This is a genomic window from Thermanaerosceptrum fracticalcis (genome assembly GCF_000746025.2).
GTDB lineage: Bacteria > Bacillota > Peptococcia > DRI-13 > DRI-13 > Thermanaerosceptrum > Thermanaerosceptrum fracticalcis.
The window spans coordinates 1,229,988-1,287,658 of sequence record NZ_CP045798.1 but is presented as its reverse complement, the minus strand read 5'-3'; the positions used below and the strand labels follow the sequence as shown (position 1 = coordinate 1,287,658).

Genomic DNA, 57,671 nt, shown 5'->3' with positions numbered 1-57,671 from the left:
ATCAAAAGGTTTTAGCGGAGGCACCCCTCATCGTAGTAGTCTGTGCAGATACTTCTATAGCCCGGTCACGCTACGGAGAGCGGGGAGAGAAGTTATACTGCCTGCAGGATACTGCCGCGGCTGTCCAGAATATGCTCCTGGCAGCCACTGCTTTTGGTGTGGGGAGTCTCTGGATCGGTGCTTTTCAGGAAGAAGTGGTGAAAAAAATACTGGAGATACAGGGAGAGCTGCGGCCAGTAGCGATTATTGCTTTGGGTTATGGCGAAATGGAACCAAATCAACCCTCCAGGCGCTCTTTGGCAGAGACAGTATATGTTGTAGAATAGCAGCAGGTTAAGACCGGCTGCTTTTTAATTAATACTCTGAGTATCCGGTATAGGAAGATGCGGTTGATTGCGCCTTGTTGGCTAATTGTGTTAATATAATATAGTAAATAAATTATAATAAGGAATATTTATGGAGTGGACAATGTATTTTTGGACAACATTAGTTTTAACACTAGTCATCGATAGGTTTACCAAGTATCTGGTGACCACGCAAATGCTGCTGGGACAAACCATCCCGCTAATTCCTAACTTTCTCCACATCACTTATGTAAAAAACCCCGGGGCAGCTTTTGGTATATTGGCTGAGAAAACCTGGTTTTTTATTGTTATTACCATTCTTATTTTAGCGGCCCTTTTCTACCTGGCTTATACAGAAGGAAAAAAAAGCCTCTTTTTAGCTCTTACCCTGGGTCTGGTAGCGGGAGGAGCAATCGGTAACCTTATCGATCGTATGCAAACGGGGCTGGTTGTTGATTTCATTGACTTTCGCGGAATCTGGCCTTTCGTATTTAATATGGCGGATTCGGCCATTGTTGTGGGTATGATACTGTTGGCTTACCATGTGCTGAAATCTGATAAAATTTAGGAGAGGTTATGCAGGAATTTAAGTTTACCGTTAACCCCGAGCAGCAGGGAACACGCCTGGATGTATTTTTAACGGAAAAAATTCCGGAAATCAGTCGTTCCCAGGTACAAAAGTTAATTGAAGAAGGAAATATCACCGTTAATGATATCCGTCAAAAAAGTAATTATAAATTGAGAATCGGGAACCTTATCAGGGCCCTGCTCCCCGCTCCCGAGCCTTTAAAGGTAGAGGCGGAACCTATTCCCCTGGATGTTGTCTATGAAGACCAGGATGTCATCATAATTAATAAACCACAGGGTATGGTAGTGCATCCCGCTAATGGCAATTACCGGGGAACACTGGTAAATGCCCTTCTTTTTCATTGCCGGGACCTCTCCGGGATTAACGGGGTCTTGCGGCCGGGGATAGTTCATAGAATAGACAAGGATACCTCAGGTCTTTTGGTAGTGGCCAAAAACGATAAGGCTCATATCAGTCTCGCCAAACAAATAAAAGAACATACAGTAAAAAGAGAATATATCGCTTTGGTTCACGGGGTTATCTCTGAACCCGGCGGTATTGTTGATGCTCCTATTGGCCGGGACCCCAAAGACCGGCAGAAGATGGCTGTGGTACTAAAGAATAGTAAAGAAGCCATCACCAAATACCTTGTCCTGGAACGTTTCAGGGCATATACGCTGGTGGAATGTCAGTTGAAAACGGGGAGGACTCATCAGATAAGAGTTCACATGGCTTACCTGGGTCATCCTGTAGTGGGGGATCCAAAATATGGGCCGCGGAAAGCCCATTTAGGATTTAAGGGACAGGCTCTCCACGCCAAAACCTTGGGATTTCATCATCCCCGCAGTGGTAAATGGCTGGAGTTTTCTGTTGATGTTCCCAAGGAGTTTGCAGATATTCTACAGGAATTACGCAGTAGTATTGAAACTACCTGAAAGGAGGAGTACCTATGGCCATGATAGAAAAGGCTAAAATCCTGGATGCCAACGGTATGCGACGTTCTTTAACCCGGATTGCCCATGAAATACTGGAAAAAAATAAGGGAGTAGAGGACCTGATCCTGGTAGGTATACGTCGCCGCGGGGTTCCCTTAGCTGAGCGTTTAGCTCAGTTAATACAAGATATTGAAGGAACAAAGGTGCGGGTAGGCAAACTGGATATCACCTTGTACCGCGATGATCTTACCGCTTTAGGTGATCAACCCGTGGTACACGGAACAGAAATACCCTGGGATATTGTTGGAAAAAGACTAGTTTTAGTAGACGATGTCTTATATACGGGACGTACTGTGCGAGCAGCCATGGATGCTATTGTCGATTTGGGCCGGCCTCAATATATCCAGTTAGCAGTCCTGATCGACAGGGGGCATCGTGAACTTCCTATTCGGGCCGATTTTGTTGGAAAGAATGTACCGACGTCCCGCCGGGAACTTATCCATGTCAAACTGACGGAGATCGATGGAGAAGATGAGGTCGTCATTATGGAAAATCCCGAATAGGTAGATGAAGGGGAGTGTTGGTGTAAAATGCTTGATAATGGCATTAAAGTATTTTTAACTGTGGTGGAAAAAAAGAGCTTTTCCAAGGCAGCCAAAGCACTTTTTTTAACCCAGCCTGCTGTCAGTTTTCAAATCCAGATGCTGGAGGAATACTATGGGACCAGGCTTTTTGACAGGGTGAACCGGACTATCAACCTGACGGCTGCTGGTGAACTTTTGTTAAAGTACGCTAATGAAATGAGTATTCTTCAGGCCCAGTTGGAGAGAGAAATGCAGGAGCTTACAGGAAAGATCCGGGGCAAACTCATCATTGGTGCCAGCACCACCATAGGCGAATGGGTACTTCCAATTATTGTTGGTTCCTTTAAGAAAAAACATTCTGATGTAGAATTAAGTTTAGAAATTCACAACACAGAAGATATAGAACATAGACTTTTAGAGGGAGAATTAGATATAGGTTTTGTAGAAGGACCTGTACATGGCAAGGAAATTGTTAAGGAAAAATTTATTGATGATGAATTAGTTTTAGTAATTCCTCCGGGACATCCTCTATCAAAAAAAGAAGAGGTTTCTGTATCGGACTTTGTTAATTATCCCTTTATTCTTAGAGAAAAAGGTTCAGGGACCCGGGTAGTTATGGAGAAGGCTTTAGATTTGGCAGGATATCCACATGAAAAATTGGATGTCATTATGGAAATAGGCAGTACATCAGCAATTTTAGAAGCAGTTCAGAAAGGATTAGGTATCTCGCTGGTCTCAAAATTTGCCGGAAAAGCTAGAAAGAAAGCCGGGTTTATTGATACTGTTAATATTAAAGATCTAAAGTTTCATCGGGAATTTACCTTGATTTATCATCGGAAAAAGTTTCGTACCCAGGCCGTAGAGGAGTTTTTAAAATACTTACGTTCAGAAGAGGTTCGCCAATTATTAGCCGAATAAGGTGGTGGGGGCGGTGGATAATCCCGAAAGTATCTATACCTATTTAGGTGCGGAATTAAGACAGCTTCGTGAGGCTAAAGGTTTAACGTTGATGGAATTAGGTAACCTGTCAGGGGTTTCTTACACCCATATCAGTGAAATAGAGCGCGGCAAAACTTGCGCATCTTTAAAAACCCTTGAAAAATTGGCAAAGGTTCTGGAGGTGCCAATTAGTCACTTTGTGGTTTCTGAGGAAGTCCTTAATTTAGGAGAGAGGATTAGACGGCTCAGAGAAAGCCATGGCTTGACCCAGGCTCAATTGGGGGATGCTGTGGGAGTGTCTTTGAGCCTGATAACCCAGATTGAAACAGGGCGTGTTAAACCTTCTCTGCTTACATTACAGAAAATAGCCCGCAGGCTGGGAATCAGTACTTCTTACTTTCTCCTTAACGAGGGGATTGGCGGCATGGCTATCCAGCAGTCAGAAGATGAGATTGCCATGTTGCATGCTATCAGGGAGAACCTCTTAGGTTTTACTGTCAGAGAATTAGAAATTATTAACAGAATAATAGTCCTCTTACGTTCTCTGGTAAAAGATTCGGATATATGCGGGTTCAATCGTGACATCAACCGCTTCTTTCAGGGGTTAGCCCCTTCTGCACGGCAACAGATCTTACAAAAAGTGGCTGAACTTACTGCTGAAAACAATAATGGTAAATAAAACAGGAAGTGCTGGACAGAACGTAGTATTATACTACTATTTGTGTTAATATTAATAGTAGTAATAAATCGCTACATGGGAGGATGTAATGTACAGGCATCTTCGCTGGCTGACAATTGTAGTTCCCGTGGTAGGAGCAGCAATTTTCGAAATATTAAGGTTTACAGTAGTCCCTGTGTTGTTTCCCGGCTTATCCTCAGACGGATGGGGAGGGAGTGCGATCTTGCTTTTATTTGTACTGGCCGGAGGGGCCATTTTCTCCCAGGGTGTTTTTAAAATCATAGATAACCAGCACCATGAAATTATAAGGGAGAGGCAAAAGCTCCAAAGTGCCTTTACTTATACCTCAGATGGCATTATTATGATCGACAGGAATTTAAAAATTCTCTCCATAAACCCTGCAGCGGAAAAAATTACCGGTTGGAAAGCCGATGAGACCATTGGCAAACTAACTTGTTCAGTAATAAACAAGTGTAAATTTGAAACAGAGGCCACAAAAAAGTATTGTTCCGAAGCATGCCTCAATCCCGAGTGCGGGCACAGCCAGTGTTGGGGAAGACTGGTCTTTGAAAAACAGTGTTCCATACCCTATGTGGAAATGTGTATTAGTGACCGGGAAGGTTGCAGTAAACCTGTGGCCGTAAGTTATTCCTATATTCCTGGTGACGGATATAATGAACCCCAGGTAGAAATAATTTTGCGTGACATCACTGAACGTAAGAAGCTAGAGAAAGCCATGCATGATATGGCCGTTCTGGAGGAACGCTACCGTTTAGCCCGGGAAATGCATGATGGCCTGGCCCAAACCTTATGTTTTCTTAATTTGAAGTGTAAAACCATTGAAAATAAGCTTTCCAAGACTGGGGAATTGCTCAGTGAAATTTCTGAGGTGAAATCTGTTATCCAGGAAGCTCTGGAAGAAGTTCGTTTTAACATTTTTGATCTAAAAGCAAACCCCCAGTTGCAGCAGTCCTTTAGTCTATGGCTTAAGGACTATGGATGTAAATTTGCCGATAACTTCCGTATCCCGGTGGAAGTAATTATCAACGTAAAAGACGAATGGGAACTGCCCACAGCAGTGAAAATTCATGTTACACGGATTGTACAGGAAGCCTTGACCAATGTACGCAAACATGCCCAGGCAACAAAAGTAAGGATTGAGCTTACTGAAAAATCCGGCGAAATGGTGCTTGTCATTTCGGATAACGGCATTGGCTTTGTTAAGGAAAAAGTTGAGAAAATTGGCAAGAAACATTTTGGCCTTTCTATTATGGAAGAAAGAGCAGGTCTCATTGGAGGAAGTTTAACCATATTGCCTAATGAACCTGCCGGTACAACCATTTGTTTAACGATTCCCCGGACGGGAAAAAGAACAGAAAATGTCTCGTAAAGGGAGGCAACAAATGAAACAAATTAGAATTTTATTGGTAGATGACCACCTGCTTTTCCGTAAAGGGATAGCCAGCTTCCTGGAAGGCCAGCCTGACATTAAGGTGGTAGCCGAAGCTGCTAATGGGATGGAAGCCATCAATAAAATACAGGAATGTAATCCTGATCTGGTATTAATGGATGTACACATGCCTGTGATGTCGGGTATTGAAGCGGTCCGCATTATTAAGAAAGAATATCCCAAATGCATGGTTGTTATGTTCAGTATTTCCGAAGATGATGATGACCTTTTCCAGGCCATTAAGAATGGGGCCCAAGGCTATCTTTTAAAAAACATGGAACCTGATGAACTGCTAAAACAAATAAGGGGCTTGCGTAAAGGTGAAGCTGCTTTATCACCTCTTATGGCTACCAAAATTTTAAAAGAATTTGCCGAATTATCCCATAGGCCGGTAAAGCAATCCCCTACTACGGAGAATCTGACTAGCAGGGAGAAAGAAGTTCTCTCCCTGGTGGCCCAGGGGATTACCAACCGGGAGATAGCGAGCCGTTTGTCCATTACAGAAAATACAGTAAAAAACCACCTATGTAATATTATGGAAAAGCTCCATTTGGAAAACAGAGTCCAGCTGGCCACCTATGCCATGCGTGAAGGATTGGTAGAAGATGAGACCGTCTAGTTCATGAACTGGGCGGTTTTTTCCACCGCAAAGAACGTTTTATGTACTCTATAAATAATCGTTATAAAGATTAGATGGTGTTTTTGGACAAGTAAGTGCAAAAAGGCGAGAACAGAAATAGTAAATTAATACTATAACAAGTTGTCGCATGACAAACACAAAACCTTGTAGATTGCCGAAAACCTCACCATCAAAGGGTTATGTCAAGCTTATAAAATATACTTATGGCCAAAAAGCACTAGATTTGAGTGTGCCTGATTTCACAAAATGGCCTATCTGGGGGGTGTTGGGAAAGAGAAACAATAGCATATAATCAAGATAAAGCCATAGGTGATTAAAGGTTGATTTCGGGAACTTAGTACTATTTGGAACTAACCATTTAACTTCCTGTGCTTTTATTTTTATATACTCAGAAAAGGAGGAGTATAAAATGTATTTAGTAACCATTGACCAAGACAAATGTGACGGCTGCAGTGCCTGTGCCAATGCATGTCCCGCGCAAATCATTGAATTAGTAGGTGACAAAGCCGACCTTCCCAATGGCTCCGATGAATGCCTGGGCTGCGAAAGCTGTGTTGCTATGTGCCCTAACGGTGCTGTGGAAATTCGTGAACTATAAACTGAGGAAAGATAAACTTTCCTGTACAAAATAGTAAAAATATCATTACTATTTAAAATAAAGTTATCAAGGAAAGGTGGGTTTAATTTGTCTGAAAAGAAAAGGCCTCTTTTAGAGGAGCTGAAAAAAGGTCCCTGGCCTAGTTTCGTCAAAGAGATGGAGAAATCAGCCCATAACTCCAAGACGGCGGAACTCCTGGATCTCCTGGAACGCTCCTACGAAGACAAAACCGGTCACTGGAAACATGGTGGTATCGTAGGGGTAACTGGTTATGGTGGAGGTGTAATCGGCAGATATACCGATTTACCCGAAGAATTTCCTGAAGTAAGGGAATTCCACACCATGCGAGTGAACCAGCCCAGTGGTTGGTATTACACCAGTGACGCGTTAAGAACTCTTTGTGATATCTGGGAAAAGCATGGCAGTGGTTTAACGAATATGCACGGTGCTACCGGGGATGCAATCTTACTCGGTACTACCACCGAACATCTCCAACCCTGCTTCAATGATCTCTCTGAGGCTGGTTTTGACTTGGGCGGTTCCGGTTCTAATATGAGAACTCCCAGCTGCTGCGCAGGTCCTGCCCGCTGCCAGAATGCCTGTATCGATACTTTAGACCTTTGCCACAATTTAACCAACACCTTCCAGGATTATTTACACAGACCAAGTTTTCCCTATAAATTTAAAATTAAGATTTCGGGCTGTGCCAACGACTGTGTAGCCTCCATTGCCCGGGCAGACCTTTCTATCATCGGTACCTGGCGGGATGCCATTCGTATTGATCAAGAAGCTGTTAAGGAATATGCTGCTCAGGGTTATGATATCCAAGGTCTGGTTGTAGACAAGTGCCCCAGCCAGGCTTGCACTTACAACGCTGAAACTCAAGAGTTCACTGTAGACAATCCCAACTGTGTAAGATGTATGCACTGTATCAACAAGATGCCCAAAGCTTTACGCATCGGCAAGGAAACAGGCGCTACTATCTTGATCGGTGGTAAAGCTACGATTGTCCAGTCTGCTTTCTTATCCTGGGTTATTGTTCCCTTCATGAAACTGGAAAAAGAAGATGACTATGCGGAACTGAAAGATCTCATCGAGCGCATCTGGGAATGGTGGGATGAAAACGGCAAGGTCCGTGAAAGAGTGGGCGAGTTGATTTACAGAAAGGGTATGAGGGAATTCCTCAAAGCCGTGGGCTTACCGCCCGTACCTCAGATGGTCAAACACCCCAGAGCCAACCCCTATTTCTTCTGGTGGCCTGATGAAATTATATCCAGTGCCAGCGGCGATGCTGAGGCAGAAGCTGCTGCCGGAGCGGAGGTGGAGAAATAATGTGTAGCGTACCTGTAAAAAAGCCTAAAACAGACATTGGACCTCCTTATTACTATGATATGCTTCCCGAAATCATCAAAGAAAATTATGGCAAGTGGAAGTATCATGAAAAGATCAAACCCGGCGTATTGAAGCATGTATCCGAGAACGGGGCTGAGTTATACACCGTAAGAGCCGGTTCACCCCGCCTTTTGAGTATTGTTACCATCAGAGAGTATGCAGACCTGGCAGACAAATACAGCGGAGGGCATCTGCGCTTCACCAGCCGTCATAATGTGGAGTTTTTACTCTCTGACCCTGCTAATATCGAACCACTGATTGCTGAGTTGGAGGCCAAAGGCTATCCTGTCGGCGGTACCGGCGACTGTCTCAACAATATTATCCATACCCAGGGCTGGATTCACTGCCACAGTGCGGCTACCGATGCTTCCGGCCCCGTGAAAGCAGTAATGGATGATCTCTTTGAGTATTTCAAAAAAGACGATCTTCCTGCTAAACTAAAAATTTCCATGGCCTGCTGCTTGAACATGTGCGGTGCTGTTCACTGCTCCGACATTGCTTTTGTAGGAATTCATAGAACCGTTCCCACCATTGATGATGCCGGTGTCGCTAAGGGCTGTGAAATACCTAACGTTATTGCCAGCTGTCCTACTGGAGCTATCCGTCCCAATCCCAAAGCCAAGAGCGTTATGGTAAACGAAGAGAAATGTATGTACTGCGGTAACTGCTATACAGTATGTCCTTCCATGAAAATTATGGACCCTGTCAACGATGGTGTGGCCATCTTTGTGGGTGGTAAAGTATCGAACGCCAGAAGTGGTCCTGCTTTCTCCAGGCTGGCTATTCCCTGGGTACCCAATACTCCGCCCAGATGGGATGAATTAGTAGTTGCTATTCGTAACCTGGTGGAGATTTGGGTCAAGGATGCCCGTAAGGGTGAGCGTTACGGCGAGTGGATCGAGAGAATTGGCTGGGAAAAATTCTTTGAAATGGCCAATCTGCCTTTCACCGACAAGCATATCGATGACTTTATTTTCTCCGTGCCCACCTTCAGAACAACCACTAACTTTAAGTACTAAAAAATAGGTGGTGTAAAAAATGGCTGAACTAACAAATGAGGAATTGCGGGCCAAAATCCTTGAATATCTCAACAAGGTTGACAAAGCCAAAAATAAAGACGTAGCCACTGCCATTGGAGCTTTAAAGCGTGATGTAGACAAGGTAATCAATGAATTGGCCAAAGAAGATATTCTGGAATTCCTCTATCTGGGCACATCATACGTCAGAATCAAGGGTAAAGAATAATATTTACACGGGCCGCTGCTTTTCAAGCGGCGGCCTGGTACTTTAACACCCAAGAGGTAATACCGGTGTTATGGGTATTATTCCCCGCGGGTGGTGGTAACCTAAGCTAAAAAACTTGGGGAGAAAACCGCTATGACTTTAGAAGAAGCCCTGAAAGATTTTTTGGCTATGTATAAACCTATTCTCAATGAGATGAGGGCTTACAAGTCCAATGAATACAAAAAAGGCATGGCCGAGGGACTGGCCATGGCCATAGAAGCTATAGAGGTCATACTCGAAGAGTATAGCAAGTAAGAATTGCCCAGGGTGAGTAATACCCCCGGAGGTGAAATATGGAATTTTTTATTGGACGAATTCTTCCTTATCTGGCTGTAACCTGCTTTGCGGTAGGTTTGATTTATCGTATAGGGAGATGGAACAGTGCTCCCATACCCCATGAACAGGTTTTGTATCCTGCCCCGGAAACTACGAAAGACGTGGTCATGGAGATTGCCACGGAAACCATCTTCTTTAAAAAGATTTTTAACACTGATAAGGCCCTCTGGTTCGGCTCCTGGTTTTTCCACATCGGCTTGTTCCTGGCCCTTGGAGGACACCTGGTAGGTATTCCCTTTGAAGGAAAACAATTCGTTTATCTGGGAACCTCAGTAGAAGTGTCTAAAGAGCTGTCCCATATCCTTGGTTCAGTTGCCGGAATCTTCATGTTTGTCGGACTCATTTACCTTTTAATCCGACGTTTAACCATTTTAGAAGTGAAGAAAATTTCTGACCCCAGTGATTATTTTGATGCAATTCTTTTAATTGCTATTGCACTAACTGGGAATTATATGCGTTTTTTAGCACCAATCGAATATGTTGAAGCCAAGAACTTTGTTATAGGGATATTAACTTTTACACCTGTGGCTCTACCCACAAATGGCTGGTTTGTCCTGCATTTTACTCTGGTAATGATCCTTCTGATTTATTTCCCCTTCAGTAAACTTTTCCACTTTATTGGTACCTTTTATACCCAGGCTATCTCTACGAAAATAGCACCCCCCAAACCTGCCTCGCTTAAAGTAGAAAAGAGAACCTCTGCCAAGGTGGTTACAACTCAAAAAGGGGGTGTCAGCTATTAAAACCATCATTCATTTGGAAACTGACTTGCATCCCATTCCCGTTACCACAACAGAACCCGAGAAAAGGGTGGAAAGAACCAAACAGCTCTTTGAAAAAATGAGAAACCAGTGCCGGTCTGTAGTGATGGCCATGGAAAACTGCACAAAGTGCGGGCGTTGTGCCAAAGAGTGCCACGTTTACCTGGGTACAGGCGATCCTGATAATATACCTACAGCCAGAGCTGATTTAATGAGGGCTGTTTATAAAAAGTATTTTACAGCCGGCGGAAAGCTCCTGGGGAGTTTCGTCGGCGCCAGGGAACTCGATGATGAACTCCTGGAAAAATGGGTAAACTATTTCTACCAGTGCAATGAATGCCGGCGCTGTGCAGTTTTCTGCCCCCTTGGTATAGATACGGCAGAAGTTACCATCATGGCGCGGCAAATCCTGGTGTATCTTGGTTTGATACCAAAATTCCATATGAGTATCGCCAAGCAGGTAGATAAGACAGGGAATAATATGGGGATTCCCAAGGGAGCCTGTATTGACAGCTGTGAATTTATTGAAGACGAGATCAGAGAGGAAACAGGTGTTGATGTCAAAATACCTGTGGACCAGAAGGCTGAAATTCTGTATGTTCCCTCTTCTGCCGACTTTTTTACCAATTTTGATACCATGGTGGGAGCAGCAAAATTCTTCCATGCTATCGGGGCCAACTGGACTATCTCTTCCGAGATTCTGGAAGCGGGTAATTTTGGGCTTTTCTTTGACCATGACTTTACCATGAAGTCCCATAACAACCGTCTGGTTAGGGTTGCCAAGAAACTGGGGGTTAAAAAAGTTGTACAGGGAGAGTGTGGCCACGGCTGGCGGGCTGCCAGAATGTACACACCCAGTTTAAGCGGGCCTGTACCCTTTGAAATCACCCATATCATCGAAGAAGCTGCAGCAGCCATCCAGCGGGGTCAGCTCAAGCTTGATCCTTCCAAAAACGATGACAAAATTGTTACTTTACACGATCCCTGCAATGCGGTGCGTTCCAGTAATCTCATGGAGGAACCCCGTATTGTACTAAGAGCCTGTGTCAATAATTTCGTGGAGATGTATCCTAACCGGGAGAAGAATTTCTGCTGTGGCTCCGGTGGGGGCATCCTCATGGAAGAAATGATTGAGTGGCGAAAAAAGGTCACTCAAGTTAAACGGGACCAGGTGAGAGCTACAGGAGCCAATTATCTCTGTGCACCCTGTTCAATCTGTAAAGCCCAGTTCCCTGTAGCCTTCGAAGGTTATGAAAAAGAAGTTCCCGGCTTTAAGATTGGCGGGCTCATGGATTTGGTTGGTTATGCCTTAGTTTTAGAATAATAAAAAAAAACAGTGAGGTGTTGTCTTATGGCAAGTATTGAAGTAAATGGTGTTGTGATAGAACTTGATGAGGATGGTTTCATGGTAAACCCTGATCTTTGGAACGAAGCTGTAGCTAAAGCTTTAGCTCCTACAGAAGAGGTCACCGGTGAATTAACTGAAGACCACTGGAAAGTCATCAATTATCTCCGCAACTACTATCTCCAGTTTGGTATTGCACCTATGATTAGAAAACTCACTAAGGAAACAGGTTTCAGCTTAAAGGAAATTTATGACCTGTTCCCCACTGGCCCCGCCAAAGGTGCATGTAAACTGGCTGGTTTACCCAAACCCACAGGTTGCGTTTAATTCAAAACAAAAGAACAGCCAGTACGGTTAGTACTGGCTGTTCTTTTCTCTGTGGCCGGTGACCGGAGTCCAGGAGAAGTGAACATAAATTAGACTATTAATTACTGGTCACTGAAGGCAAGATTATATTGTGCATGGGGACTTTACAAGCTATGATGTAAATGTGATACAAGTTAAACAGAAATAGGTGATATATACATGAACCTTAAAGTACCCCGTTTGCTTTTATCGGCTTCCCATGGCCGCTCCGGAAAGACTACGGTAGTTTTTGGCCTGGTGGCAGCCCTAAGCCTGGAAGGCTTAAAGGTGCAGCCTTTCAAAAAAGGGCCTGACTATATTGATCCCGGTTGGTTAACGGTGGCTGCAGGGACACCCTGCCGCAACCTGGACCCTTATTTAATGAAGTCCGAAGTTATTTTAGATTCCCTGGTCAGGCAGGGTTCCCTGGCCGATATTGCTGTGATTGAAGGCGCTATGGGGTTATATGATGGCTTGGGGGACCGGGGAGAAGGGTCTACGGCAGAATTAGCTAAAATAACGAAAAGCCCTGTCATTTTGGTTGTCAGTACAGAACGCATGACGCGCAGTGTGGCCGCTCTGGTGAACGGCTTTGTGCATTTCGACCCGGAATTAAACGTGGTGGGGGTTATCCTAAATAAAGTGGCCAATCCCCGCCATGAAAGTAAATTACGGAAAGCTATCGCTGATTATTGTCCTGTGCCGGTGCTGGGAGCAGTACCGAAAGAAAAATGGCTGGAATTGCCCGAAAGGCATCTGGGTTTGGTGCCAACCCAGGAAAATTCAACTGCCCAGGATTTGAGAATAAGGGCAGCCAATTTAATTAAGGAAAATGTAGACATACCCAAACTCCTGGAGATTGCCCGGCAGCAGGAAGACTTACCCCTGTCCGTGTCTGCAGTGACAAAGATCCCGGCAGATAAAGTAAGGATTGGGGTCTTGAAGGATGCAGCCTTTTCTTTCTACTATCCGGAGAATTTAGAAGCCCTGGAAAAGTCCGGAGCTGAACTGGTTTTTGTAGACAGCTTTAGTCAGCCGGAATTGCCGGAAGTCCATGGTTTATACATCGGTGGGGGTTTCCCCGAAATGTTTGCCCGAGAACTGGAAGCTAATCAGTCTTTAAGAAAGAATATTAAAGATTTAATTGAAAAGGGCCTGCCCGTTTATGCCGAATGCGGGGGACTTATGTATTTGACCCGCTCCATCCAGATACATGGCGAGACGTATGCCATGGTGGGGGCTTTGGCGTGTGATACGGTCTTTGGTGATAAGCCGCAAGCCCACGGGTATGTGGCCATGCGGGTGGGAGAGAAATCTTCTTTTTATCCCCAGGGCTGCCTGGTGGTGGGACACAAGTTCCATCATTCTAAGGTCATCAACCTGGATGAACAAATGACAAGCCTCTCCTGCAGCCTGGAACGGGGGAACGGTATTACCGGAAAGTTGGAGGGCTTAACCTATAAGAATACCTTTGCCACCTATACCCATATCCATGCCTTGAGCACGCCGGAATGGGCACCGGCCCTGGTGGAAAAGGCCAGGCAGTATAAGTTGTCAGTTGGTAGCTCCGTTCCGTGACCGGTGACCTGTTACCAGTGACAAGTAAATTAACCGGACACCGGACACTGGGCTCTGGTCACCGATAAATTGGATGTCGGAAGTCGGAAAGCGGAAGTCGTAGAAGAGAGAGGAGGAAATAAAGTGGAGAAAAAACGGCTGATCGTGATTGGGGGAGTGGCAGCCGGGACCAAGGCGGCCAGCAAAGCTAAAAGAGAAAACCCCAGTCTGGAAGTTTTCATCTTTACCCGGGAAGGCGACGTTTCTTATGCCGGTTGCGGGTTGCCATATTACATCGGGGGTATGATGAAAGAGCGCCGGGAGCTGGTAGTGCGGGCCCCTCATGAGTTCAAACTGGAACAGGGGATCCAGATTTTCGTCAATCATGAAGTGACCCAAATCCTTCCCGCCGAGAAAAAGGTTCTTGTTACGGATTCAAAGAAAAATCAGGGGAAAGAGTATGCTTATGATTACCTGGTCCTGGCCACAGGTGCTTCGCCCATTGTACCGCCCATACCGGGAGTAGATTTGGATAATATCTTTACTTTACGCACCGTTTTGGATGCGGAGAATATTCGTAAGCTGGTAGAGGGCGGTACTGTAAAAGAGGCCCTGGTAGTAGGGGGAGGATTCATCGGCCTGGAAACGGCGGAAAACCTGGTACGGCAGGGTGTTAAAACCACCCTGGTGGAAATGGCTCCCACCATTATGCCGGGGTTTGATCAGGAAATGGCTCTTTTCGTCACACGCAACATTGCCCAGTGCGGCCTGAAAATAAAAACAGGTACGAAAGTTGTGGGCTTTGCCGGCAATGAGGAAGGTAAAGTACAGTCGGTCAGCCTGCCCGATGAAGAAATACCTGCTCAACTGGTGGTTCTTGCTACCGGCATTAAACCAAACGTGGAGCTGGCCCGGGAGGCAGGTATAAAGATTGGGCCTACCGGCGCTATTGCCGTGGACCCCTTCCAGGAAACGAGTATCCCGGGAATTTTTGCCGTGGGGGATTGCGCCGAGAATTATCACCTGCTTACCGGCAAACCTGTCTGGTATCCCATGGGTTCTACAGCCAATAAAACAGGTCGTATAGCCGGCATCAACATTGCCCTTGACAAAAAAGTCGAAAAGTTTCCGGGTGTCCTGGGTACAGCTATTGTCAAAGTTTTTCACATGAATGGGGCCAGGACAGGACTCACTGTAGAAGAGGCCAAAAAGGCCGGTTTTGAACCGGAAATGGTTTGGGTGCCAACCCATGACAAGTCCCATTTCTACGAGGATTGCGCTGATATTATTACGAAACTGGTGGTAGACAAAAAGACCCGTAAAATCTTGGGAGCTCAAATTGTCGGGGACGGCGTAGTAGATAAACCCATTGATATCTACGTTACAGCCATCTCTTTAGGGGCCACTGTTGACGATTTAAGCAATCTGGATTTGGCTTATGCTCCTCCCTTTTCTATGGCTATGGCCAATACCCTGGTGGCTTCCCATGTCATGGCCAACAAGCTGGCGGGGAAGTTTTCCGGGCTCACTTACCAGGAGTTGGCCGACAAGCTCAAAGAAAACCCGGATACTTACCTCTTAGATGTGCGTATTGAAGATGAATTTAAGACTGTTCACCTGCCCGGTTCCGATAATATTCCTTTGAGTTATGTCCGCATGGAGGCGGAAGAGATGGATCCCGACCAGGAGATAGTTGTCGTATGCAAACTGGGGAAACGTGCCTACCTGACCTACAAGATTCTCCAGGAACTAGGATTCAATAATGTAAAAATCCTGGAAGGTGGTTTGGAAGTTTATCCCTACGAGAAAGAAACGGGGGAAAAGGAGTCGTAACATTTTTTATACTAAAACAATTAAAGTGTTTACCGTTTACGGTTTACGGTTAACCGTTAACGAAACTACGTACGGACTTTAGGTATGGATTCTTCCTCCTTGGGGAACTCTTTTTTTAGAAGGAGGAGGCGTTTTGTTAATGGATAGCAATAAAACTTATGATCTTATTATTGTGGGCTGCGGACCTGCTGGTCTTTCGGCGGCGGTAAACGCGAGGATCCGGGAAAAGGATTTTCTCCTCTTAGGCGGAGAATTCTGTTCTCCCAAACTCCACAAGGCTCCCTGGATCGATAATTATTTGGGCATCTACCATATCACAGGTGAAGAATTGCGACAGAATTATCTTAAACACCTGAAAGCCTTGGACATAAAGATTCACCACCGCAGAGTCGATACCATCTATCCTGCCGGGGAAACTTTTCAGGTATTAAGCAAAACAGATGTTTTTACCGCTCGGACTGTCATTTTGGCTACGGGCCTCTCCAGCCCTAAATATTTGCCGGGAGAACAGGAACTCCTGGGTAAAGGGGTAGGCTATTGTGCTACCTGTGACGGGCCTTTATATAAGGGGAAAAAAGTCATCATGATCGGTGAAGTGGAGGAGGCTGAAGAGGAGGCTAATTTTCTGGCCGATATTTGTGAAGAGGTTCTCTATATACCCCGTTATGGTGAACCCAAACATCTCAAAGACAAAGTGAAGGTCCAGGAGGGAAACCCCAGAGCTATTCACGGTGAAGGACATTTTACAGCCTTGGAAACCGACAGGGGGAAATACGAAGCTGATGGGCTTTTTATCATTCGTCAAGTCACACCTGTTCAGGAAATCTTGCCGGGTTTGGAATTCGAGGGCAATGTCATTAAGGTAGACCGGGCCATGGCCACCAACATCCCGGGGATCTATGCTGCCGGCGACTGCACAGGGGCCCCCTACCAGTTGGCGAAAGCGGTGGGGGAAGGCCTGGTAGCCGCCCTCAGTGCCGTCAAGTATATTGATACGGGGAAAAAGTAGTTTGGGTAACACTTAAGATTAAACATCTTTATACATGTCAATATATGTTTCTATTTCTATATTAATTAATCATAAGGGCAAAATATTTGATTCGAATGGGAGTTTCTCCTAATTGAGGTTTTTTGATATACCGATTTTCGTGATTTTTTGGGCTCTGGCGCTACAAAATAAGAAAGGAGTGAGGTAAATTCTGCCTCACTCCTTTCTTCGTAAAAGAAATAATAATATCCCCTATTTTCCTGTGTTGTCTACAGATGCAAGAGAACCAGCAAAACAAGGGGGAGGTTATGGAGCTCCCAGTGGTGTTTAAGCGGGCCTGTGACTATTGAAGGTACACCCACTACCAGCACTGCCACATACACTTATGACACGACAAACGTGTAACTAATGGTAGACGGGGAAGGACGTTGTGTTAACTATAGCTACAACGCCAATGGAAATATCACGCAAATAGCTTGAAATCCTCTTGACTCGGTTAATAAATCTGTTTACTACTCTCTCCTACGACAATAGCAACAACCTAACAGAAATAAATGATGCTAATAATAACAATCAACAGACATCAATAAGTTTTACAAAAAAAGTTTTACAAAAAAATTTTTTTTGTAAAACTTATTGTAATAAAACTCAAATCTTGCTATTATTTTAATTGTAGAAAATAAAATTAGTTTAAATATAAAATGTGGCTCTCGGAACAAATGACAACAAATTAAAGACCCCTTTTTTCTGCAGTTGCAAATCAATTTTCCGTAAGATAACAAAAATGGCCAAGGTATAATGCCTTGAACCATGACACTCTCGATTATCCGAGAGACTAAATAAAAATATTCATATGGGGGTAAATATGAAAAAAATAAGGGAAGAAATGGATTTACTAAAATCTATAATTAAAGGGATTGCTGAACAGTTTGGTGAGCGTTGTGAAGTTGTATTACACGATTATGACAATCCGTATGATAAAACAATTGTTGCGATAGAGAATGGTCATGTTACTGGACGTAAAGTTGGCGATTGTGGCACGAACCTTGGCCTAGAAGTACTTAGAGGTACAGTTAAAAACGGGGATAGATATAATTACTTAACCCAAACTAAAAGTGGAAAGCTACTTCGCTCCTCATCTATTTATATAAAAAATGACGAAGGTAAACCGATCGGTGCAATTTGTATAAATTATGATATTACGGATTTTGTTATGGCAGAAAAGACACTAAAATCAATTACCATCAGTAACCAAAAAGACGAAACTAATGAAGTAATAACAAACGATATAAATGAACTTCTCGATTATTTAATTCAAAAGTCATTACAACATGTAGGTATACCAGTTGCCTTGATGAATAAAGAGGATAAAATAAAGGGATTAAAATTTCTCGACGATAAAGGAGCATTTTTAATAAAGAAATCAGCCGACAGAATATCAAAATATTACGATATTTCTAAGTTCACCCTTTATAATTATTTAGAAGAGGCGAGAAATGGTATAGGCCAGAACATAAAGGAGGAGTTATGAATACCAAAGGAAAAGTTGCGATAGTACATAAGGGAGTAAATAGTACCTATGAAACCATTAAAAAAGCTGTTGATCTACTCGGTGGTATTGGAAGATTTGTTAAACCTGGCCAAAAAGTTATGTTAAAACCTAATTATACTGGTAATCTACTCCCTGAAACAGGCTCTGTTACTTCATTAGCAGTTTTAGAAGGTATAATAGTTATGCTCCAGGAAGTGGGAATTGAAAATATTATTATAGGTGAAGGTTGCGGTACTGTTCACGTTGGTACGTCCAGAATCTTTGAAAATGTCGGTGTGTCCAAGCTTGCCGAACGTTACAATGTAATGCTCAGAGATTTAAATTTAGACAAAATGATAACCGTTAAGGATAAGCGATTTAAAGAATTAAAAGAAGTAAAAGTTGCAGAGACAGTATATAACGTTGATTTAATCATAAACATCCCTATGTTAAAGACACACCCGTTAACGGACGTCACTTTATCATTAAAAAATATGAAAGGTGTAATTGCGCCCAGTGAAAAGAGAAGATTTCATAACATAAATTTACATCAGGCAGTAGCTGATCTACATTTAGTACTTCCTAAGTATTTGACTATCGCCGATGGCTTAATTGCCCAGGAGGGGTTAGGGCCGGCAGAGGGTACACCTGTACCTTTGGGATTAATAATTGCAGGTGATAATCCTGTCGCAGTAGATTCAGTCTGTTCCCGTATCATGGGTTTTAATCCGGCAGATATAAGGCATATACGCTACAGTGCAGAGATAGGAATAGGTAGTTATTCCCTCAATGATATAGAAATAGTCGGTGCGACCATTGAAAGCGTAGCAAGAAAATTTGAACCGGCAGTTACAGCTCTTAAAGAATATCCCGGGGTTGAAATCTATTCATCCAATCCATGTAGTGGTTGTATTGCAGCATTGGTTATTGCATTGGATAGAATGCTAAAAATGGGCGATCTCGTTAAATTCGAAGGACTTCAGATATGTCTCGGTTCTGCAACACAAAACATTAAAAATATAAAAAGGTTATTCTACTTAGGTAATTGTACTAAACAAAATTACGAAAAAAGTAAGTGTAATCCAAACGTTCACTACATAGAAGGTTGTGCACCACCAGGATTGGAAGTCGAAGAAAGAATAAGAGAAGTTTATGGGATACCAAGGAGCAACCCTCTTTTAACATCGTCAAACAATTCTGTCAATTAACTGATTAGTACATTATATAATAAGAGGAGGACTTACAATGAGTAAAATACAAGATAGGTTGGAACAGTTGGGGATATTACTTGATGAGCCCCCTTCACCAGTTGCTGCATATGTACCCGCAGTTACTTTTTTAGACAAACTGGTGTATGTTTCAGGTCAGGACTGTAGAAAAAACGGAAAACTAATTTACGAGGGCCTACTTGGAAGGGATTTGACTGTTCAACAAGGCTATGAGTGTGCCAGGCAGTCTGCAATTAATTGTTTGGCTGTACTAAAACAACATATAGGTGATTTAGAAAAAGTAAAACGTGTTGTAAAAGTTCTTGGTTTCGTAGCAAGTGCACCTGGTTTTGAGGAACAGCCATATGTAATTAACGGAGGGTCAGAACTCTTTGAGACAGTATTCGGAGAGAATGGTAAGCATGCCCGTTCAGCAATAGGAACGAATCAGTTACCCTTTGGTACACCTGTTGAGATTGAAGTAATTTTTGAACTAAAATGATATGTTACTAGAAATCTGTATTACTTAAATAATTGCATTTAAGTGTGAAAACAGAAATAATGGCGCCTTATTTCTGTTTTGAATAGATAGAATAGTTTAAACAAACTGTATTACTATTATATTAATAACAAAAAAACATTGTCCTTTAAAAATGTTAAGTGTTATTTTATTAATAAAAAGAGGAGGAAAAAAATGAAAAAGTTAATTTCAATTTTATTAATCTTCTGTATGGCTACTCTTTTATTTACAGGTTGCTCTGGACAAAAACCTGCCGATTCCAAACCCCCCGAGGAAAAAACAAATGAGGTTAAGCCAATAGTACTTCGTTTTGCTGATACGGAAGTTCCAGGTATGCCCGAATATGAAGGTAACTTATACTTCATAAAACTAGTAGAAGAGCGCACCAAAGGAAAAGTAAAAATTGAGTATTACCATAGTAACCAGATGGGTAATGACAAGCAGATTACTGCTGCTGCTATGGCAGGGACCCTTGATATAGTAAAGTGCGCGGCTGGTAACTTTAGTGAGTTTTCTAAAGCACTAAGTTTTACTGACCTTCCCGGGCTCTTTAAGAATGCAGAGCATATGAGAAAAGTTTGGAAGAGCGATATTAGAGAACAGGTTACATCTCAGATAAAAAAGGATACTGGTTTAACACCTGTTATGTTTGATATTGATGGTGGAGCGGCAAGAGCTTTATTTTATAACAAAAAACCAATCACAGTTCCGGCAGACATAAAGGGAATGAAGTTTAGAACTACGGGTTCGCCAATTGAGGTTTCTCTATTTAAGGAGTGGGGTGTTGCTGCTACACCGATGAACTTTAACGAACTCTATACATCATTACAGCAAGGTGTTGTTGACGGAATGTACGGGCATCCTATAGGAACTTATTATAATAAGCTGTGTGAGGTAACAAAATATTGTACCATAGTTGACATATCTTACATAACTACATTAAAGCTTCTTAGTAAATCCGCTGTAGAAAAACTGGGTGGTGAAAACTCCGAGCTCTATAATATTGTGATTCAAGCTGGTAAAGAGGCGGAACTAGAAAAAGATAAATTAATTAGTAACAAAAATAAAGAAATTGAGGATCTAATAACTAAGGCTGGCGTAAAGATTATAAAACCAAACAGTGACCAGATTAAACTTTGGAGAGAGGCTGCCCAGAAAGTATGGTCTGAATACGTTGGTTCAGGTAAGTTGATATCTGAGGAACTTGTTAAAAAGGTCCAAGAGTTAGAGAAACAGTAATTAGTAAGTTATAGTAGGGAGAGTAAAGGGATTACCCCAATACTCTCCCTTAATCAAAAAATAGATACTTTTTCAGAAATATTGTGTATATAATATGTGTTTTTCCGTATTAAGGAGGCTGATAGTGATTGGCAAAAAAACTTATTTATAAACTACATTCCACAGTAGGTGTTATAAGTGATAAGTTAAACAGTATTGCTGAAATTATTTCAATTATAATAGGCATCGTCTTACTGGGTTCTCTGTCAATGGGGGTATTTTCCAGATATGTTATTAAAAATCCTTACATTTGGACTGAGGAAATAGCCAGGTTTTGTATGATCTGGTTAACTTTCATTGGTGGAAGTGTAGCCATGAAACAAAGGGAACTTGTTAATTTCTCAGTTTTAATCGATTCAATTCCAGCTAAATTTTCTAAATTTTTAAGGCTAGTTAACACATTATTAATAATACTATTCATTGCAATATTTCTAAGATATGGCATTGATGCTTTAAAATTATTCATGCGAATGAAAGCATCTGCTACCGGATTGTCATTATTCTGGCCTTCAGTTGGCTTGTATTTAGGAGCGATCTTTATGTTAGTTCACTCAATACACATGCTTCTTGAACAGGCTATTTCTATGAGAAAAAATTGATAAGAAAGGGAGAAACAGATAATGGCGATTTGGTTGTTTACTTTTATTGTTTTGTTTTTAGTAATAGGTATGCCAATTGCATTTGGTCTTGGACTTGCGGTTGCTATGACAATTTTAATCAATGGGAAAATACCTATGACCATGGTTTTTCAACAGTTCTATCAAGGGGTAGATAGCTTTACTCTTATTGCGTTGCCCCTGTTTATACTGGCAGGTAACCTAATAGCCCAGGCTAAGATTATAGATGATATTCTTGTTTTGTGTAATGTTTTAGTAGGCAAAATTCGTGGTGGACTGGCAAATGCAAATATAGTTGGAAGTATGTTTTTTGCTGGAATATCAGGTTCGGCTGTTGCAGAGACCGCAGCAATAGGAGGAGCTCTTATACCGGCAATGGTTAAGAATGGTTATGACCCGGATTTCTCTGTCGCTGTAACCGCTTCAGCTTCAGTAATTGGACCTATCATTCCTCCCAGTATTGGTATGGTACTTTATGGATCTATAATGCCTGTGTCAGTTGCGGCGCTTTTTGCAGGCGGTTTGGTACCGGGAATAATGCTGGGTATTGGTTTGATGATGGTAGCAACCTTCATTAGTTATAAGCGCAAGTATCCGGTTATTACGGAAAAATATGGTGTTAAAGGCACAATTAAGGCTCTAGTTAAAACATTCCCGGCACTCCTAATGCCCATTATCATTTTGGGTGGTATATTGGGCGGTGTCTTTACTCCAACTGAGGCTGCAGCGGTTGCAAATATCTATGCATTGTTAATAGGTTTTTTCTATTACAGGTCGTTGGACTTAAAAGGGGTTATAAGTTGTATCAAATCCAGTATGGTTCTAGCAGGTGCTGTCTTAACCATAGTCGCGATTACCTATCCTTTAGGTTGGCTTGTGGCGATGGGGCAGGTCCCTCAGCATCTGGTAGAAATAATTACATCAATTACATCGAATAAATACCTGGTTTTATTCTTTATAAATATCTTTCTACTATTTCTCGGGTGTATTATGGATGCCAATGCGAACCTTCTCATTTTTGCTCCTATTTTGGCACCTCTTGCCCTCCAACTTGGTATTGATCCGGTGCATTTTGGAGTAATTTTTGTTCTTAATATTATAATAGGTTTGGCAACACCGCCTTTTGGAGTATGTTTATTTGTTGCCTCTGGAATTGGTAAAATCCCCATTGAGAGAGCCATGAAGGCAATAATACCATTTGTTCTAGTTGAAATTTGCGTATTGTTCTTGGTGACATATTTCCCAGCTTTAATTTTGACTTTTCCAAAATTAATGGGGTTAATTAAATAAGTGCAATTATCCGAGGTTCCTGAATTAGTTATATGAAAAAGAATTTTCTACTGGAGTGGTTATAATGTTTCTTCGAATTCATGATGGCTTATTTATGGTTGGTAATGGTGCTATTGGTTTATCGAATGGGAAGGACTGTGCAGTCTATCTAGTAATAGATAAGGATGATGCTATATTAATTGATACTGGATCAGGACTTGAGAGTGAATTGATACTAAATAACATAATTGAAACAGGGTGCCCATTAAGCAATATAAAATATATTTTTATTACTCATGCTCATGGTGATCATGCCGGAGGTACCTATTACCTAAAACAGAAGCTTATAAACAGTAAAACTGTTGCCTCTGAGCCAGAAAAATATTTAATTGAAAATGGTACCGAATATGAGCTTGGTTTAACTTTTGCAAAGTATAAGGGGAGTTATCCACAGGATTATGTTTATAAACATACTGCCATTGATATAACGGCGAATAATGAAGAAGTATTTAAGGTAGGGAATTTAACTGTTACGGCAATCATTACACCAGGGCACAGTGAAGGCTCAACTTGTTATCTTATAGAAAAAAGTGGAATGAAATGGTTGTTCAGTGGAGACGAAGTATTTATGAATGGATATTTGAGTCTTCTTAACTGTCCTGGATCAACTATGGAAGGATATAGAATAGGATTGCCACGCCTTGCTGGGCTTAATATTGATGGATTGTTTCCAGCCCATCATATGTTCACATTAAAAGATGGACAGAGCCATATCGACATTGCATTGGAACGTTTAAAAGGATCCTCTCTACCGCCTATGGTATAAATTTAAAGGGGGCTCAAACAGTGAAGGTTATTCTAGCCAAGAAAATGATTGACGGATATAGTAAAGAATTAAAAACTGATATAGGTGTAGTAATAGAAAAGGAAAATATTGTTATTGTTGAGCAGCGAGATAAGTTACAGCCCTTGCTATCGGAACCAGGCATAGAAATTATTGATGCAGGGGATTGTACTGTAATGCCAGGCCTAATTGATACTCATGTCCATTTGTCATTCAGTGCAAGTACTAATCCATTAAACGAAATACTTGCAGAAGAAGAAAACGAAGTTTTATTGAGAATGGCGGGAAACGCACAAAAAGCCTTATCAGCTGGAATAACAACTCTGAGAGATTGTGGTGCAAAAGGTTATTCCATAATAAAACTGAGGGAAGCTATAAATAAAAATATCATTATTGGGCCGCGAATCGTATGCAGTGGCATGCCTCTTACCATTACCGGAGGCCACTGCCATTTTTTCAATTTAGAAGTAGATAGTAAGGATGAGGTAATCAAAGCACTCCGTAAACTTGTTAAGAACGGTGTTGATTTTATAAAGATTATGATATCCGGTGGAAATATGACCCCGGGTAGTAGTTCAAAAATAAATCAGTATTCAAAAAATATAGTAGAGACAGTTACCGAGCAGGCCCATATGTTTGGCAAGAAAGTTAGTGCCCATGTACATAGTACAGTTAGTATTAATGATGCAGTTAGTTCCGGCGTAGATGTATTGGATCACTGTAGCTGGATGAAGGACGATAATGTAGATTATGACCAAAAAACTGTAGAGGAAATTGTGGCAAAAGGGATTTATGTTTGTCCAGCAATGGGTAAGTCATATATACTTCCTCCTAAAGAGGCAGCACCACTTCCAGAAAAGATACAACTCTGGGAAACATTTCAGGAGAATAGATTTTACACCACCAAAAAGATGTATAATTCTGGAGTAAAAATAATTGCCGGGACGGACGCAGGTTGTAAACTGACTGAATTCGATGAGCTTTGGAAGACACTTCTATTGATGCATGAAAAGTTAGATATGCCAAAGGAAGAAGTGGTTAAATCGGCAACTAGTTTAGCAGCTGAAGCCATAGGAGTTGGAAATGTGGTAGGTACAATTGAAAAGGGCAAGAAAGCGGATATCATTTTCGTTGATGGATGCCCCTATGATGATCTAAGTAGTCTAAAACGTGTAGTCAAAGTATTTAAAAATGGTATGAATGTACCTATCAATAGAGGTGACCGTGATGGAATCAAATAACTTTATTAAATATAGAGAGCAGTTACCAGCCCTTAAAAAGAGTATATATCTAAATACAGGTGGCTCCGGACCGCTACCTATACCGATTCTCGAAGAAATAAAGAGCACATACGAATATCTAGCAACTGAAGGTCAAATTCTTATACCTGTTGTAAACAACATGAAAGCAAAAGCTGAAAAAGTAAGAAACACCATAGCAAGTTTTTTAGGAGCCTCACCTGAAGAAATCAGCTTTACAAGATGTATTACAGAAGGAATAAATACTATCGCTTACGCTATGGACTTGCAACGCGGCGATGAAGTGATTATTTCTGACCAGGAAAATCCCGCCTTTATATTACCTTTTTTAAATCTTGTACATATAAAGGGAATTAAAGTAAAAAAGCTTAAGATAGAAAACAGTATAGAGAAAATTATTCAGAACCTTAAAGAGATTATTAACACTAAAACTAAATTAATAGCACTAAGCCATGTGACACATGTTTCAGGAATTCAATTGCCAGTTACCGAAATTTGTAATATCGCACATTCTATGGGAATACTCGTGGCTGTTGACGGTGCCCAGGCTTGCGGTCAGGTGGATGTAAATGTAAAATTTTTAGGTTGTGACTTTTATTTGATGACCTGCCACAAGTGGCTATGTGGGCCAGAAGGCGTAGGAGCCATGTATATAGATGAAAAGACTTTGGGTAAAATACGACCTCCTTTTACAGGCGTGGGTGCGCAAGAGTCGTTCGACTTTGAAAATGATATAATTGTGTTTCACGATAACGCAAAAAAGTTTGAGTTTGGAGGAAGACACCTTCCTTTATACCATGCAATGGGAAAAGCCATTGAATTTAATGCCCAGATCGGAATAAACAATATAGTAAAAAGGAGCAGGGAATTAGCAGAGAATTTAAGATACAGACTGAAAGGTTTAAAAGGTCTTAATATTATTTCACCGGAAAACAAGGAACTTTCTACGGGTATTTTTACATTTTTTATAGAAAATGCTGATCATGAATTAATTGTTAGAAGGGCAGCAGAAAAAAACATAATTATTCAATGGAGAACCATAGATCTGATTAAGAAAACCAAAGGTATTCGGGTGTCGCTAGCCTGGTTTATCACTGATGAAGAGATTGAAACTCTCACAGACTTTATTGAGAAAACTATAAAAGGGTGAATATAAATATGGTGCAAATTGGAGTTGGCGTAATTGGCATTGGTCAGTTTGGTACTTTACATGCCAAGACATTTTCAGAACTATATAATGTAAAATTAATTGGCGTCAGTAGCAGAAATTATAATAATGTAAAAGCGATCGCTGATAAGTATGATGCTATTGCTTACACGGATTACAACCAATTGCTCTCGAATCCTAACATCGATGCAGTATCCATTGCAGTTCCTCCGAATATACAAAAGGAAATGGCTATAAAAGCGTTAGTTGCAGGTAAGCACGTTCTGCTTGAAAAGCCTATTGCCACAAATATTGAAGATGCGTATGCAATTGCTGAAACAGCAGTAAAATATAATAGAAAAGTAATGGTGGGATATATAGAACGATTTAATCCTTCCCTAAGACGTGTAAAAAGTATTTTAAAAAATGGACATATTGGTAACGTTTTTAAAGTTTCAAGTAGAAGATCGTCACGACTTTTAGGAAAACCTGAATGGTGCTTTACAGAAGTGGGGATGATGACTCACATAGTTGGTCATGATGTGGATATCCTAAAATGGATGCTAGATGATAAAGTAGAACGAGTATATGCGGAAAGCGGTTCGTTTGTACGTAACAGAGAAGGTCAAGATGACAATATTTGTTTACTTTTAAGATTTAGAAATGGTGGAATAGGTGTAATTGAGGAATCTTGGTCCTTGCCGTCAACTTTTCCAACCGAAGAGAATGATACACGAATTGATATTTTTGGGACAAAGGGAGTTATGAAAGTTAATAACCTTGAACAGACTATCTCTTTGTGTAACGAGGAAAAAGGATGGCAATATCCCGGAATATTAAGATGGCCCGGAGGTTCTGAAGAGGATGCTGGTATTGAATCATACGCGCTTAAGGATGAATTAAATTATTTCATAAAGTGTATTATTGACGACGTAGAGCCCATAGTTACGGCTGAAGATGCAATAGATACATTAAGGGTATTATTGGCTGCCAAGGAATCAGTTAAACGCCAAAAACCCATATATTTATAACATTTTTGTGTAAATGTATGCAGTTTTGTTACTACCATGCAAACGGCCATGGTAATGTCATTGCTCTAACTGAAAATGCGACAGGGGGACGGTTCCCGTGTCGCATTAATCTGTCAAGAAGGCATTATCGACAGGCAATATTAGCCCTTAGGAAAGAAAAAGACAACTTTTTGAGCAAAGGAGGAAGTGGGGAAGGCAGACTGGAGCGGAAAAAGTAGTTAATTAAGTTCACTTTTTACACAGCCTGCCGTCTCTTTTTGCCTTTCTCTGGATACCTTACCAGTTGGCTAAGGCGGTGGGGAAAGGTGTTACTGACACTTCATAATGTCCTGTAACTGCCAGTATATGGTGTCCAGTTTATGACGGACAATTTGGCCAGTGGCCGAGAAGGTGAGACGACTTTATCGCCACCTTCCCGGATGCCGTTATATTTCCACCTTGTACGAATTCCCGATCCGCAAATTGAAGCGGGCTCCCGGCATAATCACATACCACTGATGATCGTACTCTATGCGGCAAGGAATACTAGTTGAACCGATTAACAAATCAAAAACTTCTCCACAATGGAGTTCGTAACAGTAGTCTCCCGTATCCACCATCCAGCGGTCTTGTTCGTGGTCGTATGTCATCTTGCACCATTGCTGCTTCATGACAATTCTCCCTGGATAACCAACTTAACCATATGGTCATCGATGATCCGGCGGCCATTCTGTGCCCCATATAGCAAGCAGTGAGTACAGACCTTGTTCACTAGCCTAGGGACACCACTAGAGAACCGAAATATCTCATCCAAAGCACCATCAGAAAATATATCATGGTCGGCACCAGCGTAAGCAAGATGTCGTTTCACATAATCCCCTACCTGGGCGCGGTCCAAGTGGGGCAGTTTACACTGGAGATCAATGCGTTGCCGGATAGCGGCATAGGCCTGAAGCTTAAACTTCTCCCAAAGTTCAGTCTGACCGACGAGGATAAGAGCCATGGGACTTTGCGCATCCATCTTGAAATTGAGAAGGAATCTGACCTCCTCCAGCATCTCCCGGTCCAGAAGATGTGCTTCATCTACGATGACAACAGGCTGAAGATGCTGGATACCCCGCATAAGCTCGATTTCTCTATGCAGTTGACGCTTGGCATCACCACGATAAAATTTGGATTCACAGCCTAGCTGCTCCAAGAGACCCTTGTAGAAATGTCTGGGTGTCAGCTTGGAATCCGCCAGGTACAGCACCATGAATTTAGCAGGGTCTAAGGAATCCCTGAATCGACGGATAGTAGTAGTCTTGCCAGTCCCGCAGTCACCGGTAACAACGGCGAACAACTGACGCTGGGCAGCATATTCCAGGCGACCTAACGTCTCTTCCAGCATGAGTGACTGATACAACTCGTTTGTTGGGATATCCCGTGAAAACGGAGTTTGAGATAGCCCGTAGAAAGGTTCAAACATCTTAGTTCCCTGCCTTTCTTACGGTTCTGTAGGAAATGGCAGGAGCCTGTTGTTCTATTCTCTGCTGATTCTTCTCAAGAGCTGCAGCCAGGAGTCTTGAGGATTCGGCTGGTTGTGTCCTTAGATGTTCAGGTAGCTTAGGTCGCTGGCCTACCATTTCTCCGATAACGAGTTCCCGGGCCTTCCAAGGGGTATGCCCCTCATATTCTATGGTCAGTTCAGTAATGTCAGCGGGATCATAGATGACATCTACGGTACACCCGATGAAACTAAGCCCGACCTCATACTTTTTCCCCTGGAAGCTGATACATCCAGCTTTATCAACTTTGCGTTCTTCGCAATGAAGAAAGGCGTTGGCTACTGTTTCCGGGTCCAGGAATTTTAGGGCTTTTTTGTCGCTACGATAGGCACTGGCGGGGCTAGCTTTGCCTTCCAATGCAGAATGGGGCTTGTTTTGATAACACTCCTCTAACCACACCCAGAACAGCTCATTGAGTTTGTCTAATGACTGAGGTTTCTCCAAGGCAACTTCACTGAGAAAGGAATCGACCACCCGGTTAAAACGTTCCACTTTCCCAGTCGATTCTGGGGAATATGGCCTAGCAAATAGTAGCCTAATCCCCATCTTGGCGCAGGCCCGTCCCATCCATTTTGTCCGGTACTGGCTGCCGTTATCGAAGAACACTGCCTCCGGCACTCCATATTTTAAGATAGCCTGACGGAAACAGTCTTCAACGATGACCTGATCCAAGGTTGGATAGAACTGACCGTGAAGAACAAACCTAGTGCAATCATCAAAAAATGTTACTAAGTATACCTGCTTCTTGGTACCATCTATGCCGATAGGTAAGTAGGGTCCATACTTAATGTCGGAATGCCAAAGCTTGTTACGATACTTCTGCTGATACCGCCGAGTAGCAACACCGGTACTCATATACATCTGCATATGCCTGGCGCTGTATCCACGTTCGGCTAGCTTCTCTTGCAGTGTACTGCGCTTAATTTGACCCGGCTGGGCCAGACCTTCCCATTCTAGAATCTGTATGATTTGGGCCACACTGCGCTTTGGAACCTCTCGTCGCAATAATATGGCCTGTTCCAGGATGTTTGGCGGAATGGCATCTTCGCTTCTGCTCTGAGCTTTACCTTTGGGCTTAAGTCCGGCAAAGCCATGTGTCTTATACTCTGACAGATATCTGCGCAGAGTACGTTCGGAAATTCCAGCCTGCTCGCAAATTTGGGTTTTAATCTGTCTGGCTTTGGCAGGGTCCAACCCTTCAGTTAGAAGTGGGGATATGAGTTGTACTCGTTGAGTAGCAACGTCCTCGGCCTTTTTTTGGTCTCTCATGCTAGATTACCTCCCTAATATTCGGAATCTAACATGAGTGTATAACCTCTACATCAGGACAAAAAGGCAGAACGGGTCTGTACCCAGTTATTTGAATTAACTACGGTTCGGACAACTCTGGCTAGCCAGCCGTAAGATTCTCCTACATAATGCCATATCCTTTGGAGCGGGGACAGGGGAAGGTCGGATGGTACTTCCACAGAATTTCTGGAATACTGAATAATAGCTATAGATATTAGGCAACCCAAAAAGTGATTAACTAAATCAAAAAACCAGATCCGCCAACGGGTAATAGTTGATTCATCTGCTGCAACGGCGAGAGTATTCCCGGCTATCACAGTCTCTATACTTTCACTGCAATGCCGCTTGTATGGAACAAGGATATCTGGAAGTTCGTGATGGATGCGCTTACAATTACTACATTGAAGTCTTCTAATCATTAGGACCATTTTTTCTCCGGCACTATTAATGCAGTTCCGCCGGCGACTTCCGATCACTTCCATTGATTCGCTACAGCAGGGACAGAGATTCTGTTCCTCGCTCCTAACAAAAAACACCTTTAAGGGGATTCTCAATGAGCTTATATTTTGTTACAATGACCATGTTAAGCTTATTGGGGACGCTCCTAGTGCTACTGTTGGCGCAGTAACACATCAAAACGGGGGCGTCTTTTCCTTTCTATTTGATATGGTCATTATATACAGCAATTCCTGGTCAGGCAATTCCGTCAGCTTTGTGCCATATTAGTTCGACGGCAACAGGAAAGGCCTTGTGGCTTCCCTCAATGCTAGTTAAATACATTGATAAGGCGAAAAAAATAAACCTGAGCCCAGGCATTTAAGCCTGGGCTCTAATTTGATGGTGTATTTCATTCACCTAGAATGTTTTTTATTCTTTCTAGTTCCGGTGTTATATATATGGTTCGCTGGTTATCATAAATGACCATGCCGGGTTTGGCCCCCTTAGGCTTACGTACATGTTTACGCAATGTATAATCAATAGGTACATGGGTGGAATTACGGACTTTAGAATGATAAGCGGCCAATAAAGCTGCTGCTTCCAGGATGTTGTCCGGGACAGCTTTACCTTCGGGATTTTTAATGATCACATGGGAACCGGGTATATCTTTGGTGTGAAGCCAGACATCATCGGCTTTGGCCATTTTCATGGTTAGAAGGTCATTTTGTTTGTTATTTTTCCCGTAATAGATTTCCCAGCCATCAACGATAACCTTTTGGGGAGAAGTGTTTTCTTTCACGGGTATTTTTCCTTTTTGCGGAGTAACGGTTTTCAAGTAACCGGCCTCGCGGAACTCTTCCTTGATCTCATCAACTTCCTGGACACTGGTTACTGTGTCTAAGGAGGCAGAGAGGCTGTAGAGATAGTCAAGTTCTGCCCGGGTTTCGGCCAAATGCTCCTTTGCTTTATGGGCAGCATTTTTGGCTTTTTGATACTTGTTGAAATAGACTTGTGCATTTTCTAAGACGGAAAGATGCTCATCTAAGGGAATAGTTAAGGTCTCACTGGCAGGAGAATAGTAATTGATTACCTGCACTTCTTTTCCCGGTTTCAACTGGTGGAGGTGAGCCATCAACAGTTCGCCCCAGAGCCGGTATTTTTCTGTATCCTGGGCTTCCAGCACCGTTTGCTCCTGGAGTCCTGCCTTTTTCTCACAGCGCTCGATTTCTTTTTTGAGCAGGTGTTCGATATCTGCCTTTTTTTGTTGGAAGGTATTGGTCTCTTCTTTATGACGGTAGAAATAATCCAGCGCTTCATTCATGGTCGGGAAGGAGATGCGTTCACCGGTGGTAAAGTGGGTTAAAGCCAGGGCGGAGAAGGTCCTGGTTTTTTTATTAAGCATAAGGACTTCAGGGGTAAAACTACCGTGATAGATAGCATAGGCAGCTTCCTTAAAAGCCAGCCATAGTTTGGTTAGTTCATATTGGCCACAGTATTCCAAAGGCAAGGAGGGATTTAGACCTCCCCTTGTGATTATTACTTCCACAGTCTGGGGACCAAGGCCGCTGTATGTGTTTAAGATGGCTTTACTTACGGGCTGAGAAAGGGGATTGGCCAAAAACCTGGCATAAAATTCTTCCTCGTTTACCTCCCAGGGGTTGATTTTTTTCTGGGGAGGAGGAGCCTGATAGGGTAAACCGGGTAAGACCTGGCGGTAGCGGCTCACGGTATGGGGTACCCTGTGGATGGCATCAAGAATTTTATTATTCTGGGGGTTAATCAGAATAATATTGCTGTGGCGCCCCATGATTTCCACCATAAGCTTGCGTGTAACCAAATCACCCAGTTCATCCATTACCTCACAGGTGATGTCCAGGACTCGTTCCAGGCCCTGCTGGGTGATGGAGACAATTTTTCCCCCTTCCAAGTGTTTGCGCAAAACCATACAGAAGAGGGGAGGTTCGGCAGGGTTGGGTTTACTTTGGGTTACCAGGTGAATGCGGGCCTCTTGGGCATGGGCGGAAATAAGGAGTTTATAATTTTGCCCCTTTTGTCTAAGCAAAATAATAATTTCATGGGGCAGGGGTTGGTATATTTTATCGATACGTGCGCCACAGAGCAACTGGTCCAGTTCCAGGCTTACGGCACGCATCACAATTCCATCAAATGACATAGTTTACCTCCAGAGTTAGTTGTTAGTTGTTAGCTCCTAAGCCCCCGTTTCCCCATCCCCGATACCAGAATTAGAAGTATATTTTCGGGTAACTGGTAGCGGGTGGCGGGTGGCGATTAACTTAGTCGGAAAGCGGAAGTCGGACAATCGCTATACATCAGTATATCCCATCTTCCTCTTTTCTGTATCAAGAGTTGTCAGCTAATTCTCGTCATTTTTGTCTCACGCTGCGAATAAGAATTAAGGAATAGAAAATAAGATTAGGCAGCAGAGGAGGCTCGAGTATGGAAAAGAGTAACTGGCATGCCCTGGGGCAGGAAGAGGTAGTGCTAAAATTACAAACAGATAGAGAAAAAGGATTGGAGCAGAAGGAAGCAGCCAGGAGGTTGGAACTCGTTGGTCCCAATCAATTGGTACAACAGAAACGAATATCTCCTGTAGCTATTTTTTTAACTCAATTTAAGGACTTTATGGTTTTGGTTTTAATTGCGGCCACCGTCATTTCGGGGTTACTGTGTGAATATGCTGATGCCATTACCATTATGGCCATAGTCATCATCAATGCTATCTTAGGTTTTATCCAGGAATTTCGTGCTGAAAAATCTATGGAGGCTCTGAAAAAATTGATTGCCCCCGAAGCCACTGTGAAAAGAGAGGGAGAGACATTACGAATTCCTGCCAGCCAGTTGGTTCCGGGAGATCTCGTAATATTAGATACTGGTGATATTATACCGGCAGACTTACGCATTATGGAGGCTCACCAGCTGGAGGTAGAAGAAGCGGCTCTGACCGGTGAATCAGTGCCTGTGAAAAAAAGACCCCAGGAAATATACTTAGCCGATACCCCGCTGGGAGACAGAAGGAACATGGGATTTATGGGTACCGTGGTTACCAGGGGTAAAGGCTGGGGAATAGTAGTAGAGACAGGCATGAGTACGGAAATGGGGCAAATCGCAGACTATATCCAACAGGTTGAAGATGAAGATACACCCCTGCAAAAGAGATTAGCCCAACTGGGGCGTTGGCTTGTCCTGTTCTGCCTGGCTATTGTGGCTGTGGTTGTAGTGACAGGTGTGCTGCGGGGTGAACCCGTTTATCGCATGTTTCTGACAGGGGTAAGCCTGGCTGTGGCGGCCATACCGGAGGGTTTACCGGCCATTGTGACCATCGCCCTGGCCGTGGGTGTACAGAAGATGGTCAAAAGACAGGCCATTGTCCGTAAATTGCCGGCAGTGGAGACTTTGGGCTGTGCTACTGTGATTTGCTCCGATAAAACCGGTACTTTAACTCAGAATGAAATGACAGTTCGCCAGATTTTTTCTTCCGGAGATTTTGTGCACGTTACAGGTGAAGGGTACGAACCCCGGGGCAAATTTGTTTATCCTGAGGTGGATAAATGGCGTAAAGAAAATAAGCATAGTTTAGACATGGCTTTTAAGATTGCCGCTCTTTGTAATAATGCCGACCTGCAAAAGAACGATACTGTAGTGCAGGGATTTTTCAGAAATAAAAAAGAAGATACCTGGGAAATTTCGGGTGACCCTACAGAGGGCGCTTTGCTAGTAGCTGCTGCCAAAGCGGGAATATGGCGTGAGACTTTAGAAAAGTCGGAAAGACGGGTTTATGAAATTCCCTTTGATTCGGAACGTAAACGCATGAGTGTGGTCTATTTAACGAAAAATGGACCTGTGGTCTACTGTAAAGGCGCTCCCGACGTCATATTAAATCTCTGTACAAGTGCCCTTTGGCAGGGGAAAATAGTACCCTTGACGAAAGAAGTCAAAGAAGAAATACTGCGGGCTAATGACAGAATGGCTGCACAGGCCTTACGCGTATTAGGTTTGGCCTTCCGGGACATTCCCCAGAAATTAAACTGGGAGAAGGATGGGAGCACATTAGAGGAGAACTTGACTTTTGTGGCCCTGGCGGGAATGATTGACCCGCCCAGGCTGTCAGCAAAAAAGGCCGTAAGGGTGTGTAAAACTGCGGGCATCAAAACTGTGATGATCACGGGTGACCATAGAAAAACGGCGGAGGCAGTAGCTAAGGAATTAGGCATCATCACAAGTAGCCAGCAAAAAGTTTTAACAGGCCCTGAGCTCGACAGGCTGAGTGACAGCCAGTTGTTAAAAGAAGTCAATCAAATAGCGGTATATGCACGGGTTTCTCCTAAGCACAAGCTCCGTATCGTCAAAGCCTTAAAAGGGGCAGGACATATTGTGGCAATGACCGGAGACGGTGTGAATGATGCTCCTGCTGTAAAAGAGGCGGATATCGGTGTGAGCATGGGCATTACGGGAACTGACGTGACCAAAGAAGCTTCGGCTATGATTTTAGGCAATGACGATTTTGCTACTATTGTGGCAGCTGTTGAAGAAGGTCGGGGCATCTATGATAATATTAGAAAATTTATTCGTTACCTGCTTTCATGTAATGTGGGGGAAGTGTTGACCATGTTTTTTGCAGCCTTGATGGGTTTACCCCTTCCTTTAATCCCCATCCAAATCCTCTGGATGAATCTTGTGACAGATGGTTTGCCTGCCATGGCTTTAGGGGTTGATACCTCAGATCCTGATATTATGACACGTAAGCCCCGGGACCCGCAGGAAAGTATATTTGCCCATGGCTTAACCAGGAGAATATTAGTGAGAGGCAGCCTGATTACCATTATTACCCTCATCACCTATATAGCTGGTTTTTATCTGGGGGGGGAAAACCTGGATTTAGCCAGAACCATGGCTTTTTCAACTTTAGTCTTTGCCCAGCTCTTCTATGTTTTCGATTGTCGTTCCGAACGCTACTCTATTTTTGAATTAGGATTCTTTTCCAATAATTACCTCGTAGCAGCAGTGACCACTTCAGTGCTGATGCAACTTGCCGTTATCTATATACCCTTCTTCCAGCCAATTTTTAAGACTGTTCCTTTAGAAGTTTGGCACTGGGTCTTAATAATTGGTTTATCCGGAGGAACAACCCTCTTGCAGGGATTGTATCGTACTGTTAAAATCAGGAGAAAGAGACGAATTATTACTTTGCGTGCTTAGTGAGGTGCTCACCAGTGAAGTTTGTAAAAATGCACGGAATAGGAAACGATTTTATTTTGGTAAACGGGTTTAAGGAACAGATGCCCCCAAACATCCCTTTAACTGCGCAAAATTTGTGTGACCGCCATTTTGGCATAGGGGCTGATGGATTGGTTTTCCTTCTCCCTTCGGAAAAAGCCGATATCAGGATGAGATATTTCAATTCTGACGGCAGCGAAGGTGAAATGTGCGGGAATGCCATTCGCTGTTTTGCCAAATATGCCTTCGAAGAGGGATTGGTACATAAAGAAAGTTTTACTGTGGAAACCCTGGCCGGGGTCATGCTGCCCCGGCTGGTTCTCCAGGATGGTAAAGTCACTGCAGTGACAGTAAATATGGGAAAGCCTTCCTTGGACAGGGATAAGGTCCCCATGTCCGGTTCTGCAGGACAAGCCCTCAACGAACCACTGAGGGTACTGGATACCGTATTTTATGTGACTGCACTTCTTTTAGGGGTTCCTCACTGTGTCATCTTCGTGGATGATGTGGAAGGAATCGACCTGGGGAAATATGGACCGGCTATTGAATATCATCCAGCATTTCCCAGGAAAACCAATGTCCACTTCATTGAGGTCCTCAATGAGCATGAGATGAAGATGCGGGTTTGGGAAAGAGGTGCAGGTCTCACCCTCGCTTGTGGTACAGGTGCTTGTGCATCCTTGGTTGCCGCTGTTCTGAATAACAAGACAGGTCGCAAGGCTAAAATACATTTGCCAGGTGGCACACTGGATATTGAATGGGCTCTGAATAACCATGTGTATATGACTGGTCCTGCCCAAACAGTCTTTGCCGGTGAAGTCAAGGATGTTTCATTAATAAAATAAAAGAAAGGGTGTTGTCATGGAAGCGACAAGAATCAAAAAACTACCTCCGTATCTTTTTGCCAGGATAGAAAAAAAGATTGAGGAAGCCAAAGAAAAAGGAATCGATATTATCAGCTTTGGTATTGGTGACCCCGATTTGCCCACACCAAAGCCTATTATTGATGAACTCTGTAAAGAAGCCCAAAATCCGGCAAACCACCAGTATCCATCTTCCGTGGGTATGCTGGCTTACCGTCAGGCCGTTTGTGAGTATTATGAGAAAACGCATGATGTTCAACTGGATCCCAGAAAGGAAGTTGTGACACTCATCGGATCCAAAGAAGGAATAGGGCATATCAGCTTTTGCTATGTTGATCCCGGTGATATCAACCTGGTTCCCGATCCAGGGTATCCCGTTTACGGTATCGGTACTTTACTGGCCGGCGGCGAACCCTATCTCATGCCATTATTAGAAGAAAATAATTATTTGCCTGACCTTGCCAAAATTCCTGAAGACATCGCGCGTAAAGCCAAATTGATGTTTATTAATTATCCCAATAACCCTACCGGCGCCATCGCCACCAAAGAATTTTTTGCCGAAGTAGTAGAATTTGCTAAGAAATACGACATCATCGTCTGTCATGATGCAGCCTATACGGAAATGGCTTACGAGGGATACCAGCCCCCAAGTTTCCTGGAGGTGCCGGGGGCAAAAGATGTAGGTATTGAATTTGGCAGCCTCTCCAAGCCCTTTAACATGACAGGGTGGCGTATTGGCTGGGCTGTGGGCCGCCAGGATGTCATTGAAGCTTTAGGTCGCCTTAAGTCTAATTTGGATTCGGGACAGTTCCAGGCTATCCAGTATGCGGGAATTAAAGGCTTAACCGGACCTAAGGACAGCATTATGGAATTACGCCGGGTTTATGAGAGAAGAAGGGATATGGTCGTAGAGGGATTAAACCGCTTAGGCTGGAACCTGTCTAAGCCCAAAGCTACTTTCTATATCTGGGCTCGTGTTCCCAAAGGTTATACCTCGGCAGAATTTGCCGAATATGTTTTAGAAAAAGCGGGTGTGATCATTACTCCCGGCAATGGCTATGGCCATTATGGGGAAGGATATTTCCGTATTTCTATTACCATTCCCGATGAGCGGATTAAGGAAGGTATTGCCCGCTTAGAAAAACATTTAGTAAAAGTAGAATTTTAGTAGAATCCCCGGAGTGAAAACTCCGGGGATTTTTTTATGAGAAATGAGAAGGCAAATCCAACTTTAGGGAGAATATATATTATGATTTCACTGCAAAAAGTGTTTGGTTAGACCCTATTTTCTTCTAAGTACATAAAGATTATGGGAATATTTATAGTTAAACAATATTTTTATCTGTTTTGGTCGCTCGTTTAAGGAACATGGCAAACTCCTGCGATATTATTCTATACTACAATAATATCATCAGAAGACAGTATTCTCAAGGTTTTAACAACTGATATAAACCATATTTTACAAATTATTCGCTACTACAAATAACCTGTCATGTGGGCCGGAACCATTGATTTACAAGGGTTTGGAAAAAATGTCGCCAAACTCCGGATTAATGGAAAATAAGTAGGGGGCATCACGTTGTTTGTTGCTTTGTTTTTTGGTAGATTGGCAGGATTATTGCCGGAGGGAGTTAACAACTAACTATTTCCAAAGATGGACTTGATCCTTTGTTGAAAACAAGATAAGGGTGTAGATTTGCAATTATTGGGCATATCCATTTATTACGAGAGGGGGAAAAATTATGCCAACCAGAATGAGGTTAACAGACATCGACTTGTTGGAAACTCTGAGTTCCCCGGAGTATGACAAGTTCTTGGAAAAGTTTCAGGAACACCGGTTTTCTAGAAAGGCAATACTCTTTTCACCGAACGATGAGAAAAACCTGGTGTTTTTAGTAAAGTCCGGGAAGGTTAGGGTTTATCTTGCTTATGAGGATAAGGAATTTACCCTGTCCATTTTGGAGGCTGGTGATATATACAGTACACATACCAGGGCCTTTACCCAGGCAATGGAAGATACAACTATATTGGTTACCGATGTCCGTAATTTCCAAAAGATTATTGCCGAGTTACCTGCTTTTGGTTTGATTATGGTTAAAGTGTTGGGGGATTTACTAAAAAACTCAATTACCATAATTAATGGTTTGGTTTTTAAAGACGCTCGCTTAAGACTGGCGGAATTTTTAGTTCAAGCTGCAAAGGACACAGGTATAACGGTACAACAAGGAATCAAGTTAGAGCTTGGTTTAACTACTGAAGAAATTGCCCTGATGTTGGGGGCTACCCGTCAAACGGTTTCAATTCTTTTAAATGACCTGAGAAAATCGGGGATTTTAGAAAGAGTGAATCAGCGAACACTATTGATTAAAGACTTAAAAAAATTACAGGAGATTTCCGCAGGTTTCTAGTTAGGGAGAGAAGGTACTATTTCGCTTATGTGTAGCGATACAATAAAAAGGAATGGCTGAATTTTTTCTGAGAACTGTCGGCAAACCGACAGTTTTTTTAAAAACTCTTCGCTATAGTAAAAATGGCACAAATTATAGCTAGTGACAAACAACCGGCTGAAACAGGGTTAACGGTTATTGAAGAATACCCAGTCAAGGCCGCATAAGAGTTGTTTTATAAGGACATAATTTAAATGTCAGGAGTTGATGCGGGTGTCAGAAAAAGGACTTAAAATTGCTGTTTCCGGTAAGGGAGGGGTGGGAAAAACAACTCTGTCCGTCCTCCTCTGTCATATTTTTGCCCGAGAAGGAAAGCGAGTATTAGCTGTTGATGCGGACCCTGATGCCAATTTAGGCACAGCTTTGGGGTTCCCACCGGAGATTTTGGAAAAGTTGACTACAATTTCCGAGAATAAAGAGCTAATCAAAGAGCGTACCGGAGCTGAACCGGGAACATCGGGTCAGTTTTTTACCTTAAATCCCCGTGTTGAAGATATCCCTGAAAAATATATGGTAGAGCATGCTGGAATACGGTTGATGCAAATGGGTAAAGTAGCTAAAGGGGGCTCAGGGTGTGTTTGTCCGGAAAGTGTCTTGCTTAAACATCTTCTTCGTCATTTGGTATTAAAGGCTGAGGATACTGTAGTTGTTGATATGGAAGCCGGTTTGGAGCATTTAGGACGGGGTACAGCTGAAGGAGTAGATGCTTTTATAGTCGTAGTCGAACCGGGGAAACGGAGTTTCCAAACAGCGGGATCGATAGTAGGTTTGGCCAAAGATTTGGGAGTTGCCAGGGTTTTTGCAGTGGCCAACAAGGTACGCCTGGGAGATGAGGAAATAATTCGGCAAGAACTAAACTTTTTGCCGATTTTAGGCTTCATCCCTTATGACCCGGCATTAATTTCTGCTGATTTGTCAGGGGTAAGTGTATTTGAGCAAGCTCCAGAAATCGTGGCAATAGGTTATAAAATTAAAAATCGCTTAATGGAAGAGTTGGGAAAGGCGTAACTGAGTGTTGCTCCTTTTGTAGGATATTTCTCTAAAGCCTTAGACATAATAAAATTAAATGGCCCTAAAGTAACTGTTGAAATGGTCGGCAAGCGCAGACCATTCAAGCAACTTTATGGCTATTTTTTTGTCTTTATGTCATCTTAGCGACAGAAATTAAGGATAGACAATGATACACTGAACGTGAAAAGAAACACAAACATAAAGTGTTGGTTTTGGGAAGGAGGCAGGAAATGTGAATTTTGCTTTGCTTGGTGTAATGGTTATTTTGGTTGGTGAAGTGGTTGCACTGAAGCAGATGAAAAACTTAATCCGATTACTGACTATTTCCAGTATTGCTGAAATCGGTTATGTTTTGCTGGGACTTGGTATGGGTACTCATGAAGGTAACTCAGGAGCTCTGTTGCATTTAGAATATCAAATAGTAATGCGAGCATTGGTCTTTGTTGCTGCGGCAGCATTTATTGCGCGAGGGCGCTCTTATAGTATTGAAAAGCTCAAAGGAATAGGTAAGACCATGCCGGTTACAGCAACCTTGTTCGGTTTTGGGTTGTTCTCGGTAATGGGTTTATCACCATTTAAGGGTTCTATTAGTAAATTTTTAATTATTTATGCAGCTATTGAAAGCGGTCATTGGTTTTATGCTGCTATGGCCACGTTAGGCAGTATCATTGAGGCAGTGTATTTCCTTCTGGTAATTCAAAGACTGTGTTTCGAGGAACCTGTCCAAGAAGGGCACGGTGCAGAAAAAGTTAGAGAAGTTTCTCCTGCTTTGATGGCAGTTTTACTGGTTCTGAGTGGTCTCACTGCTTTTATGGGCTTGTTTCCGGAGCCTTTCATTCACAGTGCTGAGCATGCTGCTGCCACATTATTAGGGAATGCTGGTCTGGAACAATTGCCTGTATTTGAATCACCTTGGTCCACCTTGGTTCTCGTTCCTTATGCGGGTGGGTTCGTAGTTTATCTTATTGGGCGATTTTCGCCGGACTTACGTAATTTGTTGGCGGTTATCATTACCGGTATAACAGTATACTTGGCTTGGCAAGGTGGCGATTTTGACAGTTTATCAAAACTTTTTGCTCTGATTATGGTCTTTATCGGTTTCTTAGTCACTCTTTACTCTGTGGGTTATTTTAAGGATAAGCCGTATACAAATCGTTACTTTTTCTTCTTGCTCTTAATGTTAGGCACTTTGTTGGGTTTGACAACCAGCAAGGAGCTGGGGAATTTTTACGTCTTCTGGGAATTAATGACCTGGACCTCTTACTTTTTGGTTATTCATGAGCAAACTAACAAAGCCCTGCGAGCCGGTTTCAAATATTTTATCATGTGTACTTCCGGAGCTTATATTATGCATTTTGCAATTTTAACATTGCATGTAAAGCTTGGAACCTTTGATATGGCGGCAATTTCTGCAAACTTACAGGTATTATCTCCAAGCCTTATGTTAGCAGTTTTGGGAATGTTTATAATCGGTTTTGGTGTCAAAACAGGCTTGGTGCCGATGCATAGTTGGTTGCCTGATGCTCATCCTGTAGCACCTTCGTCCATTTCGGCGCCAATGTCGGGGATTTTGACCAAAACCGGTATTTACGGACTGGTACGTATTCTCTTTGTTGTTTTTGGTGCAGGTTTACTGACCAAGTTGGGTACTGCCGGTCAGTTTTCTACCATTGGATTTATTATCTCCATGCTTGGGGCACTGACGCTTTTGGTCGGTGAAATCATGGCCCTTAGACAGACTGATATTAAAAAGATGTTGGCTTATTCAACTATGGCCCAGGTAGGAGAGATTGTAATTACTCTGGGAATAGGAACTTATTTGGGTCTTATTGGTTCCCTTTATCATGTTTTGAATCATGCAATCATGAAAAACCTCTTGTTCCTGGCTGTGGGTGCTTTAATCTATCGCTTGAAGAGTCAGGAAATTACAAAGTTCAAAGGTATCGGCCGAGTAATGCCTGTAACATCTCTGTGTTTTAGTATTGGCATATTAGCTATCATGGGCTTGCCGCCTTTCAACGGGTTCATCAGTAAATTCTTAATGCTTTACGCCAGTGTACAATCCGGTCATCTGGCAGTGGCAGGTTTAATACTTGTAGGCAGTATTATTGGTAGTTTTTATTACTTGAAACTGGTTAGGATTATTTTCTTTGAAAAGTATGAGGGACCCGCTCTTAAGGAAGCTCCGATTACTATGTTGATTCCAATTGGTATTCTAACGGGTTTAACTGTTTTTAATGGTTTGTATCCACAAGCAGGCATGGTTCTGGTTAAGCCGGTGGCTGATTTAATTGCAGCCAAAGGACAAATGGCTGTAACTGCCATTCCTAACGTTTCCATCGTTTGGCCCATGGTTGCGGTAATTCCAATGGTAGGCGCTCTGGTTGCTTACCTTTTGGGAAGACGTTCGGCCCAGGTCAGCGGCTGGTTAGCAGTTGTGACAATGGTGGTAACATTGATAACAGTATTTACTGCCTCTTCTGATCTTGATGTTTTTTCCCGGAGTTTTGTTTTACTTATCGCTTTTATTGGAGTTTTAAATTTATTCTACTCACTGGGTTATATGGATCACGGACACGCTCAAAATCGCTTTTACGCGTTCTTCCTTTTAATGATTGGCGGCCTTCTGGGTGTGGCGGTGAGCAAAGACCTTTTCAGCTTCTTTGCTTTCTGGGAAATCATGAGCAGCTGGACCCTGTACTTTGTGATTATTCATGAGGAAACCAGGGAGGCATTACAGGAAGGTTTTAAATACTTTATTTTTAATTATGTTGGAGCCAGTCTGATGTTTTTAGGGCTAATTATCTTAACAGCTAATACCGGTACTTTTGAGATGGGTGCGCTGGCTGGACGGTTAAGTACTTTGCCGACAAACCTTGTGGCTTTTGGCTTGATCTTGATGTTGATCGGCTTTGCCATGAAGGCAGCTATGCTACCTTTTCGCATCGACTATCAGATGCATCCGCCAACTGCACCAACACCGGTCAGTGGTTACATTTCTTCTGTGCTTTTAAAAAGTGCACCTTTTGGGATGGTTAAATTGTTTTATGTTTTTGGAGGAGTTGCTCTTATAGGCAAGTTTGGTCTGGCAGGAGAGATGCCGATCTTCATGTATATACTTGCCTGGGTAAGCGGCTTAACTATATTAATGGCTGCGGCGCTGGCTCTCTTACAAAATGGTCTAAAACGCCTGCTTATATATTCTACTGTGAGTCAAATAGGTTATATCATTTTAGGAATAAGCCTAGGCTCTTCTTTGGGAGTGGCCGGGGGATTATTACATTTTGTTAACCATATGCTGTTTAAGAACCTGCTGTTCTTAGTAGCCGGTGCCATTATGGTGGAAACCGGTATCGAGAATTTGAATCGGCTAGGAGGAATTGGCAGAAAAATGCCTGTCACTCTCGGGGTCTTTACGATTGGCGCATTGGCAGTTGCTGGTGTTCCGCCCCTTAATGGATTTACCTCTAAATGGATAATCTATCAAGCTGCCATGGAGAAAGGATATGTGTTTTTAGCTTTAGTTTCTTTGTTAGCAAGTGTTTTGACCTTAGCTTATATAGTAAAGTTTTTACATTCTGCCTTTTTCGGGCAACTACCGCAGGAGTTAGAGAATGTAACTGAAGCTCCTTGGACAATGCAAGTTCCTATGGTGATTTTAGCTGTTTTGTGTGTGGTGTTTGGTGTGTTCCCGGGGATACCACTAACTACTATTGCTGCTATAGAGAGTTGGTTGGGCCTTACACCGGTTTCAGTTTCACTTTTCGGGATTGATTCCGGCCTGGGAACTTGGAATGCCGGAGTTATCGCTGTACTATTGGCAATAGCCTTTATTGCAGGTGTTAGTGTCTACTTTATTGGCAATGGGAAAATCAGATATACAAAAATCTATACTTGTGGGGTAACTGATTTAACAGCTGAAGAGGTGCATGTTAATTCCCATAATCTTTATGAATCGCCAAAAGGCTTGGTTAAACAGTGCATTAAAGTTTTATACCGGATTACCGGCTTAGGTAAGGGGGTATAACTATGACGGATATTGTTAAATTAATTTTTGATTTATTAATTTTTCCTGGTGGCTTGTTTGCCGTAGTTTTTGGATTGTTTCTTATGGGAATTGATCGTAAAATTGCTGCTCGACTACAGAGGAGGGTTGGTCCCCCTGTCTACCAGCCCTTTATTGACCTGGTCAAACTTACCAGGAAGGAGATAGTTGTACCGGAGACCGCGCACCTGCAGGCCTTTAGGTTAGCGCCATTGTTGGGGTTTGTAGGGATGATGGCAGCTGTGACTTTGATACCTATCGCTGGCGTATACCAAGGTTTTGAGCATTTGGGAGATTTATTGGTTTTGCTTTATTTGCTGTCATTACCTGCCATTGCTTTGATGATCGGTGGTTCTGCCTCCAGTTCACCCTTTGGGGCTATAGGCTTTTCCAGGGAAATGGTCATGATGATGTCCTATGAGTTGCCGTTACTGATAGTGCTCGTAACCGTTGCTATGAAGGTTGGACTGGCAACAGGTGGTATAGCTACCTTTTCTTTAAGTGAAATTGTGCAGTTTCAATTGGAAAACGGGGCATTACTTTTTGATTACACCATGTTACCGGCTCTGCTGGCTTTTCTGGTATTCATTCCGGGTAATATGGGGGTGGTTCCCTTTGATATCCCCGAGGCGGAAACTGAAATTGTCGAGGGTCCTATTCTGGAATATTCCGGTACCGGTTTAGCTTTATTTAAACTAATGACCTCCCTAAAAATGGTTGTGGTATTGGGTTTAGCCATAGCACTCTTTTTCCCGACACCACTGGGTGAAAATTTCTTGATTAACCTATTGTGGTTTTTCCTGAAATGTTTAGTTTTAATGGTAATTTCTATTACAGTTGTTCGCACCAGTACAGGACGGATACGGATGGATCAGGCTTTCAAATTCTATCTTAAGTATCCGACAGTACTGGCTTTGATCAGCTTGGTTTTAACGTTGTTACAAGGATAACAGGGAGGAGTCTGGATGAAAAAGTTACTGCAAAAAATTGCCAAGAAATCACCGTGGTTGTACCGCATAAATGCGGGATCCTGTAATGGGTGTGATGTGGAATTGGCAACTACGGCATGCATCCCTCGTTATGATGTTGAACGCTTAGGCTGTAAATATTGTGGAAGTCCAAAGCATGCCGACATCGTTTTGATTACCGGTCCTCTTACTGCTCGGGTTAAGGAAAAGGTTTTGCGTCTTTACGATGAAATTCCTGATCCTAAAGTAACGGTAGCCATAGGAGTGTGTCCAATATCGGGAGGGGTGTTTAGAGACAGTTATGCTATTACCGGGCCTATTGACAAATTTATTCCGGTAGATGTAAATGTACCGGGCTGTCCTCCCAGACCACAGGCGATTATTGACGGGATAGTTGAAGCCATCAAAATTTGGGAAACCAGGCTGTAAGGGAGGGGGATCCATGTCTTCATTTTTAAAAATAGCCATTCGTAATTTGCTCAAAGGTCCGTCTACCGATCCTTATCCCTTCGGTGAAACTTTTGTTCCCAAGGGACTGAGAGGTAAAATCAAATATAATGCCAAGGCTTGTGTTGCCTGTAGAATGTGTGAGCACGTTTGTGCTGGTGGAGCAATCCAAATCAGGGAAGTGGCCGACAAAAGTGGCCTGGAGTTTATACTTTGGCATAATACGTGTGCCTTTTGCGGTCTCTGTGAACATTACTGCCCAACTAAAGCAATTCGCTTAACTGAGGATTATCATACAGCTCACAAGCAAGAGGACAAGTACAGATATGTGGAAAAAGGGTTCATTAAATATGTAAATTGTGCCCAGTGTGGTACACCTATGGTGCCCATAGCTTCTGAATTACTGAACGTAGCTTATGATCAAGTTAACAAGGACATTGAAAAATTAAGGCATTTATGCCCAAAATGCCGCCAAGAACGAGCCCTTCGATGAAGGAGAGGAGGAAACAGGATGGAGCGGAATATTCAGAAGGATTTTAAAGAGAAACTAACTCAGGCAGTGGGCGAAGGATTCTCCTTGCGTTGGGAAACAGATTCGAAAGGAGTTGTTACTGGCTGGTGTAGGCTTAATGACCACAGCCAAATTACTAACGTTGCGTTAATTGTGTCGAACTTGGGCGGCCGGGTAATCACTATTACAGCTTATAAAACTAAAGATGCCCAACAGAGAGATATTCATGAAATAGCTTACCATTTTGATCTGGATGGCTGTACTTGCACAGTTACCATAGAAATACCCCGTGATAGTGGTAAAGTTAATTCCATTACTCCGATTTTTAAAGGTGCTGATTGGACGGAACGCGAATTGCAAGAATTATATGATATTAAAGTGGTCGGTCATCCTAATCCAAAGAGATTGTTCCTTGATGAAACTATTGATGAAGGAATAATGAATAAATTAATTCCTTTATCATTAGCTATGAACGGAGCAACTAGTAAAACGTTATGGGAGAAGGTATTTGCAGCCACTTCTAAGGAGGTAGATAATAAATGAGCACTTATACCATCCCAGTAGGACCACTACATGTAGCGTTAGAAGAACCAATGTATTTCAGGGTGCAGGTTGAAGGAGAGACTGTTGTTGGTTTGGATATAACGGCAGGGTTTGTACACCGGGGGATGGAATCCTTGGCATTGCAACGCAACATTTACCAAAATATAACTTTAACTGAGCGTCTTTGTTCTTTGTGTTCAAATAACCATCCATTTACCTATTGTATGGCTATTGAGAAGATTGCCGGAATCAAAGTTCCGGAAAGAGGTGAATATCTAAGGGTTATTGCTGATGAAATAAAAAGGATAGCATCCAACTTGTTCAATGCTGGTATATTGGCTCATATCATTGGTTTTGATTCCTTATTTATGCATGTGATGGAGATACGGGAGATAGTCCAGGATACAAAAGAGACTATTTATGGTAATCGGATGGACTTGGCCGCTAATACCATTGGCGGCGTAAAATATAACCTATCTAATGAAAAAATTAAATATATGATGAAGCAGATGGACAGCTTGAAAAAGCCATTGGAAGAAATTGTTGATATCTATATGAACAATAAGCTTGTTCGGGCTCGAACTGAAGGTGTAGGGATCTTGCCTAAAGAAGAAGCCATCCGGTATGGTGTGGTTGGTCCTGTTGCCAGGGGGTCTGGAGTAAATAATGATGTGCGGGTAAAGAGTCCTTATGCGGCTTATGACAAGATAAAAGTTAATGTTAATGTAGAAACTGGTTGTGATGTTAGAGCGAGAGCCATAGTTAGGTTAAGGGATATTCAGGAAGCTATCAATATTATTCAACAATGTCTAAAAAAATTGCCTGACGGTCCAACTTGTATAGACTATTTGCCGGAAATACCTGCTGGGGAGGCTGTAGCCAAGTCAGAGGCTCCGCGGGGAGAATTGATTTATTATCTACGCACAAACGGTTCTGATATACCGGAACGCCTTAAGTGGCGAGTACCAACTTATATGAACTGGGAAGCGCTCAATGTTATGATGCCGGGAAATAAGGTGTCTGATATTCCACTTATTATAAGTAGTATTGATCCCTGTATCTCCTGCACTGAAAGATAATATAAAATCTAAAGACATGGCAGTAGTCCTCATGATTTATGTCGTAGTGAAAGGATGCGGTGTCATGCATGAGATGGCGATAGTGGATAGTCTATTTAAGATTATCAATGCTAAGGTAAAAGAGCATCAAATCCAAAAGGTATTGAAGGTAAAAATAAAAGTTGGCGAGATGACAGCAGTGGAACCTATGACTTTAACTGCTTGTTTTGAGGCCTATGCGCAAAATACTGTTGCCGAGGGCGCAGAGCTGGTTATTGAGCGGATTCCTCTGCAGGGAAAGTGTCAGGAATGTACCAATGTGTTCCGGGTTTGCAATTACAATTTTCAATGTCCACAATGTGAGAGCAGATCTGTAGACATCGTTGCCGGAAAGGAATTATACATTGAGAATTTGGAAGTAGAAGAAAAGGATAGAAAGGAGGTGAACCCCAATGGTGAGAGTTAAAGAGAATTTCTTTATTTACGCCGATCCCCGGAAATGTTTGGGTTGCAAGAATTGCGAGCTGGCCTGTGCTATTGCTCATGCAGATTGTGATTTACAAACTGCCGTAACTAAAGGCTTACAATTACAACCAAGAAACTTAGTAGTTCAAGTTGATGACATGGTTATGCCTATTCAATGTAGACAATGTGAAGATGCACCTTGTGCTCTCGCCTGTCCTACAGGAGCAATATACCAAGAGGATGGGTTTGTTAAAATTAATGAGGGTAATTGTATTGGCTGTAAAGTTTGTACTATGGTTTGCCCCTTTGGAGCTATTAGTATAACAAAAGACATAAATGATAACAGTAATTACAGAACCAAAAAGGCTAAAGCCCGTAAATGTGACCTTTGTTTCAGTAGAATACAAGACAACAATGAAGTCTCCTGTGCCTGCGTTGAAGCTTGTCCCACCAAAGCGATAATGCTGGTGGATTACGAAAGCTACCGTAAGAAACTTATTGAAGAAAGAGGAAAAGAACTTGTAAGGGCTCACACAAAAACTAAGGTTTAGGTTAAAAAAAGCGGGGGGATATTATGAGTAAGATGAATAAAACCATTGATCCTGCTGTTAATTACTTGCTACCCTTAGCAAAAAAGGCGGGACTTGAAACTGCTTGGGACCGTTATGAAGCAATGCAGCCCCAATGTGGTTTCGGAGAGCTGGGAATCTGTTGTCGCATTTGTTGGAAGGGACCTTGTCGTATCGATCCTTTTGGCAATGGACCACAGAGAGGGGTTTGTGGAGCGGATGCTCATACCATCGTGGCCCGAAATTTAAGCAGAATGATTGTAGCGGGAGCTGCTGCGCACTCTGAACATGGTCGTCACGTAGCTCTGACTTTATTGGAAGTTGGTGAAGGGCATGCACCTGCATACCAAATCAAAGATGAGCAAAAACTAAGAGATATAGCAGAAAAATTAAACTTGTCACCGGCAGGTAAAGATATAAAGCAAGTGGCAAAAGAAGTAGCTTTAGCTTCCCTGGAGGATTTTTCACGTCAGAAGCATAGCATACCTTGTAACTGGGCCAAAGAGACCATGTCTGCTGAACGGGTGGATAAATTGGCGAAACTGGGGGTTATGCCCCATAATATTGATGCTGTTATCACCGAGATTATGGGTCGCACTCATGTGGGTTGTGATGCTGATGCAGTCAATGTTTTGCTTGGCGGATTAAAGGGAGCACTGGCCGATTATACTGGTATGTATTTGTCAACCGAGCTGTCTGATGTATTATTTGGCACACCTGAACCGGTAGTTACTGCAGCCAACCTCGGCGTACTGAAGAAAGATGCTGTCAACATTGCGGTTCACGGTCATAACCCTTTGCTTAGTGAAATTATTTGTGATGTAGCGTTGAAAATGAATGAAGAAGCTAAGAAAGCCGGAGCTAAAGAAGGTATTAATATAGTGGGTATTTGTTGTACAGGTAACGAAGTAATGATGCGCCGTGGAATTCCTCTGGCTACTAACTACCTGTCCCAGGAACTAGCCATAATTACAGGCGCTGTAGATGCCATGGTCGTCGACGTGCAGTGTATTATGCCTGCTATTACCAGCTTAGCTGAGTGTTTCCATACACAAGTAATTACCACTATGCGCGAGAACAAGATTACTGGCGCTACTCACATAGAGTTCCATGAAGATTCAGCCTTCGACAGTGCTAAAAAGATTGTTGAGGTGGCAATTGATGCTTTTAAAAGACGGGATAACCGTAAAGTTAACATTCCTGACTACAAGCAAACAGCCATTGCAGGCTTCAGTGCCGAGGCAATCATGGCGGCCTTAAGCAAGGTAAATGCTAAAGACCCGTTAAAGCCCTTAATTGATAATATTGTTAACGGCAACATTCAAGGTATTGCATTGTTTGCCGGTTGTAACAATCCTCAGGTAACTCAAGACAATAACTTTATAACTATTGCTAAAGAATTGGCCAAAAATAATGTCTTAATGTTAGCTACAGGTTGTGGAGCCGGTGCTTTTGCCAAGAATGGTCTAATGACTCAAGAGGCAACAGAGGCTTATGCCGGTGATTCCTTAAAGGCCGTATTAACTGCCATAGGTAAGGCAGCCGGGTTTAATGGACCGCTACCTTTAGTATTGCACATGGGTTCTTGTGTTGATAATACTAGGGCAGTTAAAGTAGCTGTAGCCGTTGCAGACAATTTAGGAGTAGATTTGGATAAGCTACCAGTTGTAGCTTCCGCACCTGAGGCTATGGCGGAGAAGGCAGTGGCAATTGGAACCTGGGCAGTTGCGTTGGGATTACCTACCCATATAGGAATTGTACCACAAATTATGGGTTCTTCTGTAGTTGCTGAATTTTTAACAGAAAAAGCAAAAGATCTGCTTGGTGGTTACTTTATCGTAGAAACCGATCCGGAAAAGGCTGCCGACCAATTGTTTACTGCGATTAAGGAAAGACGTAAAGGTTTAGGTATTTAAGTTTTTGCCAATGAGGACCCGATGATTATGAGGCAGATTTTCTACTGGATCCTTTACCGGGAGAACCTTCATGTAGAGAGACACCTCTAAATAATAGGTAAAATTTCTCTTAAAGTTGGAGATTTGGTAAAATACAGACCGTTTGGATATCCAATAACACATTTTGCTAAGATAATCGATGAAAAGTACGGTGTGTATGTTGTAATATTGTAGGTCCGTGTCATAGGATTAGGAACGACAAATCTGAATATAAAGATGTAGGGATGGCAATACCTGTAGCTATTGAAGGGAATATTGGTGTAGGTAACTGTAGGGGCAGACATGTATGTCTGCCCGGTGAACTATAAAATTAAAATGGGAGGTAAAATTATTATGTGTATAAAAGAGAACAGCGAAATAACCAGTCTTTTTGTTAATGCTACATGGTATGGCATGAATAAAGCCATGGAGAATATGACAGATGAAGAAATTAAAAAGTTTAACAAGGCAGCAGGACAGGGGGTTATAGACTTTTTAAATAAAAAGGGTCTAATCAAAGAAGGGATGACTCTTGATGATGTGAAGCATGCGGTAGTTGATGTCTTGAAAATTACCCGGGAGGTAAAAATTGAAGACAAAGGGGATAAGCTTGTCGTTGAATTGAGGGGTTCTGTAGTAACAGATTTTTTAAAGGAAGCATACGAGAAAAACATAACAACAATCTTTTGTCCATGGATAGGAGTTCAGGCGATACTTTATCCCGAGATTACTAAAACCAAGATGGAATGTGTAGATACGAAAGCAACGGAAGAGGGTAACTTGCTACTGACATTTAAGAAGTATTAGTTAAATAAATAGTTGTGTATATTACTTTACAGGAGTTATGCAGTTGGTGGAAATAAATAGAAAATGATAACTCCAAAAATATTTTTTTTAAAAAAAAGATCCTAATTTTCGACAAAAAAGGCTTGACTTTTTCGGAAAGCCCCCATAATCGCTTTGGATGGTATTTTCTACCATCACTCTAGCGATATGGGTGATGCTGATGAAGAAACTGTGTAAACCAACTTTCGAAAAAAAGGATCACGGTCAAGGTGCCGGAATCCCGGTACTCAAGACAATTTGGGATTTGTTTGACCTGTCTCTGCTGTTTTCCCAGTCCGGAATACGCAAACACTCCGGAATTCCAGCGTGGCTCCTGGCTTTTGCCTACATCTGCGGCCTTGTTAATCATTCAAGTTCTGCAAATCAAAATGCTAAGGAAGCTCCATTTTTACAACAACTGCTTTCCGGGCAAATCATCTCTCAAAGTGCCTTCAGCCGGTTTCTCTCCAAGCCCTTTCAGTGGCTCCGGTTCTCTTTGGGCAGATTTGCCAGGTTACAAGAAAATACGGATAGCAGGCTGACCGACGGCGATATCATTGCCTTAGACGATACCAAAATTGAGCATCCTCACGGTAAAAAAATCCCCTTTCTCTGTTGGCTCTTTGACAGTTCGGATAAGCGCCATGTATGGTGTATTAATCTTGTGTCGACCCTGGCTATCTTAAAGAATGGTCTTGAATATCCCATGTTATGGCGCTTTTGGGTTAAAACCGGTCAGGAGAATGAAAAACAAAGCAAGCTTGATCTTGCTAAACAGATGCTCGCAGAGGCTCGTCAGCTGAACAAGGCCAGACTATGGGTAGCCATGGATCGCTGGTTTTTGTGTAAAAAGTTCCTGAACTGGCTGATGGGTCAAAATTTTGACTGGGTTACCAAAGCCAAACGTAACACAGCGCTATTCAGGAAAATCTACGACCCGGTACTAGGAAAGGAACGCTACATTAAACTTAATCCGAAGCAACTGCTGCGAGAAGTTTATTCCCAGCTTCGGGTCCTTGGCAAAGAATCGGTTCTCAGTATTCCGGACATTTACATCAAAATGCCCTATGAGACCTTAACACGCAAGGGAAAACCCATTACTAGACAACGTTTTTTACCCATAGCTGCCATTGCAGCCACTTATGAGAAGCAGGCTGTCGAGGGCAGCATAGTTCTTCCGGAGGAAGAATGCCCAGCAACCTTCAAGGATGCGTATCTCCTGATAAGCAATCGCGTAGATACGCCGGAAGAAGCTGCAACTGCCTATGTTAAACGATGGAGAATAGAAGTTTTTTACCGCACCGCTAAACAGAATCTTGGTTTAACATCTTGCTATGCTCAGTCTGAAACAGCTCATTTCGCACATGTGGAGCTCTTGTTTACAGCGAAGACCCTTCTTTGTTATGCCTCTTGGGAGTGCAATAAAGAAGGCGCCGAACAAGCCCCCTCCCTCTGCGAAGTGATAAGGTACTTCTTCAACGCCGGTTGTCGGATCCGCTGTTGCGAGCAGTTGATCCAAGTCTATTTTGACACGGCAACCCAGCGTTTTTCAAGGCTTATTGATAAATTCTGGCCACATTCTTTGGAACTTAGGTTATGGGATTGGGAAAATTATCCTGAAACTGCATAACTACTGTTACTTTAGAATCAGCATAATTCCCTACGATGCAAACCTTGCTTAAGCTCTAGGTATATCTGAGGCACGCTAGACTAGCAGTGGAAGTGTTAATCCATAGACAAATATGGAGCGGAATACGAGGTGAGAAAAACCCTTTCATGTCCTCTGTGCGGCGGCGGGGTAGAACGGATAGTATCAGGTGAGGAACTGTATGTGGATTCCATAGAAGGAGAGTAGGAGGATTTGGCAGTGGAAATTAAGGTGCTGAGAAACATTATGAAGAGAAACGAAGACCTGGCGGCAGTAAACCGGGAACTTTTTGACCGGTATGGAATTCTTGCTGTTAACCTGATGAGTTCTCCCGGTGCTGGAAAAACAACGATTTTGGAACGGGCCATTTTAAAATTAAAGGACGAACTTAAAATCGGTGTTATAGAAGGGGATTTGATGACCACCAGGGATGCGGAAAGGATTCACCGCCACGGGGTGCCGGTGGTGCAGATAAATACTGAAGGCGGCTGCCACCTGGATGCAAATATGGTTAACCGGGCCATGCAGGAATTGGAAATAGAAAATTTAGATTTAATTATCATTGAGAACGTAGGTAATCTGGTATGTCCGAGCGCATTTGACCTGGGTGAGGATTTGAGGGTAGTGGTTATTAGTGTTCCCGAAGGCGATGATAAACCTTTAAAATATCCCCTTATGTTTCGAGAAGCTAAGGCTTGTATTTTCAATAAAATTGACTTATTACCTTATAGCAATTTTAATGTGGATAACTTTACCGAGGATGTACTGAGTTTGAATCCCAACATTGAAATATTCCAAATGTCTGCATCTTCCGGGGAGGGAATTGATGAGTGGTGCCTGTGGCTAAAGGGAGAGTGGGAAAGGAAGCGACAGCGAAGGAGATAAAGGTTTATGGAATTGTACAAGGGGTGGGATTTCGCCCTTATGTATATAACCTTTCCCAAAAATATCAATTAAAAGGGTGGGTTCTCAATAACAGCCAGGGAGTAACTATTCACTGGGAAGGGCAGGAGGAAAAGATTTCACAGGCCCTAATGGAACTGTTATCTTCCTTACCACCGCTGGCTAAAATAACGGGATATGACTCCTCGCCAGCTGCTTTTCAGGGGTATTCTGGTTTCTTTATTCAAAAAAGTTGTATTCAGGATGATAAACGGGTCTTAATTTCCCCGGATGTGGGAATATGTTCTGACTGTTTAGCTGAATTGCAGGAGCCTTCTGACAGAAGGTTTTCTTACCCCTTTATAAACTGTACCAACTGCGGTCCCAGGTTTACGATTATTAGAGATATACCCTATGACCGGCATCTTACCACCATGAAGGGATTTACCATGTGCCCGCAATGCCGGCAGGAATATGACGATCCCTCAAACAGGCGTTTTCATGCCCAGCCCAATGCCTGCCCGGCATGTGGGCCAAAAATTGAAGTTAGAGATAGCCGGGGTAAATCCTGTAATAAAGATTTTCGGGAACTGTTTAAGGAGGGTGCAATTGTTGCCATAAAAGGATTAGGAGGGTTCCACCTGGCCTGTAATGCTCTTGATGGAAATGCGGTATCCCAATTAAGGAAACGTAAATTCAGGGATGCCAAACCTTTTGCTTTAATGGCTTATAACCTTGAGACTGTGAGAAAATACTGCCATTTATCAGCTGAGGAAGAAGAGTGTCTGGTAAGTCTTGCCAGGCCAATTATAATTTTAAAACAAAGGGAAGAGACCAAGGGAGAACTTCCTCCAGAAATTAATCCCCATCTGGATACCCTGGGAGTAATGTTACCCTATACACCCCTTCACTGGTTGTTATTTTCTCCCGAAATTCCTTTGCTGGTAATGACAAGTGCCAATTTATCCGGTGATCCGCTGATTACTAAAAACGAGGAAGCAGCAGAAAAACTAAAAGGTATTGCCGATTATTTCATTTTTCATAATCGGGAAATAGAAAATCCCTGTGATGATTCTGTAGGAATGGTGGTAAGAAATACCTGGCAACCTGTAAGAAGGGCCCGGGGTTATGTCCCGTTACCCGTGCAATTACAGAGGAGGGAGTTAACACCGCTTCTTGCCTGTGGCGGGAATCTAAAAAATACCTTTGCCCTGGCCAAAGGAGACCGGGTTTTCCTTAGTCAGCATTTAGGTGATTTGGACAATTATTTAAATTTTGACATATACAAAAAAACTATTTCCAAAATGATTTCTCTACTAGGGATAAAACCCGAATTACTTGTTCACGATCTCCACCCCGATTACCAAACCACTCGCTACGCTCGGGAACTGGCGTCCCAATGGGGATTGCCGGCAATAGGAGTACAGCACCATCATTCTCATATGGTCAGTTGTATGGCAGAAAACGGGCTGGCTGAGAAGGTAATGGCAGTGGTCTGTGACGGTACTGGATATGGAACCGATGGTACAATTTGGGGGTTTGAATTTCTCTGCGGTGATTACAGTTCTTTTAAACGTATGGGCCACCTGGCAAAGGTTCCGCTGCTGGGCGGAGAGGCTTCAATAAAAAGGCCTCTGCGAATGGCATACAGCTTTCTCCTTTCCACACTGGGAGAAACCGGCAGGGTATACGCTTCTAAATGGCTGAGCGGCTTAAGTCTCTGCGAAGTTGAGGTTCTGGAAGTGCAGCTTAAAAAGGGTATCAATTCGGTAGCAACCTCAAGCTGTGGCAGGTTATTTGATGCAGCTGCGGCTTTAATGGGAATTTGCCGGGAAGCGAAGTATGAGGGACAGGGCCCAATGGTAATGGAAGCCCGGGCCCGGATGGCCGGACACGAGGAAGGTTTTTATACTATACTGCTGAAAGATAATGAAGATTTAACCTTTGAATTGGACACAGCGCCATTGTGGGAGGAACTCATTTCCGATTTGTCATCGGGATTAGATACTGTACGTATGGCATATAAATTTCATATGGGGGTTGCCCGGGCAATTAGGGACGGGGTGCTGCATATGTCCCGCAGTACCGCGTTAAATAAGGTGGTAATATCTGGAGGCGTATTCCAAAACAGGTTATTAACCGAACTGATAATGGAATTACTGGCTGAAGAGGGGATAGCGGTATACCGCCATAAGGAAGTTCCTCCCAATGACGGGGGTATATCGCTGGGACAGGCTGTGGCCGGAAACGAGGTGACGAAGAATGTGCCTGGCAGTACCGCTTAAGGTTATAAAAGTAACGGGAACCATGGCAATTGCTGAACTGGAAGGGATTTCAAAGGAAATTTCAATTGCTTTAACTCCGGAAGTGAATGTAGGTGACTGGGTACTGGTACATGCGGGCTATGCCATCCACCGGATAGATTATGAGGAGGCCCGGAAAACCATAAGATTTCTGGAGGAGTTACATGAAGCAAACAGCAAATAAAAGGCAACTGGCCAAACTAATACAACAGGTTGAAAGATTAGCTCCTGCGGATAAGCCGCTAAATATTATGGAAGTTTGCGGCGCCCATACCATGGCCATCGGTAAAAGCGGCCTCAGGCAGCTATTGCCTGACAATATCAGATTGCTTTCCGGTCCCGGTTGCCCGGTTTGTGTCATTCATGACTGTGAGATTGAGGTTTATTTAGAGCTGGCTCGGCATAGGAATGTCATTATCGCTACCTTCGGCGACCTGCTGCGGGTTCCCGGTAAAAAGGGTAGTAGTTTAGCAGATGCCAGGGGGCAGGGGGCAAAGGTAAGTGTAGTCTATTCAACGCTGGATGCATTGAAACTGGCAAAAAAGAATCCCGGTAAAGAAGTGGTATTTTTGGGGGCCGGATTTGAAACTACCGCTCCGACAGTGGCAATGTCTGTAATTCAGGCCCAAGAAGAAGGAATTGAAAACTTTTCCGTTTATTCTCTGCACAAATTAGTTCCTCCGGCGCTGGAGGCACTGCTGTTGGACAAAGAGGTAAAGATTGATGGTTTTATTTTACCGGGACATGTTAGCACCATCATTGGGGTTGAACCCTATTACTTCCTCGCTCGAGAGTATCATAAGGCAGGTGTGATTACAGGATTTGAAACACATGACATTTTACAGGGTCTCGTAATGCTTCTTGAACAAATAAGGGAAGATAACCCCTACGTTGAGATCCAGTACAGGAGGGGAGTTTTACCCCAGGGGATCCCCCTTGCCAGGCAGGTAACGGCCAGGGTCTTTGAACCGGCGGATGCCTGGTGGAGAGGTCTTGGTTTGATTCCTAAAAGTGGTCTAAGGATAAGGGAAAGCTTTAGAAACTATGATGCTAATAAAAAATTCAATATCCCGGAACCATATCCTAATGAAAAGGAAGAATCCAACAAGAATTGTGCTTGTGGGGACATTCTGAAGGGAATTAAACTGCCTCAGGAATGCAGGCTGTTTGGTAGAGCATGCACACCCCTTAATCCTGTAGGGCCCTGTATGGTATCTTCTGAAGGAGCTTGCGCTGCATATTACCGTTTTACTGAATTTGGAGGAGGATAGAATGAAGAGAGATAAGATTCTACTTGCCCACGGCAGTGGGGGGGAATTGTCCCGGGAGCTTATTGAAGAAATTATCTATCCCATTTTTGACAATAACGGCGGACAGGAGC

Annotated in this window: 56 protein-coding genes (2 of these 56 cut by a window edge); 51 read left to right on the top strand and 5 right to left on the bottom strand. The window is 42.8% G+C overall.

The annotated features are described in order from the left end of the window. The 29 genes from BR63_RS06810 to BR63_RS06670 form a co-directional block, all read left to right on the top strand. Positions 1-326, top strand: partial view of a nitroreductase family protein gene (locus BR63_RS06810; RefSeq protein WP_034424420.1) — the 3' portion only. 199 nt of this gene lie to the left of the window's left edge; the window shows 326 of its 525 coding nt (coding positions 200-525); its start codon lies off the left edge, out of view; it ends in the stop codon at positions 324-326. Between the two features lie 142 nt (positions 327-468). Next, positions 469-912 carry a signal peptidase II gene (lspA, locus tag BR63_RS06805; protein ID WP_034424419.1) on the top strand — a complete coding sequence of 148 codons (444 nt, stop codon included), beginning with the start codon at positions 469-471 and terminating at the stop codon, positions 910-912. An 8-nt stretch (positions 913-920) separates the two neighbouring features. Then, positions 921-1,847 carry an RluA family pseudouridine synthase gene (locus BR63_RS06800; protein ID WP_034424418.1) on the top strand — a complete coding sequence of 309 codons (927 nt, stop codon included), beginning with the start codon at positions 921-923 and terminating at the stop codon, positions 1,845-1,847. A 14-nt stretch (positions 1,848-1,861) separates the two neighbouring features. Next, positions 1,862-2,410, top strand: a complete 549-nt coding sequence (gene pyrR, locus BR63_RS06795; RefSeq protein ID WP_034424417.1) for a bifunctional pyr operon transcriptional regulator/uracil phosphoribosyltransferase PyrR — start codon at positions 1,862-1,864, stop codon at positions 2,408-2,410. A 27-nt stretch (positions 2,411-2,437) separates the two neighbouring features. Continuing rightward, positions 2,438-3,349 carry a selenium metabolism-associated LysR family transcriptional regulator gene (locus BR63_RS06790; RefSeq protein ID WP_034424416.1) on the top strand — a complete coding sequence of 304 codons (912 nt, stop codon included), beginning with the start codon at positions 2,438-2,440 and terminating at the stop codon, positions 3,347-3,349. A 13-nt stretch (positions 3,350-3,362) separates the two neighbouring features. Then, positions 3,363-4,049 carry a helix-turn-helix domain-containing protein gene (locus tag BR63_RS06785; RefSeq protein ID WP_051966086.1) on the top strand — a complete coding sequence of 229 codons (687 nt, stop codon included), beginning with the start codon at positions 3,363-3,365 and terminating at the stop codon, positions 4,047-4,049. 88 nt (positions 4,050-4,137) lie between these two features. Then, positions 4,138-5,439 carry a PAS domain-containing sensor histidine kinase gene (locus BR63_RS06780; protein ID WP_034424415.1) on the top strand — a complete coding sequence of 434 codons (1,302 nt, stop codon included), beginning with the start codon at positions 4,138-4,140 and terminating at the stop codon, positions 5,437-5,439. Positions 5,440-5,452: 13 nt separating this feature from the next. Continuing rightward, positions 5,453-6,118 carry a response regulator gene (locus BR63_RS06775; RefSeq protein WP_034424414.1) on the top strand — a complete coding sequence of 222 codons (666 nt, stop codon included), beginning with the start codon at positions 5,453-5,455 and terminating at the stop codon, positions 6,116-6,118. A 430-nt stretch (positions 6,119-6,548) separates the two neighbouring features. Further along, positions 6,549-6,737 (top strand): indolepyruvate ferredoxin oxidoreductase subunit alpha, encoded by a 189-nt coding sequence (locus BR63_RS06770; RefSeq protein ID WP_034424412.1) that lies wholly within the window; start codon positions 6,549-6,551, stop codon positions 6,735-6,737. An 87-nt stretch (positions 6,738-6,824) separates the two neighbouring features. After that, positions 6,825-8,069 (top strand): dissimilatory-type sulfite reductase subunit alpha, encoded by a 1,245-nt coding sequence (gene dsrA / locus BR63_RS06765; RefSeq protein ID WP_051966084.1) that lies wholly within the window; start codon positions 6,825-6,827, stop codon positions 8,067-8,069. Next, positions 8,069-9,148 (top strand): dissimilatory-type sulfite reductase subunit beta, encoded by a 1,080-nt coding sequence (dsrB, locus tag BR63_RS06760; RefSeq protein WP_034424411.1) that lies wholly within the window; start codon positions 8,069-8,071, stop codon positions 9,146-9,148. The genes dsrA and dsrB overlap by 1 nt, the downstream gene beginning before the upstream one ends. A gap of 19 nt (positions 9,149-9,167) precedes the next feature. Then, positions 9,168-9,374 carry a hypothetical protein gene (locus BR63_RS06755; RefSeq protein ID WP_034424410.1) on the top strand — a complete coding sequence of 69 codons (207 nt, stop codon included), beginning with the start codon at positions 9,168-9,170 and terminating at the stop codon, positions 9,372-9,374. Positions 9,375-9,506: 132 nt separating this feature from the next. After that, positions 9,507-9,668, top strand: coding sequence for a hypothetical protein (locus BR63_RS06750; RefSeq protein ID WP_153802145.1), 162 nt, complete (start codon positions 9,507-9,509; stop codon positions 9,666-9,668). Positions 9,669-9,706: 38 nt separating this feature from the next. Next, positions 9,707-10,492: a respiratory nitrate reductase subunit gamma gene (locus BR63_RS06745; RefSeq protein ID WP_051966082.1), complete on the top strand. Its 786-nt coding sequence runs from the start codon at positions 9,707-9,709 to the stop codon at positions 10,490-10,492. Next, on the top strand, positions 10,479-11,834 hold the full coding sequence (dsrK, locus tag BR63_RS06740; RefSeq protein ID WP_243270076.1) for a sulfate reduction electron transfer complex DsrMKJOP subunit DsrK: 1,356 nt from the start codon (positions 10,479-10,481) through the stop codon (positions 11,832-11,834). Before BR63_RS06745 ends, dsrK begins: the two co-directional genes overlap by 14 nt. A 27-nt stretch (positions 11,835-11,861) precedes the next feature. Further along, positions 11,862-12,182, top strand: coding sequence for a TusE/DsrC/DsvC family sulfur relay protein (locus BR63_RS06735; protein WP_034424408.1), 321 nt, complete (start codon positions 11,862-11,864; stop codon positions 12,180-12,182). A gap of 198 nt (positions 12,183-12,380) precedes the next feature. After that, the gene (locus tag BR63_RS06730; RefSeq protein WP_034424407.1) at positions 12,381-13,778 is read left to right on the top strand and encodes a cobyrinic acid a,c-diamide synthase CobB; all 1,398 of its coding nucleotides are present in this window, start codon (positions 12,381-12,383) and stop codon (positions 13,776-13,778) included. 123 nt (positions 13,779-13,901) lie between these two features. After that, complete coding sequence (locus tag BR63_RS06725; RefSeq protein ID WP_034424405.1) at positions 13,902-15,590, top strand: FAD-dependent oxidoreductase; 1,689 nt, start codon at positions 13,902-13,904, stop codon at positions 15,588-15,590. A 139-nt stretch (positions 15,591-15,729) separates the two neighbouring features. Next, positions 15,730-16,599, top strand: a complete 870-nt coding sequence (locus tag BR63_RS06720; RefSeq protein ID WP_034424402.1) for an NAD(P)/FAD-dependent oxidoreductase — start codon at positions 15,730-15,732, stop codon at positions 16,597-16,599. Positions 16,600-17,443: 844 nt separating this feature from the next. Further along, positions 17,444-18,109, top strand: coding sequence for a helix-turn-helix transcriptional regulator (locus BR63_RS06715; RefSeq protein ID WP_034424400.1), 666 nt, complete (start codon positions 17,444-17,446; stop codon positions 18,107-18,109). Then, positions 18,106-19,317 (top strand): DUF362 domain-containing protein, encoded by a 1,212-nt coding sequence (locus tag BR63_RS06710; RefSeq protein ID WP_034424397.1) that lies wholly within the window; start codon positions 18,106-18,108, stop codon positions 19,315-19,317. Before BR63_RS06715 ends, BR63_RS06710 begins: the two co-directional genes overlap by 4 nt. A gap of 37 nt (positions 19,318-19,354) precedes the next feature. Continuing rightward, positions 19,355-19,819, top strand: a complete 465-nt coding sequence (locus tag BR63_RS06705; protein ID WP_034424395.1) for a RidA family protein — start codon at positions 19,355-19,357, stop codon at positions 19,817-19,819. A 192-nt stretch (positions 19,820-20,011) separates the two neighbouring features. After that, positions 20,012-21,076, top strand: coding sequence for a TRAP transporter substrate-binding protein (locus BR63_RS06700; RefSeq protein ID WP_034424393.1), 1,065 nt, complete (start codon positions 20,012-20,014; stop codon positions 21,074-21,076). A gap of 128 nt (positions 21,077-21,204) precedes the next feature. Then, positions 21,205-21,714: a TRAP transporter small permease gene (locus BR63_RS06695; RefSeq protein WP_034424391.1), complete on the top strand. Its 510-nt coding sequence runs from the start codon at positions 21,205-21,207 to the stop codon at positions 21,712-21,714. A 21-nt stretch (positions 21,715-21,735) separates the two neighbouring features. Then, complete coding sequence (locus BR63_RS06690; protein ID WP_051966079.1) at positions 21,736-23,022, top strand: TRAP transporter large permease; 1,287 nt, start codon at positions 21,736-21,738, stop codon at positions 23,020-23,022. Between the two features lie 64 nt (positions 23,023-23,086). Next, the gene (locus tag BR63_RS06685) at positions 23,087-23,827 is read left to right on the top strand and encodes an MBL fold metallo-hydrolase (RefSeq protein ID WP_051966077.1); all 741 of its coding nucleotides are present in this window, start codon (positions 23,087-23,089) and stop codon (positions 23,825-23,827) included. Positions 23,828-23,847: 20 nt separating this feature from the next. Continuing rightward, positions 23,848-25,086 carry a metal-dependent hydrolase family protein gene (locus BR63_RS06680; RefSeq protein ID WP_034424388.1) on the top strand — a complete coding sequence of 413 codons (1,239 nt, stop codon included), beginning with the start codon at positions 23,848-23,850 and terminating at the stop codon, positions 25,084-25,086. Continuing rightward, positions 25,073-26,254 carry an aminotransferase class V-fold PLP-dependent enzyme gene (locus tag BR63_RS06675; protein WP_034424385.1) on the top strand — a complete coding sequence of 394 codons (1,182 nt, stop codon included), beginning with the start codon at positions 25,073-25,075 and terminating at the stop codon, positions 26,252-26,254. Before BR63_RS06680 ends, BR63_RS06675 begins: the two co-directional genes overlap by 14 nt. An 8-nt stretch (positions 26,255-26,262) precedes the next feature. Beyond that, a complete protein-coding gene (locus tag BR63_RS06670) occupies positions 26,263-27,282 on the top strand; it encodes a Gfo/Idh/MocA family protein (protein ID WP_034424383.1) in 1,020 nt (339 codons plus the stop codon). Positions 27,283-27,707: 425 nt separating this feature from the next. On the opposite strand, the gene BR63_RS06665 is transcribed toward BR63_RS06670, so the two are convergent. The 5 genes from BR63_RS06665 to BR63_RS06650 form a co-directional block, all read right to left on the bottom strand. Continuing rightward, positions 27,708-27,932 (bottom strand): DUF5348 domain-containing protein, encoded by a 225-nt coding sequence (locus BR63_RS06665; protein ID WP_187142736.1) that lies wholly within the window; start codon positions 27,930-27,932, stop codon positions 27,708-27,710. Beyond that, positions 27,929-28,729: an ExeA family protein gene (locus BR63_RS06660; RefSeq protein ID WP_187142735.1), complete on the bottom strand. Its 801-nt coding sequence runs from the start codon at positions 28,727-28,729 to the stop codon at positions 27,929-27,931. Before BR63_RS06660 ends, BR63_RS06665 begins: the two co-directional genes overlap by 4 nt. 1 nt (position 28,730) lies before the next feature. After that, positions 28,731-30,077 carry a DDE-type integrase/transposase/recombinase gene (locus BR63_RS06655; RefSeq protein WP_187142733.1) on the bottom strand — a complete coding sequence of 449 codons (1,347 nt, stop codon included), beginning with the start codon at positions 30,075-30,077 and terminating at the stop codon, positions 28,731-28,733. Positions 30,078-30,130: 53 nt separating this feature from the next. Continuing rightward, on the bottom strand, positions 30,131-30,634 hold the full coding sequence (locus BR63_RS19485; RefSeq protein ID WP_276568918.1) for a DUF6431 domain-containing protein: 504 nt from the start codon (positions 30,632-30,634) through the stop codon (positions 30,131-30,133). Between the two features lie 311 nt (positions 30,635-30,945). Then, positions 30,946-32,709: an Rqc2 family fibronectin-binding protein gene (locus tag BR63_RS06650; RefSeq protein ID WP_034425167.1), complete on the bottom strand. Its 1,764-nt coding sequence runs from the start codon at positions 32,707-32,709 to the stop codon at positions 30,946-30,948. Positions 32,710-32,993: 284 nt separating this feature from the next. On the opposite strand from BR63_RS06650, the gene BR63_RS06645 reads away from it, so the two are divergent. The 22 genes from BR63_RS06645 to hypE all read left to right on the top strand — a co-directional run. Continuing rightward, on the top strand, positions 32,994-35,753 hold the full coding sequence (locus tag BR63_RS06645) for a calcium-transporting P-type ATPase, PMR1-type (RefSeq protein WP_034425165.1): 2,760 nt from the start codon (positions 32,994-32,996) through the stop codon (positions 35,751-35,753). A 14-nt stretch (positions 35,754-35,767) separates the two neighbouring features. Next, entirely contained in the window at positions 35,768-36,616 is an 849-nt protein-coding gene (gene dapF, locus BR63_RS06640; RefSeq protein WP_034425163.1) for a diaminopimelate epimerase, read from the top strand. A gap of 16 nt (positions 36,617-36,632) precedes the next feature. Then, positions 36,633-37,802, top strand: a complete 1,170-nt coding sequence (locus tag BR63_RS06635; RefSeq protein ID WP_034425162.1) for an LL-diaminopimelate aminotransferase — start codon at positions 36,633-36,635, stop codon at positions 37,800-37,802. A 574-nt stretch (positions 37,803-38,376) separates the two neighbouring features. Beyond that, positions 38,377-39,042 (top strand): Crp/Fnr family transcriptional regulator, encoded by a 666-nt coding sequence (locus tag BR63_RS06630; protein ID WP_034425161.1) that lies wholly within the window; start codon positions 38,377-38,379, stop codon positions 39,040-39,042. Between the two features lie 252 nt (positions 39,043-39,294). Next, positions 39,295-40,089, top strand: coding sequence for an ATP-binding protein (locus tag BR63_RS06625; RefSeq protein WP_034425160.1), 795 nt, complete (start codon positions 39,295-39,297; stop codon positions 40,087-40,089). 235 nt (positions 40,090-40,324) lie between these two features. Further along, complete coding sequence (locus tag BR63_RS06620) at positions 40,325-44,119, top strand: proton-conducting transporter transmembrane domain-containing protein (protein ID WP_034425159.1); 3,795 nt, start codon at positions 40,325-40,327, stop codon at positions 44,117-44,119. A 2-nt stretch (positions 44,120-44,121) separates the two neighbouring features. Beyond that, a complete protein-coding gene (locus BR63_RS06615) occupies positions 44,122-45,087 on the top strand; it encodes a respiratory chain complex I subunit 1 family protein (protein ID WP_034425158.1) in 966 nt (321 codons plus the stop codon). A gap of 15 nt (positions 45,088-45,102) precedes the next feature. Continuing rightward, the gene (locus BR63_RS06610; RefSeq protein WP_034425157.1) at positions 45,103-45,534 is read left to right on the top strand and encodes an NADH-quinone oxidoreductase subunit B family protein; all 432 of its coding nucleotides are present in this window, start codon (positions 45,103-45,105) and stop codon (positions 45,532-45,534) included. 13 nt (positions 45,535-45,547) lie between these two features. Next, positions 45,548-46,045: a 4Fe-4S dicluster domain-containing protein gene (locus BR63_RS06605; protein ID WP_034425156.1), complete on the top strand. Its 498-nt coding sequence runs from the start codon at positions 45,548-45,550 to the stop codon at positions 46,043-46,045. An 18-nt stretch (positions 46,046-46,063) separates the two neighbouring features. After that, entirely contained in the window at positions 46,064-46,606 is a 543-nt protein-coding gene (locus tag BR63_RS06600) for an NADH-quinone oxidoreductase subunit C (protein WP_034425154.1), read from the top strand. Further along, positions 46,603-47,685, top strand: a complete 1,083-nt coding sequence (locus BR63_RS06595; RefSeq protein ID WP_034425152.1) for a hydrogenase large subunit — start codon at positions 46,603-46,605, stop codon at positions 47,683-47,685. Before BR63_RS06600 ends, BR63_RS06595 begins: the two co-directional genes overlap by 4 nt. 31 nt (positions 47,686-47,716) lie before the next feature. Next, positions 47,717-48,130, top strand: coding sequence for a hydrogenase maturation nickel metallochaperone HypA (gene hypA / locus BR63_RS06590; protein ID WP_243270075.1), 414 nt, complete (start codon positions 47,717-47,719; stop codon positions 48,128-48,130). After that, positions 48,117-48,680 (top strand): 4Fe-4S dicluster domain-containing protein, encoded by a 564-nt coding sequence (locus BR63_RS06585; protein ID WP_034425148.1) that lies wholly within the window; start codon positions 48,117-48,119, stop codon positions 48,678-48,680. Before hypA ends, BR63_RS06585 begins: the two co-directional genes overlap by 14 nt. 23 nt (positions 48,681-48,703) lie before the next feature. Further along, entirely contained in the window at positions 48,704-50,614 is a 1,911-nt protein-coding gene (cooS, locus tag BR63_RS06580; protein ID WP_034425146.1) for an anaerobic carbon-monoxide dehydrogenase catalytic subunit, read from the top strand. Between the two features lie 372 nt (positions 50,615-50,986). Continuing rightward, positions 50,987-51,439, top strand: coding sequence for a hypothetical protein (locus BR63_RS06575; RefSeq protein ID WP_153802176.1), 453 nt, complete (start codon positions 50,987-50,989; stop codon positions 51,437-51,439). Between the two features lie 199 nt (positions 51,440-51,638). After that, complete coding sequence (locus tag BR63_RS06570) at positions 51,639-53,087, top strand: transposase (RefSeq protein ID WP_243270074.1); 1,449 nt, start codon at positions 51,639-51,641, stop codon at positions 53,085-53,087. Positions 53,088-53,216: 129 nt separating this feature from the next. Next, the gene (locus tag BR63_RS19480) at positions 53,217-53,312 is read left to right on the top strand and encodes a hydrogenase maturation nickel metallochaperone HypA (RefSeq protein WP_161781894.1); all 96 of its coding nucleotides are present in this window, start codon (positions 53,217-53,219) and stop codon (positions 53,310-53,312) included. 12 nt (positions 53,313-53,324) lie between these two features. Next, positions 53,325-53,990 carry a hydrogenase nickel incorporation protein HypB gene (gene hypB, locus BR63_RS06565; RefSeq protein WP_081908233.1) on the top strand — a complete coding sequence of 222 codons (666 nt, stop codon included), beginning with the start codon at positions 53,325-53,327 and terminating at the stop codon, positions 53,988-53,990. Beyond that, on the top strand, positions 53,936-56,272 hold the full coding sequence (hypF, locus tag BR63_RS06560) for a carbamoyltransferase HypF (protein ID WP_153802134.1): 2,337 nt from the start codon (positions 53,936-53,938) through the stop codon (positions 56,270-56,272). Before hypB ends, hypF begins: the two co-directional genes overlap by 55 nt. Continuing rightward, positions 56,250-56,474, top strand: a complete 225-nt coding sequence (locus tag BR63_RS06555; RefSeq protein ID WP_034423812.1) for a HypC/HybG/HupF family hydrogenase formation chaperone — start codon at positions 56,250-56,252, stop codon at positions 56,472-56,474. The genes hypF and BR63_RS06555 overlap by 23 nt, the downstream gene beginning before the upstream one ends. After that, complete coding sequence (hypD, locus tag BR63_RS06550) at positions 56,455-57,561, top strand: hydrogenase formation protein HypD (protein WP_034423813.1); 1,107 nt, start codon at positions 56,455-56,457, stop codon at positions 57,559-57,561. Before BR63_RS06555 ends, hypD begins: the two co-directional genes overlap by 20 nt. 1 nt (position 57,562) lies before the next feature. Beyond that, positions 57,563-57,671: the beginning of a hydrogenase expression/formation protein HypE gene (gene hypE / locus BR63_RS06545; protein WP_034423815.1), read on the top strand. The gene runs 902 nt beyond the window's last position; 109 of the gene's 1,011 nt are visible here — the first part of the coding sequence; the start codon lies at positions 57,563-57,565; its stop codon lies beyond the right edge, outside the window.

Coding starts and splice junctions, on each gene's coding strand:
- BR63_RS06775 (WP_034424414.1), top strand. CDS start 5,453: ATGAAACAAATTAGAATTTTATTGGTAGATGACCACCTGCTTTTCCGT.
- BR63_RS06755 (WP_034424410.1), top strand. CDS start 9,168: ATGGCTGAACTAACAAATGAGGAATTGCGGGCCAAAATCCTTGAATAT.
- pyrR (WP_034424417.1), top strand. CDS start 1,862: ATGGCCATGATAGAAAAGGCTAAAATCCTGGATGCCAACGGTATGCGA.
- BR63_RS06745 (WP_051966082.1), top strand. CDS start 9,707: ATGGAATTTTTTATTGGACGAATTCTTCCTTATCTGGCTGTAACCTGC.
- BR63_RS06660 (WP_187142735.1), bottom strand. CDS start 28,729: ATGTTTGAACCTTTCTACGGGCTATCTCAAACTCCGTTTTCACGGGAT.
- BR63_RS06600 (WP_034425154.1), top strand. CDS start 46,064: ATGGAGCGGAATATTCAGAAGGATTTTAAAGAGAAACTAACTCAGGCA.
- BR63_RS06555 (WP_034423812.1), top strand. CDS start 56,250: ATGTGCCTGGCAGTACCGCTTAAGGTTATAAAAGTAACGGGAACCATG.
- BR63_RS06730 (WP_034424407.1), top strand. CDS start 12,381: ATGAACCTTAAAGTACCCCGTTTGCTTTTATCGGCTTCCCATGGCCGC.
- BR63_RS06575 (WP_153802176.1), top strand. CDS start 50,987: ATGTGTATAAAAGAGAACAGCGAAATAACCAGTCTTTTTGTTAATGCT.
- cooS (WP_034425146.1), top strand. CDS start 48,704: ATGAGTAAGATGAATAAAACCATTGATCCTGCTGTTAATTACTTGCTA.
- BR63_RS06570 (WP_243270074.1), top strand. CDS start 51,639: ATGAAGAAACTGTGTAAACCAACTTTCGAAAAAAAGGATCACGGTCAA.
- BR63_RS06655 (WP_187142733.1), bottom strand. CDS start 30,077: ATGAGAGACCAAAAAAAGGCCGAGGACGTTGCTACTCAACGAGTACAA.
- BR63_RS06665 (WP_187142736.1), bottom strand. CDS start 27,932: ATGAAGCAGCAATGGTGCAAGATGACATACGACCACGAACAAGACCGC.
- BR63_RS06710 (WP_034424397.1), top strand. CDS start 18,106: ATGAATACCAAAGGAAAAGTTGCGATAGTACATAAGGGAGTAAATAGT.
- hypD (WP_034423813.1), top strand. CDS start 56,455: ATGAAGCAAACAGCAAATAAAAGGCAACTGGCCAAACTAATACAACAG.
- BR63_RS06720 (WP_034424402.1), top strand. CDS start 15,730: ATGGATAGCAATAAAACTTATGATCTTATTATTGTGGGCTGCGGACCT.
- BR63_RS06780 (WP_034424415.1), top strand. CDS start 4,138: ATGTACAGGCATCTTCGCTGGCTGACAATTGTAGTTCCCGTGGTAGGA.
- hypA (WP_243270075.1), top strand. CDS start 47,717: ATGATTTATGTCGTAGTGAAAGGATGCGGTGTCATGCATGAGATGGCG.
- BR63_RS06650 (WP_034425167.1), bottom strand. CDS start 32,709: ATGTCATTTGATGGAATTGTGATGCGTGCCGTAAGCCTGGAACTGGAC.
- BR63_RS06750 (WP_153802145.1), top strand. CDS start 9,507: ATGACTTTAGAAGAAGCCCTGAAAGATTTTTTGGCTATGTATAAACCT.
- BR63_RS06790 (WP_034424416.1), top strand. CDS start 2,438: ATGCTTGATAATGGCATTAAAGTATTTTTAACTGTGGTGGAAAAAAAG.
- dsrB (WP_034424411.1), top strand. CDS start 8,069: ATGTGTAGCGTACCTGTAAAAAAGCCTAAAACAGACATTGGACCTCCT.
- BR63_RS06770 (WP_034424412.1), top strand. CDS start 6,549: ATGTATTTAGTAACCATTGACCAAGACAAATGTGACGGCTGCAGTGCC.
- BR63_RS06700 (WP_034424393.1), top strand. CDS start 20,012: ATGAAAAAGTTAATTTCAATTTTATTAATCTTCTGTATGGCTACTCTT.
- BR63_RS06690 (WP_051966079.1), top strand. CDS start 21,736: ATGGCGATTTGGTTGTTTACTTTTATTGTTTTGTTTTTAGTAATAGGT.
- BR63_RS06715 (WP_034424400.1), top strand. CDS start 17,444: ATGAAAAAAATAAGGGAAGAAATGGATTTACTAAAATCTATAATTAAA.
- BR63_RS06670 (WP_034424383.1), top strand. CDS start 26,263: ATGGTGCAAATTGGAGTTGGCGTAATTGGCATTGGTCAGTTTGGTACT.
- BR63_RS06605 (WP_034425156.1), top strand. CDS start 45,548: ATGTCTTCATTTTTAAAAATAGCCATTCGTAATTTGCTCAAAGGTCCG.
- BR63_RS06735 (WP_034424408.1), top strand. CDS start 11,862: ATGGCAAGTATTGAAGTAAATGGTGTTGTGATAGAACTTGATGAGGAT.
- BR63_RS06585 (WP_034425148.1), top strand. CDS start 48,117: ATGGTGAGAGTTAAAGAGAATTTCTTTATTTACGCCGATCCCCGGAAA.
- lspA (WP_034424419.1), top strand. CDS start 469: ATGTATTTTTGGACAACATTAGTTTTAACACTAGTCATCGATAGGTTT.
- BR63_RS06645 (WP_034425165.1), top strand. CDS start 32,994: ATGGAAAAGAGTAACTGGCATGCCCTGGGGCAGGAAGAGGTAGTGCTA.
- BR63_RS06675 (WP_034424385.1), top strand. CDS start 25,073: ATGGAATCAAATAACTTTATTAAATATAGAGAGCAGTTACCAGCCCTT.
- BR63_RS06635 (WP_034425162.1), top strand. CDS start 36,633: ATGGAAGCGACAAGAATCAAAAAACTACCTCCGTATCTTTTTGCCAGG.
- BR63_RS06630 (WP_034425161.1), top strand. CDS start 38,377: ATGCCAACCAGAATGAGGTTAACAGACATCGACTTGTTGGAAACTCTG.
- BR63_RS06610 (WP_034425157.1), top strand. CDS start 45,103: ATGAAAAAGTTACTGCAAAAAATTGCCAAGAAATCACCGTGGTTGTAC.
- BR63_RS06685 (WP_051966077.1), top strand. CDS start 23,087: ATGTTTCTTCGAATTCATGATGGCTTATTTATGGTTGGTAATGGTGCT.
- BR63_RS06615 (WP_034425158.1), top strand. CDS start 44,122: ATGACGGATATTGTTAAATTAATTTTTGATTTATTAATTTTTCCTGGT.
- BR63_RS06705 (WP_034424395.1), top strand. CDS start 19,355: ATGAGTAAAATACAAGATAGGTTGGAACAGTTGGGGATATTACTTGAT.
- BR63_RS06595 (WP_034425152.1), top strand. CDS start 46,603: ATGAGCACTTATACCATCCCAGTAGGACCACTACATGTAGCGTTAGAA.
- BR63_RS06800 (WP_034424418.1), top strand. CDS start 921: ATGCAGGAATTTAAGTTTACCGTTAACCCCGAGCAGCAGGGAACACGC.